Annotated in this window: 59 protein-coding genes and 1 tRNA gene (1 of these 60 cut by a window edge); 49 read left to right on the plus strand and 11 right to left on the minus strand. The window is 70.5% G+C overall.

The window, feature by feature from the left end:
- The 6 genes from VKT83_17295 to VKT83_17320 all read left to right on the plus strand — a co-directional run.
- On the plus strand, positions 1–215 hold a 215-nt coding region (locus VKT83_17295), incomplete at its 5' end, for a hypothetical protein (protein HLY24224.1).
- Positions 216–1,891: 1,676 nt separating this feature from the next.
- Positions 1,892–4,189: a HAMP domain-containing protein gene (locus VKT83_17300; GenBank protein HLY24225.1), complete on the plus strand. Its 2,298-nt coding sequence runs from the start codon at positions 1,892–1,894 to the stop codon at positions 4,187–4,189.
- Positions 4,155–4,799, plus strand: a complete 645-nt coding sequence (locus VKT83_17305) for a response regulator transcription factor (GenBank protein ID HLY24226.1) — start codon at positions 4,155–4,157, stop codon at positions 4,797–4,799. Before VKT83_17300 ends, VKT83_17305 begins: the two co-directional genes overlap by 35 nt.
- A 188-nt stretch (positions 4,800–4,987) precedes the next feature.
- Complete coding sequence (locus VKT83_17310; GenBank protein ID HLY24227.1) at positions 4,988–5,623, plus strand: hypothetical protein; 636 nt, start codon at positions 4,988–4,990, stop codon at positions 5,621–5,623.
- Between the two features lie 415 nt (positions 5,624–6,038).
- Positions 6,039–7,385: a sensor histidine kinase gene (locus VKT83_17315; GenBank protein HLY24228.1), complete on the plus strand. Its 1,347-nt coding sequence runs from the start codon at positions 6,039–6,041 to the stop codon at positions 7,383–7,385.
- A 28-nt stretch (positions 7,386–7,413) separates the two neighbouring features.
- On the plus strand, positions 7,414–8,145 hold the full coding sequence (locus VKT83_17320; protein HLY24229.1) for a plastocyanin/azurin family copper-binding protein: 732 nt from the start codon (positions 7,414–7,416) through the stop codon (positions 8,143–8,145).
- Positions 8,146–8,334: 189 nt separating this feature from the next.
- Here the strand turns inward: VKT83_17320 and VKT83_17325 are convergent, their stop codons facing one another.
- The 3 genes from VKT83_17325 to VKT83_17335 form a co-directional block, all read right to left on the minus strand.
- A complete protein-coding gene (locus tag VKT83_17325; GenBank protein HLY24230.1) occupies positions 8,335–9,174 on the minus strand; it encodes an SDR family NAD(P)-dependent oxidoreductase in 840 nt (279 codons plus the stop codon).
- Between the two features lie 16 nt (positions 9,175–9,190).
- Entirely contained in the window at positions 9,191–9,394 is a 204-nt protein-coding gene (locus VKT83_17330; GenBank protein HLY24231.1) for a hypothetical protein, read from the minus strand.
- 291 nt (positions 9,395–9,685) lie between these two features.
- Positions 9,686–9,762, minus strand: a tRNA-Pro gene (locus tag VKT83_17335).
- Between the two features lie 214 nt (positions 9,763–9,976).
- On the opposite strand from VKT83_17335, the gene VKT83_17340 reads away from it, so the two are divergent.
- The 23 genes from VKT83_17340 to VKT83_17450 all read left to right on the plus strand — a co-directional run bounded on the left by VKT83_17340 (position 9,977) and on the right by VKT83_17450 (position 29,007).
- A complete protein-coding gene (locus tag VKT83_17340) occupies positions 9,977–10,756 on the plus strand; it encodes an enoyl-CoA hydratase (protein HLY24232.1) in 780 nt (259 codons plus the stop codon).
- Positions 10,757–10,758: 2 nt separating this feature from the next.
- A complete protein-coding gene (locus VKT83_17345; protein HLY24233.1) occupies positions 10,759–11,967 on the plus strand; it encodes a CoA transferase in 1,209 nt (402 codons plus the stop codon).
- A gap of 10 nt (positions 11,968–11,977) precedes the next feature.
- The gene (locus tag VKT83_17350) at positions 11,978–13,186 is read left to right on the plus strand and encodes a CoA transferase (GenBank protein HLY24234.1); all 1,209 of its coding nucleotides are present in this window, start codon (positions 11,978–11,980) and stop codon (positions 13,184–13,186) included.
- Between the two features lie 28 nt (positions 13,187–13,214).
- Positions 13,215–14,132: a hydroxymethylglutaryl-CoA lyase gene (locus tag VKT83_17355; GenBank protein ID HLY24235.1), complete on the plus strand. Its 918-nt coding sequence runs from the start codon at positions 13,215–13,217 to the stop codon at positions 14,130–14,132.
- A gap of 89 nt (positions 14,133–14,221) precedes the next feature.
- Positions 14,222–14,887, plus strand: coding sequence for a helix-turn-helix domain-containing protein (locus VKT83_17360; GenBank protein HLY24236.1), 666 nt, complete (start codon positions 14,222–14,224; stop codon positions 14,885–14,887).
- Complete coding sequence (locus tag VKT83_17365) at positions 14,888–16,072, plus strand: glycosyltransferase (GenBank protein ID HLY24237.1); 1,185 nt, start codon at positions 14,888–14,890, stop codon at positions 16,070–16,072.
- Complete coding sequence (gene smc, locus VKT83_17370; GenBank protein ID HLY24238.1) at positions 16,063–19,701, plus strand: chromosome segregation protein SMC; 3,639 nt, start codon at positions 16,063–16,065, stop codon at positions 19,699–19,701. Before VKT83_17365 ends, smc begins: the two co-directional genes overlap by 10 nt.
- A 49-nt stretch (positions 19,702–19,750) precedes the next feature.
- Positions 19,751–20,674 (plus strand): signal recognition particle-docking protein FtsY, encoded by a 924-nt coding sequence (ftsY, locus tag VKT83_17375; GenBank protein HLY24239.1) that lies wholly within the window; start codon positions 19,751–19,753, stop codon positions 20,672–20,674.
- 22 nt (positions 20,675–20,696) lie between these two features.
- Positions 20,697–21,095, plus strand: coding sequence for a DUF302 domain-containing protein (locus VKT83_17380; GenBank protein ID HLY24240.1), 399 nt, complete (start codon positions 20,697–20,699; stop codon positions 21,093–21,095).
- 129 nt (positions 21,096–21,224) lie between these two features.
- Positions 21,225–21,638 (plus strand): sigma factor-like helix-turn-helix DNA-binding protein, encoded by a 414-nt coding sequence (locus tag VKT83_17385; GenBank protein ID HLY24241.1) that lies wholly within the window; start codon positions 21,225–21,227, stop codon positions 21,636–21,638.
- Between the two features lie 5 nt (positions 21,639–21,643).
- The gene (locus VKT83_17390) at positions 21,644–22,303 is read left to right on the plus strand and encodes a class I SAM-dependent methyltransferase (GenBank protein HLY24242.1); all 660 of its coding nucleotides are present in this window, start codon (positions 21,644–21,646) and stop codon (positions 22,301–22,303) included.
- A complete protein-coding gene (ffh, locus tag VKT83_17395; GenBank protein HLY24243.1) occupies positions 22,296–23,645 on the plus strand; it encodes a signal recognition particle protein in 1,350 nt (449 codons plus the stop codon). Before VKT83_17390 ends, ffh begins: the two co-directional genes overlap by 8 nt.
- Positions 23,646–23,713: 68 nt before the next feature.
- Complete coding sequence (rpsP, locus tag VKT83_17400; GenBank protein ID HLY24244.1) at positions 23,714–23,992, plus strand: 30S ribosomal protein S16; 279 nt, start codon at positions 23,714–23,716, stop codon at positions 23,990–23,992.
- Positions 23,989–24,222: a KH domain-containing protein gene (locus tag VKT83_17405; GenBank protein HLY24245.1), complete on the plus strand. Its 234-nt coding sequence runs from the start codon at positions 23,989–23,991 to the stop codon at positions 24,220–24,222. The genes rpsP and VKT83_17405 overlap by 4 nt, the downstream gene beginning before the upstream one ends.
- Positions 24,223–24,288: 66 nt before the next feature.
- Positions 24,289–24,762: a YlqD family protein gene (locus tag VKT83_17410; GenBank protein HLY24246.1), complete on the plus strand. Its 474-nt coding sequence runs from the start codon at positions 24,289–24,291 to the stop codon at positions 24,760–24,762.
- Between the two features lie 20 nt (positions 24,763–24,782).
- Positions 24,783–25,340: a ribosome maturation factor RimM gene (gene rimM / locus VKT83_17415; GenBank protein HLY24247.1), complete on the plus strand. Its 558-nt coding sequence runs from the start codon at positions 24,783–24,785 to the stop codon at positions 25,338–25,340.
- A complete protein-coding gene (gene trmD / locus VKT83_17420) occupies positions 25,340–26,107 on the plus strand; it encodes a tRNA (guanosine(37)-N1)-methyltransferase TrmD (GenBank protein HLY24248.1) in 768 nt (255 codons plus the stop codon). The genes rimM and trmD overlap by 1 nt, the downstream gene beginning before the upstream one ends.
- Before the next feature lie 107 nt (positions 26,108–26,214).
- The gene (gene rplS, locus VKT83_17425; protein ID HLY24249.1) at positions 26,215–26,556 is read left to right on the plus strand and encodes a 50S ribosomal protein L19; all 342 of its coding nucleotides are present in this window, start codon (positions 26,215–26,217) and stop codon (positions 26,554–26,556) included.
- A gap of 2 nt (positions 26,557–26,558) precedes the next feature.
- Complete coding sequence (gene lepB / locus VKT83_17430) at positions 26,559–27,167, plus strand: signal peptidase I (GenBank protein ID HLY24250.1); 609 nt, start codon at positions 26,559–26,561, stop codon at positions 27,165–27,167.
- A 42-nt stretch (positions 27,168–27,209) separates the two neighbouring features.
- Positions 27,210–28,016, plus strand: a complete 807-nt coding sequence (locus VKT83_17435) for a ribonuclease HII (protein HLY24251.1) — start codon at positions 27,210–27,212, stop codon at positions 28,014–28,016.
- A gap of 66 nt (positions 28,017–28,082) precedes the next feature.
- The gene (locus VKT83_17440; GenBank protein HLY24252.1) at positions 28,083–28,442 is read left to right on the plus strand and encodes a YraN family protein; all 360 of its coding nucleotides are present in this window, start codon (positions 28,083–28,085) and stop codon (positions 28,440–28,442) included.
- Positions 28,443–28,558: 116 nt separating this feature from the next.
- A complete protein-coding gene (locus VKT83_17445; GenBank protein ID HLY24253.1) occupies positions 28,559–28,783 on the plus strand; it encodes a hypothetical protein in 225 nt (74 codons plus the stop codon).
- Positions 28,784–28,794: 11 nt separating this feature from the next.
- On the plus strand, positions 28,795–29,007 hold the full coding sequence (locus tag VKT83_17450) for a hypothetical protein (GenBank protein ID HLY24254.1): 213 nt from the start codon (positions 28,795–28,797) through the stop codon (positions 29,005–29,007).
- 30 nt (positions 29,008–29,037) lie between these two features.
- On the opposite strand, the gene VKT83_17455 is transcribed toward VKT83_17450, so the two are convergent.
- From VKT83_17455 to VKT83_17475, 5 genes are all read right to left on the minus strand, one after another.
- Positions 29,038–29,931: an ABC transporter permease gene (locus tag VKT83_17455; GenBank protein HLY24255.1), complete on the minus strand. Its 894-nt coding sequence runs from the start codon at positions 29,929–29,931 to the stop codon at positions 29,038–29,040.
- The gene (locus VKT83_17460) at positions 29,928–30,878 is read right to left on the minus strand and encodes an ABC transporter permease (GenBank protein HLY24256.1); all 951 of its coding nucleotides are present in this window, start codon (positions 30,876–30,878) and stop codon (positions 29,928–29,930) included. Before VKT83_17460 ends, VKT83_17455 begins: the two co-directional genes overlap by 4 nt.
- Before the next feature lie 24 nt (positions 30,879–30,902).
- On the minus strand, positions 30,903–32,513 hold the full coding sequence (locus tag VKT83_17465; GenBank protein ID HLY24257.1) for an ABC transporter substrate-binding protein: 1,611 nt from the start codon (positions 32,511–32,513) through the stop codon (positions 30,903–30,905).
- Positions 32,514–32,672: 159 nt separating this feature from the next.
- The gene (locus tag VKT83_17470) at positions 32,673–32,876 is read right to left on the minus strand and encodes a hypothetical protein (GenBank protein ID HLY24258.1); all 204 of its coding nucleotides are present in this window, start codon (positions 32,874–32,876) and stop codon (positions 32,673–32,675) included.
- Between the two features lie 82 nt (positions 32,877–32,958).
- Complete coding sequence (locus VKT83_17475; GenBank protein ID HLY24259.1) at positions 32,959–33,498, minus strand: DinB family protein; 540 nt, start codon at positions 33,496–33,498, stop codon at positions 32,959–32,961.
- A 263-nt stretch (positions 33,499–33,761) separates the two neighbouring features.
- Here VKT83_17475 and VKT83_17480 point away from each other — a divergent pair, with 263 nt between their 5' ends.
- Together VKT83_17480 and VKT83_17485 are read left to right on the plus strand one after the other, a co-directional pair.
- Positions 33,762–35,117 (plus strand): pyruvate carboxyltransferase, encoded by a 1,356-nt coding sequence (locus VKT83_17480; GenBank protein HLY24260.1) that lies wholly within the window; start codon positions 33,762–33,764, stop codon positions 35,115–35,117.
- Between the two features lie 147 nt (positions 35,118–35,264).
- Positions 35,265–35,798 (plus strand): SRPBCC family protein, encoded by a 534-nt coding sequence (locus tag VKT83_17485; GenBank protein ID HLY24261.1) that lies wholly within the window; start codon positions 35,265–35,267, stop codon positions 35,796–35,798.
- Positions 35,799–35,924: 126 nt separating this feature from the next.
- On the opposite strand, the gene VKT83_17490 is transcribed toward VKT83_17485, so the two are convergent.
- From VKT83_17490 to VKT83_17500, 3 genes are all read right to left on the minus strand, one after another.
- A complete protein-coding gene (locus tag VKT83_17490; GenBank protein ID HLY24262.1) occupies positions 35,925–36,137 on the minus strand; it encodes a DUF6496 domain-containing protein in 213 nt (70 codons plus the stop codon).
- Between the two features lie 153 nt (positions 36,138–36,290).
- Positions 36,291–36,545 carry a hypothetical protein gene (locus tag VKT83_17495; protein ID HLY24263.1) on the minus strand — a complete coding sequence of 85 codons (255 nt, stop codon included), beginning with the start codon at positions 36,543–36,545 and terminating at the stop codon, positions 36,291–36,293.
- Positions 36,491–37,282 carry a VWA domain-containing protein gene (locus VKT83_17500; protein HLY24264.1) on the minus strand — a complete coding sequence of 264 codons (792 nt, stop codon included), beginning with the start codon at positions 37,280–37,282 and terminating at the stop codon, positions 36,491–36,493. The genes VKT83_17495 and VKT83_17500 overlap by 55 nt, the downstream gene beginning before the upstream one ends.
- Positions 37,283–37,481: 199 nt before the next feature.
- Here VKT83_17500 and VKT83_17505 point away from each other — a divergent pair, with 199 nt between their 5' ends.
- The 18 genes from VKT83_17505 to VKT83_17590 all read left to right on the plus strand — a co-directional run.
- Positions 37,482–39,113: a YifB family Mg chelatase-like AAA ATPase gene (locus VKT83_17505; GenBank protein ID HLY24265.1), complete on the plus strand. Its 1,632-nt coding sequence runs from the start codon at positions 37,482–37,484 to the stop codon at positions 39,111–39,113.
- A gap of 40 nt (positions 39,114–39,153) precedes the next feature.
- Positions 39,154–39,876 (plus strand): phosphoribosyltransferase family protein, encoded by a 723-nt coding sequence (locus tag VKT83_17510; GenBank protein HLY24266.1) that lies wholly within the window; start codon positions 39,154–39,156, stop codon positions 39,874–39,876.
- 2 nt (positions 39,877–39,878) lie between these two features.
- The gene (dprA, locus tag VKT83_17515; GenBank protein HLY24267.1) at positions 39,879–41,003 is read left to right on the plus strand and encodes a DNA-processing protein DprA; all 1,125 of its coding nucleotides are present in this window, start codon (positions 39,879–39,881) and stop codon (positions 41,001–41,003) included.
- 140 nt (positions 41,004–41,143) lie between these two features.
- A complete protein-coding gene (topA, locus tag VKT83_17520; GenBank protein ID HLY24268.1) occupies positions 41,144–43,279 on the plus strand; it encodes a type I DNA topoisomerase in 2,136 nt (711 codons plus the stop codon).
- Positions 43,280–43,292: 13 nt separating this feature from the next.
- Positions 43,293–43,844, plus strand: a complete 552-nt coding sequence (gene hslV / locus VKT83_17525; protein ID HLY24269.1) for an ATP-dependent protease subunit HslV — start codon at positions 43,293–43,295, stop codon at positions 43,842–43,844.
- 41 nt (positions 43,845–43,885) lie between these two features.
- Positions 43,886–45,295 (plus strand): ATP-dependent protease ATPase subunit HslU, encoded by a 1,410-nt coding sequence (gene hslU, locus VKT83_17530; protein ID HLY24270.1) that lies wholly within the window; start codon positions 43,886–43,888, stop codon positions 45,293–45,295.
- Positions 45,296–45,585: 290 nt separating this feature from the next.
- Positions 45,586–46,401: a 30S ribosomal protein S2 gene (gene rpsB / locus VKT83_17535; protein ID HLY24271.1), complete on the plus strand. Its 816-nt coding sequence runs from the start codon at positions 45,586–45,588 to the stop codon at positions 46,399–46,401.
- A complete protein-coding gene (tsf, locus tag VKT83_17540; protein ID HLY24272.1) occupies positions 46,401–47,030 on the plus strand; it encodes a translation elongation factor Ts in 630 nt (209 codons plus the stop codon). Before rpsB ends, tsf begins: the two co-directional genes overlap by 1 nt.
- On the plus strand, positions 47,027–47,785 hold the full coding sequence (gene pyrH / locus VKT83_17545; protein HLY24273.1) for a UMP kinase: 759 nt from the start codon (positions 47,027–47,029) through the stop codon (positions 47,783–47,785). The genes tsf and pyrH overlap by 4 nt, the downstream gene beginning before the upstream one ends.
- A complete protein-coding gene (gene frr, locus VKT83_17550) occupies positions 47,766–48,320 on the plus strand; it encodes a ribosome recycling factor (protein HLY24274.1) in 555 nt (184 codons plus the stop codon). Before pyrH ends, frr begins: the two co-directional genes overlap by 20 nt.
- On the plus strand, positions 48,320–48,628 hold the full coding sequence (locus VKT83_17555) for a PASTA domain-containing protein (GenBank protein HLY24275.1): 309 nt from the start codon (positions 48,320–48,322) through the stop codon (positions 48,626–48,628). The genes frr and VKT83_17555 overlap by 1 nt, the downstream gene beginning before the upstream one ends.
- Before the next feature lie 83 nt (positions 48,629–48,711).
- Complete coding sequence (locus VKT83_17560) at positions 48,712–49,446, plus strand: isoprenyl transferase (GenBank protein ID HLY24276.1); 735 nt, start codon at positions 48,712–48,714, stop codon at positions 49,444–49,446.
- Positions 49,439–50,332 carry a phosphatidate cytidylyltransferase gene (locus tag VKT83_17565; GenBank protein ID HLY24277.1) on the plus strand — a complete coding sequence of 298 codons (894 nt, stop codon included), beginning with the start codon at positions 49,439–49,441 and terminating at the stop codon, positions 50,330–50,332. The genes VKT83_17560 and VKT83_17565 overlap by 8 nt, the downstream gene beginning before the upstream one ends.
- Positions 50,329–51,489 carry a 1-deoxy-D-xylulose-5-phosphate reductoisomerase gene (locus VKT83_17570; protein HLY24278.1) on the plus strand — a complete coding sequence of 387 codons (1,161 nt, stop codon included), beginning with the start codon at positions 50,329–50,331 and terminating at the stop codon, positions 51,487–51,489. Before VKT83_17565 ends, VKT83_17570 begins: the two co-directional genes overlap by 4 nt.
- 37 nt (positions 51,490–51,526) lie before the next feature.
- Complete coding sequence (locus VKT83_17575) at positions 51,527–52,570, plus strand: M50 family metallopeptidase (protein ID HLY24279.1); 1,044 nt, start codon at positions 51,527–51,529, stop codon at positions 52,568–52,570.
- Between the two features lie 24 nt (positions 52,571–52,594).
- Positions 52,595–53,722, plus strand: coding sequence for a flavodoxin-dependent (E)-4-hydroxy-3-methylbut-2-enyl-diphosphate synthase (gene ispG / locus VKT83_17580; GenBank protein HLY24280.1), 1,128 nt, complete (start codon positions 52,595–52,597; stop codon positions 53,720–53,722).
- Positions 53,723–53,886: 164 nt separating this feature from the next.
- Complete coding sequence (locus tag VKT83_17585) at positions 53,887–55,107, plus strand: methionine adenosyltransferase (protein ID HLY24281.1); 1,221 nt, start codon at positions 53,887–53,889, stop codon at positions 55,105–55,107.
- A 20-nt stretch (positions 55,108–55,127) separates the two neighbouring features.
- Positions 55,128–56,086 carry the 5' portion of a hypothetical protein gene (locus VKT83_17590; GenBank protein HLY24282.1) on the plus strand. It continues 103 nt past the right edge of the window, so the window shows 959 of its 1,062 coding nt (coding positions 1–959); the start codon lies at positions 55,128–55,130; the stop codon falls past the right edge of the window.

A 56,086-nucleotide genomic window follows, 5' to 3' on the forward strand; every position in this document is an offset into this window, starting at 1 on the left:
GCGCCTGCCAGCGTGAGACCCGCCGCGGCCAGGGCAACCGTGCCTACGGCACCCATAACGGCTGCGACGTGCAACACCGGTGCGGGACCTCGCGGCACGGCACCGCATATTCGGGCGGGAACGGCGATTACCCTCCGCCCCCGTACGGCACGCTCACCGTGATCGCGGCTAGGACCACCAGGGTTGAGACCACACCGATTCGCCTGCCCGGCTAGTCATCCCCTTCCGCGTCGCCGTCGCCGTGACCGCCGCCTCTCTCGTGGCCAACCCCTTTGTCGCCCTGTTCACCAGAACCTTGCCCGCCGCCGCTGTCCTGACCGTTGCCGTGCGGGTCTGGGCCAGGCCCGGCGTTTAGGGACCTCGATCCCGGTAACCCGCCGCTCACGCCGATGCCGCCGGCCCCGCCCGTTGGTCCGCCGACGTAGGAAAGCTTGATGATCAGCCGGCCGTTATAGGCCGGAGGTTGAAGACCAAGCAGATTCTCGAAGACCTCGCATCCCGGAGCCAGCACGAGTGCGGCTGAGGCAGGGCCGCCGCCGCATCCTGCGAAGGTGGCTGCGGCCCTGACGCCGCGGGACGCCGGCCGGCCCGTAGTGCTTGGAGTCCGAATGCCGAGCCGGTTCCTGAGCATGCGTACAGCCGCGGGTGACTCGGCGGGGCAGGTGGCGTGCTGCGCGAGCGTCGACCAAGGCGTCGGACTGGGCGCCGACGTCGTATGGAACGCAGGTCCAGCGGTACGCTGTCGGTGGCACGCCGACAGCGGCGGTAGACTCATGAGCCATCAGATTCCGCCATATAGGGTACATACCCGATACAGCATCGGGTCGCGAACCGATGTCTAATCCGCCAAAGACACCATAGTAAGATGGCGGTTTTTCAGGATGCGCTCGGAGCCGGCAGTTTCTATACTTAACTAGAAGGGCTGGGTGGATACGGGCATATCTGGTTCGCGCGACGGGAGAGGGACGATGGAATCGCTTCCGGTGTGTGAAAAGTGCGGCTTACGGGTTGTGCGGCAGGAGCTCGAGAGGAACGGCATCGTGCTGAGGTTCTGTGATTACTGCTACTGGGGCGAGGCCGCAGCAGAAGACTCGTCTGCAGAGCAGGGCGTGCACGTAGAGAAAGCCTTCTCCGATGTGGGACTGCCAAGGGGGATTTGAACGATCCGGCGGCGATCGCTCGTGCTGGAACTGGCAATCGGTGAGTAATGAATTCAATGAACGGTAGGTTTTATCGATACGTAAGAGCGTGAGCCGGCGGTCCTCATCAGATATCCTGCCGCACGGCGGCGAGCGTAGATTTGAGTCAAAATGTGGCCGGTCCTGTTCGGGTCCGGATGGCGCTGGGAAATCCTTCTGGCAGCGGCGCTCCTATGCTTCGTCGTCAGCGTTCTCGGGTTTCTACTCTGCATCATCTGCCCGCGCAAGGAAACTGCCGATTCTGCCGATCAAGTCTGGCACCGTTACGAAGCAGGCGCTATTACGCGCTCGGATTTCGAGCGGCGGCGCCGCCGGGCGCAAGGGCAACACCCCGAGTAACCCCGCTCTTTTTCGGAAGACTCCTTCTTTAGGATATCCTTGGACGCGGCACCGCTAATGCGAGGCTCAGATTCGAATCTTCTCGCCGGAATGCGCGCAGATCAGGCCACGCAGCGTGCGGCGGTGGGCGCAAGTGCAGACGGAGCCATTCAGCGGCTGCACTGGCGCCATAGCGGAATGGACGCTTCTTCGCGGCCATCTTTCCTGGGCCTGGCCGGGCGGGCCGCGGCGGGACATCGTATACGGTCAGGGCCTGATCCCACATACGGGCTGCGGCCTGATATTCTCTTAGTAACATTCTGCGGTACTTACTAAAGATACCCGTCCGGCGGCGGCCGGGCGAAAGGACGTTCATGGAGCCGGCTCTCTACGGGTCCGCAGTGACGCAGCGCATCGAAGACGCGGTGCGCCGGTCGTCTCCTGCGCGCAGCCTGCGGGCGCGAATTATGGTCGCCGTGGCCGTCGGCATCCTGATTCTGCTGGCCGTCATGGGTCTCAATAGCTATCAGATGGTGCGGCAGCTGACCGACCAACTGCTTCAAGAACGCCTCCGCTCGGCGCAGGCCACGGCGGAACTCCTTGACGGAACGCTGACCCAATCCTTCCGGCAGTTACAGGGACTTGCGTCCTCGGCGGCGTTGAGCGCTCCGAGCGCCGGCGGGCAGCGCGAATGGCTCCGGGAGATGCGACCCCAGATCGCTCTCGCTTCTTACGGCGTGTATGTCGTTGACGCGGCGGGGCGCTTGAGGATCGCGCAACCGGCCCACCCGGGCGATGCCGCGATCGACTTCCGCGACGATGAGGCGGTGCGGCAGGTCCTCGCCGGTCGGCCCACCGCGGCGTCGAACTTGGAGTTTCTGGGCTCCGCCCGCGTGCCCGCCGTGTTGTTGTGTGTGCCGCTTTCCGCCCGCGCGGGCGCACTGTGTGCCGCCGTGGACCTCCGCCGACAGCAACTCCTATCCTATATCACCGAGTACAGCACGACACACCGTCCAGGCACCACGTGGCATGCGCTGATCATCGACGCGCACGGCGAGGTCCTAGCCACGACGGAAAGCGCCGAGGCATTCCAGGCCAACGAGCATCCACTGTTTCATAATGCGCTCATGAGCGCTCGTACGGCGGCGGTCGGCCGAGCCGCCGTGGTGAAAGGGGGGCAGATCCGCGGCTATCATATTATGGCCTTTGCCCCGTTGTACCAGGCGGCGTGGGGTGTGAGCGTCGGACAGACCGAGGCCGAAACGTTTGCGCCGATCGTCGCGGTGCGGAACCGCAATCTCTTGATCGGCGCCACCGCCCTCATCCTGGCGCTGCTGCTGGCGTGGTGGGACACCGGCACAGCGGTGCGGCCGTTGCGATCCCTGGCCGGGGCCGCGCAGCGGATCGCCGGCGGGGACCTTGACACCACGGTGCGGGTCGACCGCCACGACGAGATCGGCAGCCTGGCCGACGCCTACGACACGATGCGTGACCGCCTCAAGACGTCGCTCGCGGAACGGGCCCGGCGCGAACATGAGGCGCAGGCGCTCTACGCCGTCAGCCGCGAGATCCTGGCGCTCACGGACCTGCGGACGATCCTCGCAGCCATCGCGGAGCACGCGCGGCGGCTGCTCCACATGGAGGCCGGCGCGCTGTGCTTGTTCGCCGACCGCGGCGGCCCAATCGTCATGGGCGCGTTGAGCGGGCCGCCCGACGCCCAGCTGCCGGACCGCCCGGGTGGCTCCGTGGGAGCGCCGGCGGGGGAGCCGCTGCGTTGCTGGGAAGACCAGGCGTGCCCGTTCATCAACGACCGGTACGGCCGTGCGCACGCCGTGGCGCCCGTGCAAATCGGCGATCGGACCCTCGGAACGCTGTGCGTTGCCAACAGCGCGCCCCGCCGTGTGACGCCGGACGAGACCAACCTGCTCTCCGCCCTTGCCGCTCTGGCCGCCATCGCGGTCCAGAGCAACAACCTGCATCAACAGGTGCAGCAAGTCGCGGTGTTGAGCGAGCGCGACCGGATCAGCCGTGATCTTCATGACAATACGATGCAGGCCTTGTACGGCGTCGACTTGGCGCTGGAATACGCCGCCGGATTGATCGACGACGATCCGGGCGAAGCGAAACGACGGCTGAGCCAGACGCTGGACATCCACACCCGCATCATTCAGGACATCCGCGGTTACGTGCACAACCTACGTCCGCCGGAGACGGCCGAGCGGACCCTTCGGACAGCCCTTGAGGCCATCGCGGGAGAGTTCCAGGAGCACTCACGGCTGCCAATCACTCTGGATCTGGAAGACGTGGACACGGTGCCACCGGTGCCGAGCGAGGTACGGACCCAACTGATCCTGATCGTCCGTGAAGCCCTTGCGAACGTCATCCGCCACGCGCACGCCGCGCGTGTGACCGTCCGAGCGGCTGTGACGGACGACGCGCTTACGCTCCTCGTGCGGGACGACGGCCGTGGATTCGACCCCGCGGGCCTATCGTCGCGCTACGGCCTCGGCCTCGGCAGCATGTCCGAGCGAGCGCGCGCGCTCGGAGGCCGGCTGCGGGTGACGGCTGCGCCGGGCGCGGGCACCACGGTCGAAATATCGATTCCACGGCCGGCCCGCGCCCAGGTGGAGGTGGAAGATGGAGAAGCCGTTACGCATCCTGCTGGTGGATGACCACGAAGTGGTGCGGGCGGGCGTCCGGATGCTCCTGGAGCACCGGCCCAACATGACGATCGTCGGCGAAGCCTCGACCGCGGCGGCCGCAATTGCGGAGGCGGCGCGGACGACGCCCGACGTAGTGATCATGGACGTACGCCTCCCCGACGGCAGCGGCGTCGAAGCCTGCCGGGAGATCCGGTCGGCGCGGCCCGCCACCCGGGTGTTGATGCTCACGTCGTTTGCGGACGAAGAAGCCGTCGATGCCTCCGTGATGGCCGGCGCGTCGGGCTACTTGTTGAAGCAAACTCGAAGCGCGGAACTGATCCACGCGATTGAGGTCGTGGCCGCCGGGGAATCGCTGCTCGATCCGACGGTCACCCACCAACTTCTCACGCGCTTCAGGCGCCTGGGGGGGAGCGGCGGCGCGATCATCGACGCGCTAACAGAACAAGAGCGCCGCGTGTTGGCGCTGGTTGGGGACGGGATGACCAATCGAGAGATCGCCGCCGCGCTGCACCTGAGCGAAAAGACGGTCAAGAACTACGTCAGCACCCTGCTCGGCAAACTGCACGTGCAACGGCGAGCCGCCGCGGCGGCAATAGCCGCCAAGCAGAAGCTCTCCTAAGCTGCAGACCCGGATTGTTCCGTCGGGGGGCCAAAGGTCCCGGGACCTTTGGCCCTCATCGTTGTCCTCAACGGCCCTACTGGGGCGCGCGTGTATGAACTACGGTAACGGCATGAGCCGCGGACGGCGCGGTCCGAGAATGCGCCGGGCGGCACATCGAGATATCGGGCAACCGGGGAGGCACCTTTATGGCGGCAACGCGCATCCGATACAGTCAGGAGTTGCAGGAGGCGGTCGCGCGACACGGGCTGCTCAGTAGATACGACGCCGCCGTCCGAGAGGCCGTCGCGGTCCTCGCCGGTCGCTTCACCGAGGTGCGCCTCTCCCCGGCGTGGGCGGCGCCCGACGAGGGCGCGGCGGTCGGGGAAGACGGCGCAACGCTTCACCTCACAGTACTGCCGCTGCGCTTTGCGAACCCGTTCGGGCTCACGCGATTCCTCCGTCACGAACTGGGACACGTTGCTGATATCCTCGACGGCGCGTTTGGATACGGGAACGTCCCGGAAGATCTGGCGGCGACGCCGACACTGCGGCGGCGGTTCAAACTCCTCTGGGCGTGCTGTGTCGACGGACGAACCGCGCGGCTCGGCGGGTCGCCGCTGCATACCCCGGCGGAGTACGAGGTCGAGTTTCTGCGGCAGTTTCCGGGGCTCACGGACGGAGCCGCCCGGGTGGCTGTCGGCGGATTGTGGGACAGAGAGCGGCCGTGCTACTGGTGTCTGATGCGGATGGCGGCCGATCTCGCCGCGCAGCCTGTCGCGTCGCTGTCCGTTGCCGGCCCGGCCATCGTGGACGAAACGTGGTGCGCGACAGGACGGACCTAACGTGTGCCGGCAAGGGACAAGAGAAACTCAAGGCGAAAACGTGAGGCGAGGTGCGCGTGACGGGTCTCGCCGTACTGGTCGGGGCCGTGGTGGCGCTCGGACCCGGGTCGCACGCCGCCACTACGACGCAGGCCGGTGACGTGCCGGGGACGACGTTTACCTGTTCTACGATTCGAACGCCGCCACGCTGGATCCCACGGACTCGCCAACTCGAAGCCCGGGACGAAGATTTTCCCCGTGTCGATGCAAGGGTATGTGATCATGCTCTAACGCGCATCGAGCGCGGGGCACGGATAACGGATCGGTGGGGCAGCAGGGCCGCGCCGCCTGAGCGGTCGGTGCCGGTGGAACGACAGCCGCCGGCCGCTAGCGCGGCGGTCCTCCCCCCGTCTCGCGTCACGATGAGAGGCTGACGATGCCTACGGTATCGATCGAGACGCTGGACTGGCTAGCCCTTGGCGTCGGTGCCCACGCTGCGGTGATGCTGTTGCTGTTCCTGCGGTTTCTCGAGACCCGCGAGCGGATCGTACTGTGGTGGACGGGCGCCTACGTCCTGTTCACACTGCACGTGGTGGCCGAAGCGGCCGCGATGCGCACGGCAGAACCCTGGCTCTTCTTCGCACGGCACGCGGCAATCGTTGCGGCGTCGCTGGTCATGCTCTCGAGCGTTGCCGCGGGGTGGCGGAATCTGAGCCGGCGTCATCTGCTTGCCGGCGCGGCCGGGCTCGCCGCGTCTGCGCTCGCGGCGTCGGCACTCGGCGCGCGCGCGGGGACTTGGTGGCTCATGGTGTGGCCCCCGTCTGTCTTCGCGGCGGCCGCCTTCCTCGCCTCGGCATACTTCCTGCGGCAGACCGAGGGGCGTACGCGGCAGTGGGGAACAGCGCTGCTCTTCTGGGGACTTGTCTTGACCGGCCTGCACGGGCTCGATTACCCGCTCTTACGGCCGCTGGCTCCGCTGCCGGGTGCGCTGGCGTCGGGGGTGTTCACGCTGCTCTTTGGGACCGGCATCGTGCTGCGGGCCAATCAGCGGGTTCGCGAGTTGACGGTCCTCAACGCTGTGCGCGGGACGCTCCTGGCGAAAGTGTACACCACACAGGAGGACGAACGCCGGTGGATCTGCCGGACGCTGCACGAGGAGGTCGGGCAGATGCTGTCGGCCCTCATTATGTCACTGGACGGGACCGAGCGATACTTCGCCGAAGCGCCGTCGGCAACCACCCGGCAGATCGCACACATCCGGGGCGTTGCCGAGAAGACCTTGGACGAAATCCGCACGATCGTCAACGATCTGCGGCCCACGCTCCTCGATGAGCTTGGGCTGCGCGCGGCCGTGTGCGCTCACGCGCGCCGCGTGCTGGCGCCGGCGGGGGCCTCGGTCGAGATCGAGATCGACGACCTCACGACCCGCTTTCCGCCGCGGATCGAAGTGGTGCTCTTTCGCATCCTACAGGAGTCCCTCACCGACATCGCCAAGCATGCAGGCGCCACCCGCGTCGGCGTGCGCATCGCGCGCGCGGACACGATCGTGTATGCGACGGTAACGGATAACGGCGCGCGATTCGAACCGGCGGTGAGTTTGCGCACCGGCGACGCGCGCACCATCGGGCTGTTCGCCATGCGGGAGAGGGCCGCCGCCATAGGCGGGCAGGTGAGTACGTGCACCCTGCCGGGAGTCGGAACGCAGATCGAGATAACGCTTCCATGCGGCGGGGAACCCGTAGAACCGGGGCCTCAGCCTCTGTTACCGTTGGCGGGCCTGTAGACAGCCCAACACTCAGGAGGCGCAAACGATGCGGCAGGCGTGCACGGCGATCTTGGCTCTCGTTCTAACCGGCGCGGCGGTCCTCAACCCTGTGATCCCCCGCGCGCCCGTCGAGGCCGCCGGGCCGACGGTGACCATTCCCGGAGATTCGTACCTGCCGCCGTCGATCATGATCGATGCCGGACAGACGGTCACCTGGATCAATAAAGATACCGATCCGCACGTCACTACGACGATGCCCGGTACTCCGGCGTCGTTCACGCTCGTCCACCCGCCGGGGAAGCCGGCGTCGTTCAAGTTCACTACGGCCGGGATCTACCCGTACTACTGTCTCGACCATGCCACCTTCAACACAACGCTCCGGCGGGCCGCGGCGCGCAAAGAAGCGGATACGTTCCCGGTGGCCATGGAAGGGCTCATCGTGGTCAAGGGACCGGAGCTCACGGGAATGCCGTCCGCGACGGTGAAGATCTCCGGGGACACCTATGCGCCCGATATCGCGGTTGTGCGGGTCGGCGGCAAAGTAACCTGGATCAACGCAGATCGCGCCGCGCACACGGCGATCTTCACGGGTGGCGGCGCGCCAAAACTCACGATCGCCGCCGGCAAGAGCGGCTCGGCCACATTCGCGAAGCCGGGGATTTACTTCTTCTACGATGAGCGGTTCGCGATGTACAACACCAAACTGGGGCTCGCGGCGGCCAAGAAGGGGGCGCCCCACTTTCCCGTCGCCATGCAGGGATACGTCGTGGTGCTCTAAGAGCCTCGTGTCCGCCCGGCGGACCGCCGCCGGGCTTCGCATGGGACGGCCGGCGATACGGGCCTGCGACATACACTGGGCTGCCGGCGGGCCGACCGGGATGGCGGCCGTCCTGTCTACGGCGGTCCTGTACGGAGATCGGCGCGCCGACCCGAACCGGCCGGCGTCATGGCGTCTACGTGCGGGCTCTCAGTCAAAAGCGAGGGACGTCGAGAGGTCCCGGTTCGCGTCGATCTGCGCTTTCAGGTCCGCGATCTTCTGCTCCGCGGTGGCAATGGCATCGGCGCCGGCGATGAAGCGGCGCGGAGGTGGCTCCTGGCTCGCAATCGTGATGAGCGCGCGCGCGAGCTTCGCCGGGTCCCCGGATTGGTGGCCGTTCTGGGCTTTCCAGTACTCGACCAGGGGCCCTCTGCGCTCGTCGTAGTCGGCGATGGACGGCGCGGCGTAGTTCGTCGATTGCTCCGTGAGGAGTTCCGTGCGGAAGAATCCCGGATTGACGATCGTCGTATTGATGCCAAACGGTGCGACCTCGGCATGCAGCGACTCCATCCACCCCTCAAGACCAAATTTCGACGCGGCGTAAGCCGTCACGAAGTCGTAACCGGCGGCGAGGCCCGCTGTCGAAGAGATCGAGATGATGTGCCCCGAGCGCTGCTTGCGCATCACCGGCAGGACCGCGCGGGTGACGTTCATCGGACCGATGAGGCTCGCGGCCAATTGGCGATCGAACTGCTCCGGCGTCAACTCCTCGAAGTAGCCGGCGTAGAAGCTCGCCGCGTTGTTTACCAGCACGTCGATGCGACCAAACCGGTCGACTGCGGCCTTCACAGCCGCCTTGGCATCGGCACGGCTCGTGACGTCTAGCTTGACGGGCAACAAGTCGTTCGACTGTCCCAGGGCCTTCGATACGCGAGCGGTGTCCCGGCCAGTGGCCACGACGGCGTACCCGACCGCCAGGGCCGCCTTGGCGAAATCGGCACCCATGCCCCGGCTCGCTCCGGTGATGAACCAGACCTTCTTGTTACTCACGACATCTCCATCCTCTCTAGGCGCGAGACTTGAAACGCTCGATGCGGTACGCGATCTCGGGTCCGTTGTCCCCCTCGTACGCGAGTTGCGCCATCGCCAGGGCGAACGGCTCCAAGTATCTGGCGATTCGCAGCGGTCCAGCATCCACGGGTTCAAAGCCAACGTCACGAATCAGCGTCGCCGCGACGTCTTTGGCGGCCCGGTCATTGCCGCAGTACATGAGGCTCGGCCGGCGCCGCTAGCGTCGGCGGTTACTGAAAAAGGCCCGTAAGTGATCGACGCACATACGGCCATCTCTTCGAAACGATCAAACCGATTCCGGTCGAATGGCCGGAGGATCTGCTCTGGCCCTCCGGTTACCCGTGGGAAGACAGGGCGAAGCCTGCTACGGGCAGTGACACTGATAAAATCAGGAGCAAAGCCCGCTAACCCTGCCTGCTGCGAACAGTGACATTGTACTGACAAACCCAGAACCAAACCCCGATAACCCTTGATAAATAAGGTCTAGAGATGGTCGGGGAGGAGGGACTTGAACCCTCGGCCTCAGCGTCCCGAACGCTGCGCGCTACCAAGCTGCGCCACTCCCCGGCTTTGATTGCATGGGTGCCGGCCGCGGGTCGGCCAGCGGGCCTCATTGTAGCATCCGGCGCGGGCCGCGCACAATGCGGCGGCGGCGGGGCGGGCAGGAGGCCGCGAATGCGGCCGGAGGTCCCGCGTAGACGGGGCAGGAGGCGGCGAATGCGGCCGGAGGTCCTGCGTAGACGGGGGAACGCGCCCGCCGGAGGAGAACGCTGTCGGCTGTATGGACGAACTGCACGTGGTGCGCGACGGCGCCGTCGCCACGGTCACCCTCAACCGGCCCGAGAAGCACAACGCGATTACGGTGGCGATGTGGGAAGCGCTGCCCGGCGTGCTGGCGCCGCTCGCGGCGGACGCGGCCGTCCGCGCCGTCGTGGTGCGCGGCGCCGGGGAGGAGGCGTTCGCCTCCGGCGCGGACATCTCGGAGTTCGGCCGCGTGCGGAACGGCGCGCCGTCGGCGCGGGCGTACAGCGCGCTGGTGGCCGCGGCCGAGCGCGCGCTGGCGGACTTCCCAAAGCCGGCGATCGCGATGGTCCACGGGTTCTGCGTCGGCGGCGGCCTCGAACTGGCGCTCGCGTGCGATCTCCGGTGGACGAGCCCGTCGGGGCGGTTCGGCATCACCGCCGCGCGCCTCGGGATCGTGTACAGCCCCGACGCGACGAGGCGTCTCGCGCGCCTCGTCGGTCCGAGCCACGCGCGCGACCTGCTCTTCAGCGGGCGCCTCGTCGATGCGGCGGAGGCGCGCACGATGGGACTCGTCAACCGCGTCTGCCCGTCCGGCGAGCTGGAAACGGCGACCTACGCCTACGCGGACATGCTCGCGCGACAGGCGCCGCTGTCGCAGCGTGGCGCGAAAGCGATGCTGCAACGACTGGCAGGGGAGGGAACGATGAGCGACCAGGACATCGCCGCGTTCGTCGAGGCCGCGTACGAGAGCGCGGACTACCGCGAGGGTGTGCGGGCGTTTCTCGCGCGCCGGCCCGCCCGGTTCGAGGGCCGTTGACAATGGGACCGCTCGACGGCATCCGGGTGGTCGACCTGACGCGGTTTCTCGCGGGTCCCTTCTGCACGCAGGAACTGGGCGACTTCGGGGCCGACGTGGTCAAGATCGAGCCGCTCGACGGCGACCACTCCCGGAACCAGACCCTCCGGCCTCACCTGGTCGGCAACAGTTACTTCTTCGCCGGGGCCAACCGCAGCAAGCGCAGCATGGCCCTCGACGTGACGAAGCCGGCCGGGCGGGAGGTCGTCCTCCGGCTGGCGCGCCGCGCCGACGTCGTGATCGAGAACTTTCGGCCCGGAGTCATGGAGCGCCTCGGCTTCGGCGCGGCCTCGCTGCGCGAAGACAATCCGCGCCTCATCTACTGCGGCGTGACGGGGTTCGGGCAGACCGGCCCGTACAGCGGCCGTCCGGGATTCGATCAGGTGGGGCAGGGCATGTCCGGCTTCATGAGCATCACCGGCCAGGAGCCGACCGGGCCGACCCGCGCCGGGATCGCGCTCGCCGATCTCTACTGCGCGATGACCGCCTGCCGCGGCGTGCTCTACGCACTGCTGGCGCGAGAGCGGACCGGGCGCGGGCAGGACGTGTACGTGTCGATTCTCGACTCGATGGTCTCGCTGCTGACGTGGAGCGCCGGGATGTACTTCGAGACGGGCACGCCGCCCGGCTTGGCCGGGAACTACCACCCGCTCGCGTCGCCGTTCGGCGTGTACCAGACCCGGGAGGGATCGTTCAACCTGTGCGCGGGCAATGAGGTCATGTGGCGGCGGCTGTGCGAGGCGATCGGCAAGCCGGAGCTCGCCGAGGACCCGCGCTTTCAGAACGTGAACGCCCGCGTCGCGAACCGTCCGGCGCTCAACGCAATCCTGACCGAGGCGTTCAAGAGCCGGACGAGCAACGAATGGGTGCAGTATCTCAACGAGCGCGGCGTCGCCTGCGGACCGATCTACAACCTCGCGGAAGTGTTCAGCGACCCGCAAGTCCTGCACAACGGGATGCTGGTGGAACGGCCGCATCCCGTCCACGGCGCCGTCAAGCTGATCGGCATCCCGATCAAGCTCTCCGAGACGCCCGGCGAGATCCGCCGGGTCCCGCCGATCCTCAACGAGCACGCCGACGAAATCTTGACGGAGGCGGGGTACGCCCCCGGCGAGATCGCGAAGCTGCGGGAAGCCGGTGTGCTGGGCGCCCGGCCCGCGGCGCGGGGATGACGCCGGACCGGTGACCCCCTCGCCTCCGCCCACCGGGCCGCTCGCGGGCCTCCGCGTGCTCGACCTCGGCAACATGATCGCGGGGCCGTTTTGCGCCCGCCTGCTCGGGGACTTCGGCGCCGACGTCATCAAGGTGGAGCAGCCGGGACGGGGCGACCCGGTCCGGGGCTGGCGGAGCCAGTACCGGGGCCACTCTCTTCTATGGAAGACAATGAACCGGAACAAACGCGCCGTCACCCTGGACCTTCACGCGGAAGAGGGACAGGCCATCGCGCGCCGGCTCTACGACGCCTGCGACATCGTGGTGGAGAACTTCCGGCCGGGCGTGCTCGAGCGCTGGGGGCTCGGCTACGCGCAGGTGCGGGAGGCGGCTCCCCGCCTCATCATGGTGCGCATCAGCGGGTACGGCCAGACCGGTCCGTACCGTGACCGGGCGGGATTCGGCGGGGTGGCCGAGGCGATCTCCGGGGTCCGCTTTCTGACCGGGTACCCCGACCGGCCGCCGACGCGGGTTGGGTTCGCGCTGGCCGACACCGTGGCCGGTCTGTACGGGGCGTTCGCCGCGATGGCCGCGGTGTCGGAGCGCGCGCGCAGCGGCCTCGGTCAGGAGATCGACGTCGCGCTTACGGAAGCCACCTTCAGCCTGCTCGACGATTTGCTTGCCGCGTATCAGAAGCTCGGCCACGTGGCCGAACGGCACGGTACCGGACTGCCCGGGGTCGCGCCGAGCAGCATCTATCCGACGCGCGACGGGCAGTACATCGTGATCGGCGCCAACAACAACAATGTGTTCCGCCGGCTCGCAACGTTGATGGGCCGCGAGGACTGGCTCGCCGACCCCGGCCTGGCCAACGACCAGGGACGCGGCGGGCGCCAGGCCGAGCTCGACGCCGCGGTCGGCGCGTGGACCGCGCAGCACGATCTGGGCGCGCTTAACGAGCTGCTCGCCGCGCACGGGGTTCCGGCGGGGCCGGTCTACGACATCGCCGGCGTCGCCGCGGACCCGCAGTTTCGCTTCCGCGGGGCGATCGCCGAGGTGGACGATCCCGACGTCGGGCCGCTCGCGCTGCCGGGGGTTGTGCCGGTGATGAGCCGGACGCCCGGCCATATTGCCTGGGCCGGGGCGCGGCAGGGCCAGCACAACGCGGAAGTCTACGGCGAGGTGCTCGGGCTGAGCGGCCGGGACGTCGAGGCGCTCCGGGACCGCGGGGTCATCTGAGGCCGGCCTTGGCGAGGTGGATGCGTTCATGAAGCTGCCCGGGGCTGTGACGATCTCGGAAGTGGGGCCCCGCGACGGGTTCCAACTCGTCGGCCGTGTGATCCCAACCGAGACCAAGATCCGCGTGATCCGCGCGCTCTACGACGCCGGTGTGCACGACATCGAGGTCACGTCGTTCGTGTCGCCGAAGGCCGTGCCGCAGTTCGCGGACGCGGACGAGGTTGCGCGCGCCGCGCTGCGGCTGCCGGGACTGCGCGCGTCGGCCCTCGTGCCAAACTTGAAAGGCCTGGAGCGCGCGCTCGCCGCCGGCATTCGCGCCGTGACGGTGGTGATCGGGGCGACCGACGCGTTCAATTCGGCGAACGTCCGGATGACCGTGAGCCGATCGCTCGAGCAGCTGGCCGCGATTACGGAGGCGGCGCGGGCGCTGCCGGGGGCGTCCATCGAGGCCGGCATCGCGGTCGCGTTCGGCTGTCCTTATACCGGACCGGTGCCGCTCGACGCGGTGGAGGCGATCGTCGAGCGGGCGGCGGCCCTCGGGATCACCTCGGTCAGCCTCGGCGACACGATCGGTGTCGCGACGCCCACGCAGGTCGCCGGCGCCGTAGCCCGGCTGGCGGGAATCTACCCCGGCGCCCGCCTCGCGCTGCACCTGCACGACACGCGCGGCATGGGGCTCGCCAACGTCCTGGCCGGGCTGGACGCGGGCGTGACCACGTTCGACGCCGCGATCGGCGGCCTCGGCGGTTGCCCGTTCGCGCCCGGCGCGACCGGCAACATCGCGACCGACGACACCAACTATATGCTGCGCGGGATGGGCATCGAGACCGGCATCGACCAGGAGGGCCTTCTCGCCTGCGGCCGGCTGGTGGCCGAGACCGTAACGGCGGACCTCCCGAGCCACGCGCTCCGGGTGCACCTCAGCCGGGCCCGACCGACGAGTTAGAGTGGTTTCGCAGGATTTTTCTCACGTTTCTCGAACTACGCCGGGACATTAACGCCGAATAACCTACGCAGCACTCATCGGAGCAGACAATGGCGCAGACGTTGCGGGACTGGTACCGCTACCTCGAACGGCAGATGCATGTCTCCCTCCCGGAACCGGTCACGTCCTTGAACGCCGGCCCACCCGACGCGCTCAGCCGTCAGATCGGTGCGGTCGAGCCGGCCGGCTCTAGGCCTGCGGCTTCAATTTCGTCGTGGCCCGCGGCGGGTCCGCGGGCACGAGCCAAAATCGCGCCGGCCGCCACGAAATCACCGCCGGCCCAGCCGAACCCGGTCGCGGTAGCCGCCGCCGTGGGCGCCCGGGCTACATCCGGGACGCCCGGCGAGGCCGGCGGCGGGCAGGGCTCGCGGGCGGCCCTTGAAGCCGAGGCCCGCGCCGACGCCGTCCGCCGGAGTCTCGGCGCCGGGCCCGATCAGCGGGCACTGCCGATGGAGCTCGGCCCGCGTGGGCGGGGCGGCCGGCGCCCGATCACGGAGAGCCGCGAGGAGATCATTCGCCGGCTGCTCGATCCCGAGATCAGCCTGCACGAGGCGGCCGCCGTGCTCAACCTGAGCAAGGCGACCGTGCGCCGCTACACCGACCAGGGGAAGCTGGCGTGTCTACGCACCGAGGGCGGGCAGCGGCGGTTTCGCCTGTCCGCGCTGCTCGGCTTTCTCGACGTGCAGTCACAGGCGCGCGGCGAGACCGCCGGGTAAGTGCACGTTGGCCTGTTCACGGATTCCTACCGGCCGCGCACGAGCGGCGTGGTGACGGCGGTCGAGACGTCGGCGCGGCAGCTGCGGTCGCGCGGCCACCGGGTCTCCATCGTGGCGCCGGCGTACCCCGGTTACGCCGACGTGGACCCCGACGTCGTGCGCGTCCCGTCGGTCACCCCGCCGGGCCACCCCGACTTTCCGCTGGCGCTGCCGTATCCCGGCCGTGCGCTGCGGGCCGTGCGCGCGCTCGGCCTCGATCTCGTGCACACGCACTCGCCGTTTCTGCTCGGCGGCATGGGCTGGTGGGCGGCGCGGGCGCTGGGGCGCCCCGTGCTCTTCACGTACCACACCCGGTACGACGAGTACGCCCACTACGCGCCGGTGGTCGGCGAGCTTGCCCGGCCGCTCGTGAGCGCCTACGCGACGGTCTACTGCAACCAATGTGACTGCGTGCTTGCGCCGCTCCCGTCGATCGCGGCGCTGCTGCGCGACGCCGGCGTGCGCGTGCGGGTGGTCGTGGTGCCGAGCGCGGGCATCGACGTCTCGGCCTTTGCGCCGCAGCCAGGGTTCGCGGGGGACGAGCGGACGGCCGTGCGCGGCCGGTTCGGGGTGCCGCCCCGCTCGCCGCTCCTCGTGTTCGTCGGGCGCCTGGCGCGGGAGAAGAACGTGGCGCTCCTGCTCGCGGCGCTCGCGGCGCTGCCGTCCGAGGTGCGGCTGCTGCTCGTCGGCGACGGTCCCGAGCGCGCCGCCCTCGAGGCGCAGGCGAAAGACGCCGCGCTTACCTCGCGCGCGGTCTTCGCCGGCACGCAGCCGCCGGCGGTGGTCGCCCAGGTGCTGGCGGCGGCCGATCTTTTTGTCTTTCCGTCGACGACGGAGACGTTCGGGATCGCGATGATCGAGGCGATGGCGGCGGGCTGCGCCGTGGTGGCCGTGCGGGCCCCCGCCTCGTCCGATCTCGTCAGGGACGGCGAGACGGGGCGTCTCGTTCCGGCGGATCCCGGCGCGTTTGCGGAGGCCGTCCGCGACCTGCTGGCGCAGCCGGCCCGGCGCAGCGCGATGGGTGGAGCCGCCCGGGCGGCCGCGGCGGACTACGACCAGGCGCGCGTCACCGATCGCCTGTTGATCGTCTATCAGGAGCTGCTCGCGCGCCAGCGCGTCGCGGGAGGGGGACTCACGTGCGTCTGAAACGGCTCGAGCTCACGGGGTTCAAGACGTTCGCGGACCGCACCGCCTTGGAGTTCTCCCCGCGCCTGACCGCGATCGTCGGCCCCAACGGCAGCGGCAAGAGCAACATCTTCGACTCGATCCGCTGGGCCCTCGGCGAGGGCAGCCTGCGCGCGCTGCGCGGCGTGCGCAACGAGGATGTGATCTTCGCCGGCAGCGAGCGGCGCCGGCCGCTCGCCATGGCGGACGTGACGCTGGTGCTCGACAACGGGGACGGCACGCTCATGATGCCCCTCGACGGCGACGACGCCGCGCCGACGCCGCTCGCGTTCGCGGAGGTCACGGTGACGCGGCGGGCGCTGCGGGCCGCCGACAGCCGCTATTTCATCAACACCCTCCCGTGCCGGTTGCGCGACATTCAGACGATGTTTCTCGGCACCGGTCTCGGCGGGCACACCTACGCGCTCGTGACGCAGGGCGAGGTCGACCGCATGCTCGACGCGACGCCCGAAGAGCGGCGGATGATCCTCGAGGAGGCCGCGGGCCTCGCGAAGTTCAAACGCCGCCGGCACGACGCGGAGCGCCGCATGGCGGCCGCGGACCAGCTGCTGCTGCGCGTGGCGGACATCCTCGCGGAGCAGGACGCGCGGGTCGAGACCCTCGCGGCACAGGCCGATGCCGCGCGGCAGTATCAGGCCTACACGCAGGAGCTGCGCGGGCTCGAGCTCGCCGTTCAGGTCGAGGAGGTCCGGCGGCTGGCCCGCGCGCAGAAGCGCGTTCAGGACCAACTCGAGCAGATCGCGGTGAAGCGCCGCGACGTCGAACGATCGCTCGCGGCCCTCGCGGAAGAACGGGCGGCGCTGGACCGGCGCGCCGCGGACGCGGGCCGGGAGTGGGACGACGCCCAACGGTCGCTCGTCCGGCTGACCGAGCGCCGGGCGGCCGAGGAATCCGCCGCGCAGCTGCTCGCCGAACGCCGGCGGGGCGTCGCCGCGCAGCGGGCCCGGCTCGACGCGGAGATCGCCCGTGAAGGGGCGGAGGCCGGCCGTCTCGCCGATGAGCGCGACGACCTCGCGCGCCAGGACCGGTCGCTCGCCGCCGAGGCGGAGCGCCGCCGCGGAGACGTGGCCGCCGCGCAGGACGCCCTGCTGCGGCTGGAAGAGAGCACCGCGCGAGACGAGGCGAGGGCGGCGCAGGCGCGAGATGACGCGCGCGCGCTCGCGGATTCCCGCGCGCGGGCACATGCCGATTTCGCCACGGCGGACGCGCGGGTGGCGGCCTATCTCGATCGGGCCGCGGCGATCGCCGGCCGGCTGCGGCATCTGCGCGAACAGGCCGCGGAGATCACCGCACGGCGGGAGACGCTGACCGCCGAGCTGGCGCAGATCACGGCCGCCCTCGACGCCCGGCGCAGCGCGCTGCGCGCGCTGCGCAACGAGCACGAGCAGGGCGAGGCGCACCGCGACGAACTGCTGGCGGAGGTCCGCCGGGTGGAGATGGAGCGCGAGACGCTCCGGTCGCGTCTTGCGTTTCTCGAGGAGGCGCACGCGCAGTTCCGAGGCTACGATGCCGGCGCGCGCGATCTGCTCCTCGCCCGCCGCCGCGAGCCGGAGCGCTTTACGGCGCTGCGGGCCGTCGTGGCCGAGGTGATTCGCGCGCCGCGGGAGATCCGTCCGGCCGTGGAGGCCGCGCTCGGCGCGGCCGCCTCGGCGCTGATCGTCGGGACGATCGACGACGCCCACGCGCTGCGGCAGGCCGCAGGCGGCGAGGCCGGCGAGATCGCCTTCCTGCCCCTCGCGCTCGTCCGGCCGCTGCCGGCGCCGGCGCTTCCCGCCGAGGCCGCCGCGGATCCCGGGTTTGCCGGCCGGGTCCTCGACCACATCGAAGTCGAGGGAGAGCACGCCGGCGCGGTCCGCGGCCTCTTGGGCGACGCCGTGTTCGCACGCGACCTCGAGGCGGCCGTCCGCATCCGGGCCGCCGGCTACGAAGGCCGGATCGTCACGCTGGCCGGCGACGGGGTGTCGGCGCTCGGAGTGGTGACCACCGGCCGCCGCGCGCCCGGGCAGACCGGGACGGTGGGACGGGCCGAGGAGATCGCCGAGGCCCGCGCCGCCCTCGAGCGGCTGGAGGCGGCGGCGCGCGACTGCGCCGCGCGGATCGACGCCGCGACGGCGCGGCTCCGGGAGATGGAAGCGGCGGTCGCGCAGGCGGACGCGGGCATCACCGAGGAAAGCGACCGGCGGGGCGACGCCGACCGGCGGCTCGTGCTGCTCGACGCCGAGCGCGCCCGCATCGACGACGAGCTCGCCGCGCTGGCCGCGGAAGCGCGGGCGGCGGAGGACGCCGTTCGGGAACACGAGCAGGCCCGGGACCGGTTCGCCGCGGAGGCCGCCGCGCTCGAGCAGCGGATCGCCGGGCTGGAGGGCGAGGCGGAGGATCTATCGGTCCGGCTGCGCGATCAGGCGCTCGCCGCCCGCGGCGCCCGGGAGGCGCTTACCGAGGCGCGCGTCGCCATTACCGAGTTGGAGGGACGTCGCGCGGGCGTCCGCGCCCGCGCCGCCGAGGCCGAGCGGAGCATGGCCGCGGCGGACGAGCGGCGCCGGGCGCTCGAACTGGAGGGCACCGGCCTCGATGCCGACGCCGCCGCGCTTGAGGCGGAAGAGGCGGCCGCGCGGGAGCGGTGCGCCGCGTTGACCGGGGAAGGCGAGCGCCTCGAGGCGTCACTCGCGGCGCTCGACGAAGAACGCGCCGCGGTCGCGGGACGCCGGGCCGAAGTGGAGCAGCAGCACGCGGACGCGGCCGGCCGCGCGGAGGCGCTCGCGGAAGACGTGCACCGTGTCGAGCTCCGGCAGGCCCAGGTGGACGCGGAGATCGGCAGCGCGCGCCGGCGCATCGAGGAAGAGTTCGGCCTGCCGTTCGATCGCGCCGCATCCGAGGCCCCCGAGTCGATCGAGCGCGACGAGACCCTCGGCCGCATCGAGGCGCTGCGCGGCCTCATCGCGTCGCTCGGACCGGTCAACCTGATCGCGATCGAGGAGCACCGCGCCGCGGTGGCCCGCGCGGACGCGCTGCGCGAGCAGTACGACGACGTCGCGGGAGCGCTCGAGGCCCTGCGGGGCCTGATCGCGGACCTCGAGACGGTGATCCGCGAGCGGTTCGAGGAGACCTACCGCGCCGTCAACGACGAGTTCAGCGGGCTGTTCGTGCGGCTCTTCGGCGGCGGCCGCGCCGGGTTGGATCTCGTCACGGTGGAGGGCAGCGACGAGCCCGGCATCGACATCGTCGTGCAGCCGCCGGGGAAGAATCTTCGTAGCCTGAGCGCCCTGAGCGGGGGCGAGCGCGTCATGGTATCGCTCGCGTTGATCTTCGCGATGCTGCGCGTGCGGCCGAGCCCGTTCTGCGTCTTCGACGAGGTGGAGGCGGCGCTGGACGAGGCGAACACGCGCAAGGTGGCCGAGGTGCTGCGTGAGCTCACCGAGCAGACGCAAATCATTATCATTACGCACAACAAGGCGACCATGGAGTCGTGCGACGTGTTGTTCGGCGTGACGATGGAGGAGCCCGGGGTCTCGCACATGGTGTCGGTTCGGCTGCAGGAGGCCGCGCAGACAGGAGAGGACGCGCAGCTCGAGCAGCAGCCCGTCGGTTGAGCACGCCGGTCCCCTCGACGGGGGCGGCGCACACGGGGACGTAGCGGCGATGGCAGGGAGCGGATGGTTCGGCCGGTTTCGCGAGGGCCTGGCGAAGACGCGCCAGGCCCTCGCCGCGCAGCTCGACGGTCTGATCGGGCGCGAGATCGACGAGTCGTTCTACGATGACCTGGAAGAGGCGCTGCTAGCGGCGGACCTCGGCGTCCAAGCGACCGAGACGGTGATCGCGCGCCTCCGGAGCCGCGCGCGCTCGGGCGAATTGGGCGCCGCGGCGCGGACGCCCGAGGGCCTGCGGCGGGCGCTCGCCGAGGTCGTGCTCGCCACACTCGGCGAGCCCGCGCCCCTCCGCCTCGAGCCGCGGCCGGCCGGCATCGTCGTCCTCGGGGTCAACGGCGCGGGCAAGACGACGACGATCGGCAAGCTGGCCCACCGCTTTCGCGCCGACGGCCGGCGCGTGATCGTCGCCGCGGCGGACACATTCCGGGCCGCGGCGATCGACCAGCTGGCGGTATGGACCGACCGCGCCGGGGTGGAGCTCGTGCGGCACGCGGAGGGCTCGGACCCGGCCGCGGTGGTGTACGATGCCGCGCAGGCCGCGCGCGCCCGCCACGCCGATGTGCTGATCGTCGACACCGCGGGCCGCCTCCACACGAAGACGAACCTCCTCGAGGAGCTCAAGAAGCTCGATCGCGTCCTGCGGCGCGAGCTGCCCGAGGCTCCGGTCGAGTCGCTCCTCGTGCTGGACGCGACCACCGGACAGAACGGGATTGCGCAGGCGCGGCAGTTCGCCGCGGCGCTGCCGCTGACCGGGGTCGTGCTGACCAAGCTCGACGGCACCGCGCGCGGCGGCATCGCCGTCGCGATCGCCGACGAGCTCAAGCTGCCTGTGCGGCTCGTCGGGTTCGGCGAGGGGATGGACGACCTGCAGCCGTTCGATCCGAAGGCGTTCGTCGAAGCCCTGCTGGCGTCATGAGGCGCGAGACGGAGGGACGCGTATGGATGGGATGCCGGACGCCGGGATGGTCCACCTGCGCAGCGGGCACTCTGTGCCGGAAACCGTGCAGCGGCTGCAGGCCTCGCTGCGCGCGCACGGCCTCACCATCTTCGGCCTGATCGATCACGGCAGCGAGGCGGAGAAGGCAGGACTGGCGATGCGGCCCACCCAGGTGCTCATCTTCGGCAGCCCCAAGGCCGGGACGCCCTTGATGGTGGCGGCGCCGACGCTCGCGATCGATCTCCCGCTCAAGGCCTTGGTCTGGGAAGACGCCGGCGGCGCCGTCTGGCTCTCCTACAACACTCCGGAGTACCTCCGCGAGCGCCACGGCGTGCCGGAGGACCTCATGAAGAACATCACGGGAGCCGGCGCGCTCTTGAAACAGGCCGCGGAGCCGTGAACCCCAACCGGGCGACCGATCACCTTGCAAACGAGCGCACCCTTCCCGCATGGCTGCGCACCGGGCTCGCCGTCGCCGTGTCGCCTTGAGTTTCTCGGGTAGCCGTGTGCTATACTGGCGTCAAGGACAATGCCTTTACAGAAGACACCTTCCACCCCGCGGCTCAACGGCCGCGCCCGCAGTCTCGCCGATCGGACCGCCGTGATCCGGCTGTTCGACGCGTACGCCGGCCTGCTGACGGCCCGCCAGCAGCGGCTGGTGCGCATGTACTACCATGAGGACCTGTCGCTCGGCGAGATTGCCGGCCGGCTCCGCGTCAGCCGGCAGGCCGTGTTCGACAGCCTGCGGCGCTCGGTGGACGAGGTGCGGCATCTCGAGGACCGGCTCCGCGTCCTCTCGGAGGCCGGGCGGAACGGGCGTGGCCGGGACGCCGCGGCCGCGCGCTTGCTCGCGGTCGAACGGGCGGCGGCGCGCTTGACCGAGGCCGGGGCGCCCACCGGCCCCCTGCTGCGGGCGCTGCGGGCGCTTCGCGAGGCGATGTGAGCACAATGGCGTCGCCCCGCCCGAGCGGGACTAGCCGGCGGAAGGCGCCGGCGTCGCATTACTTCACGCCGGCTCCGCCCCCTGACGAGGGCAGGCCGGCGCCCGGACGCGAGCGGACGATCCGCTTCGAAGACGGCGGCCGTGAGTTCCGGTTTCGCACAGCCCCAGGCGTCTTCTCGCGCGGCGGCGTCGATCGCGGGACGCGTCTGCTGCTGGAAGCGGTGGATCCCGCCGAAGCCGGCACGATCCTGGATCTCGGCTGCGGCTACGGCGCGCTCGGCATCGTGATGGCCGCCCGCAGCCCGCGGGCCCATGTGACGCTCGTCGACATCAATCCGCGCGCCACGGCCCTCGCCGCGGCCAACATCCGCGATAACGCGGCCGCCAACGCCGAGGCGCGGACCGGCGACGGCTGCGCGCCGGTTGGAGACGAGCGCTTCGACCTGATTCTGCTCAACCCGCCGATCCGCGCGGGCCGGACGGTGGTCGTGCGGCTCCTCGGCGAGGCGCGGGCGCATCTCGCGCCGGGCGGCCGCTTCTATCTGGTCGCGCGCACGAGCCAGGGCGCCCGGACGATCGCGCGGTGCATGGGCGAGGTCTTCGGCAGCGTGCGCGAGGTGGAGCGGGGCGGGGGATTTCGCGTGTACGAGGGCCGTGATGTTTGAGCAGCTGCAGTCCCGCCTCGGCGGCATCCTGAACCGGCTGCGCGGGCGGGGGGCTTTGTCCGAGGCGGACGTCGAGCAGGCGCTCCGCGAGATCCGTCTCGTCCTGCTCGAGGCCGACGTCAACGTCAAGATCGCCCGTGATTTCGTCGCCCGGGTGCGCGAGGCGGCCGTGGGGCAGGAGGTCTGGAAGAGCCTCACCCCGGGCCAGCAGGTCGTGCAGATCGTCCACGCGGAGCTGGTCCGGCTGCTCGGCGAGTCGCACCGCGCGCTCATGCCGGCGCCGAAGCCGCCGACCGTGATTCTGCTCGCGGGTCTCCATGGAACCGGGAAGACCACGACGGCCGGCAAGCTGGCCGTCCACCTCAAGAAGCGCGGCCGGGAGCCGGTGCTGGCCGCGGCCGACCTTTCGCGTCCGGCGGCGGTGCGCCAACTGGAGATCGTCGGCCAGCGGGCCGGGGTGACGGTGGTGTCGCCCGCGGCCGGCGAGGACGCGGTCGCCGTGGCGCGGCGCGCCCTCGAGGTGGCCCGCAGCCGCGTGGCCGACACGCTCATCGTCGACAGCGCGGGCCGCCTCCACATCGACGAGGACCTCGTCGCCGAGCTCGCGCGCATTCGCGAGGCCGTCGCCCCCCATTACACGCTGCTCGTCCTCGACGCGATGGCGGGGCAGGACGCGGTGCGCATGGCCGAAGGGTTCCACCGCGCGGTGCCGATCGACGGGGTGATCCTCACGAAGCTCGACGGGGACGCCCGCGGCGGCGCCGCCCTATCCGTGGCGGCCACCATCGGCGTGCCGATTCTCTACGTCGGCACCGGCGAGCGCCTCGACGCGCTGGAGCCCTTCCATCCGGACCGCATGGCGTCGCGCATTCTCGGCATGGGCGACGTGCTTACCCTGATCGAGAAGGCCCAGGAACAGGTGACGGCCGACGACGCGCGCGAGATGGAGCGCAAGCTGCGCCGCGCCGAGTTCACGCTCGAGGATTTCACGAAGCAGCTCCGGCAGGTCCGGGCGATGGGCCCGATCGACCAGGTGCTCGCAATGATACCGGGATTCAGCGCCAAACGCGCGGGCCTGCCCGGCGGGGGGGAAGTGGACGAGCGCGCGCTCGGCCGCCTCGAGGCGATGATCAACTCGATGACGCCGGGCGAGCGCCGGCATCCCGACGTGATCGACGGCAGCCGCCGCCGCCGGATCGCGCGCGGCAGCGGCACCTCGGTGCAGGAGGTGAACCGGCTGCTGCGCCAGTTCGCCGACGCGAAGAAGATGCTGAAGCAGATCGAGAGCATGGGGCGGCGCGCCGGCAAACTCGGCAAGCTGCCCACCTCGTTGGAGCCGTAAGGCCAGGACGAACGGCGCCGTTCCCGAGAGGCACCCGGCGCCGATTGAAGGCAGGAGGGGGACAGAACATGAGCGTCAAGATCCGGCTGACGCGGCGGGGGGCCAAGGGCCAGCCGTTTTACCGGCTGGTGGTGGCGGATTCCCACAGCCCGCGCAGCGGCAAGTATCTCGACAACGTGGGCTACTACAATCCGCGGACCGAGCCGTCGACAATGCACGTCAACACCGACAAGGTGCTGGCGTGGCTCCGCAAAGGGGCCCGGCCGTCGGACGCCGCCCGCGTCATCCTCGAAAAGACCGGCGTCCTCCGTCAGTGGGAGGAGAGCCGGGCCAAGGCGCCGCGGTGAAAGCCCTCGTCGAGCTCGTGGCGCGGTCGTTGGTCGACCATCCCGACGACGTCGTCGTCGAGGTTGTCGACGGCCCGCAGACGGCCACGATCGAGGTCCGGGTCGCGGCGGACGACGTGGGCAAACTCATCGGCCGCGGCGGCCGGATCATCAAGGCGATTCGCACGCTCGCGCGGGCCGCGGCGACGGGCAGCGGCAAGCGCGTGAACGTAGAGGTCCTGCGGCCGTAGAGGGCGCAGGAGCCGCGAAGGCGGCGGAGGCCCCCGCGCTAGACGGGGGGACGAAGGGGGACGGGCATGCCAACCATTACGGTGCAGCGGCCGGTCGTCATCAAAACGATCGTGACCGAGAGTTTCAAGCGGCTGTACGTCGCCGATCTCGAGGACGCCATCAAGCGCATCGAGGCGGTGGTGCAGCAGATCGACGTGCAGGCGAGGCGGTTCGACCTCGAGCGGCAGGTCTCGCCGCAGTCCCGCGCGGTGCGGCAGCAGCTCGAGATCGAGCGGGCGCGCCAGGACGCGGCGCGCGCGGAGCTCACCGCGCGGCTCCGCGAAGCGGAGGAGCTGAAGATCAACGAGGAGTTCACTCAGGGCACGATCGAGGGCATCGCCGAGCTCGTGGTCGGCGACAACCTGTTCGACAAGATCTCGCGCGCGGAGATCGTCGTGAAGGACGGGATCGTGATGGAGATCCGGGAAGGCGCCCCCGCGTCGTCGCCGTCTGCTTCGCCGTCCGCCTCGCCCTCGGGCCTGATCATGCCGGGGGCCTAAGGGCCGTCCGGGGACGCGGCGTGGCGTGTTCGCGCGGCTGGGCCTACGGCGTGGGCAAGAGCGGCGACGGCCGGCGTGACGGGCTCATCGTCGTGGGTGAAGTCACCCGTCCGCACGGCGTCCGCGGCGCGCTGCGCGTGCTGCCGATCACCGACTTCCCCGAGCGGCTGCTGCGTCTGCGGGAGGTGGCGCTCGTGCAGGGCGGCCGCGTGCGCACGATGGCGGTGGAGGCGGCCGAGCCGGCCGGCCGGTTCGTCGTCATGAAGCTGGCCGGCGTCGATACCCCGGACGACGCCGCGGCGCTGCGCGGCGCCACGATCGAGGTGCCGGCGGCGGACGCGGTGCCGCTGCCGCCCGGACAGTTCTACGTCTTTCAGATCGTCGGCCTCCGCGCGCGGACGCCCGGCGGCGAGGTGCTGGGCGAGGTCGTCGACGTGCTGCGGACCGGCAGCAACGACGTCTACGTCGTCCGGTCGGCCGCGGGGACAGAGACGCTGCTGCCGGCCGTCGAAGGCGTGATCGAGACCGTCGATCTGGCGGCCGGCGAGATCGTCGTGCGTCCCCCGGAGTGGTCGTGATGCGTATCGACGTGGTGACGATCTTTCCGGACGTGTTTCCCGGGCCGCTCGACGCGGGGGTGATCGGCCGCGGCCGCGCGCGGGGCCTGCTCGACCTGGTGGTCTGGGACCTCCGCGCGTTCACGGACGACCGCCACCGGACCGTGGACGAGCCGCCGTACGGCGGCGGGGCCGGCATGGTGATGAAGGCCGAGCCGTTCCTCCGCGCCGTGGACGTCATCCGGCGCGCCGCGCCGGCGCCGGGGCCGGTCCTGCTGACCAGCCCGCAGGGGCGGCGCCTCTCGCAGGCGTGGATCCGGTCCCTCGCCGCGGCGCCGCAGCTCACCGTCCTGTGCGGCCGGTACGAGGGAGTGGACGAGCGCGTCGCCGAGATCCTCGGCGCGGAAGAGGTCAGCATCGGCGATTACGTTCTGAGCGGCGGCGAACTGCCGGCGATGGTGATCGTCGAGGCCGTGGGCCGTCTCGTGCCGGGCGTGGTGGGCGAGGAGGCGTCGGTGCGCGAGGACTCGTTCTCGGCGGGGCTCCTCGATCACCCGCACTACACCCGGCCGGCCGATCTCGAAGGGCACGCCGTGCCGGAGGTGCTGCTGAGCGGGCATCATGAGGAGATCCGCCGCTGGCGGCGGCGCGAGGCGCTGCGGCGGACGCTCGCGCGCCGGTCCGATCTGGTGGACGAGGCTTCGCTCGACGAGGAAGCCCGCGGGTGGCTCCGCGAGTGGCGCGCGGCGCCGGATCAGGCCGGCGCGCGGCGCGGCGAAAGGGGCTGACGCCCTGAGCGCGCGCGTGCTATAATGCGCTGTCACTTCGGCCGGCCAGCATGAAGTTAGAGCCGCCGGCGCCCATGAAATCAAGGCCCGTGGGGGGCGTTTGTGTTATGGAGAGGGTCGTCGCGATCGAGCGCCAGCAGATGAAGACGGAACTGCCGCCGTTTGCCGCCGGGGATACCGTGCGCGTGCACATCAAGGTGGCGGAGGGCGGGCGCGACCGCCTCCAGGCGTTCGAGGGCACCGTGATCGGGCGCCGCGGCGGCGGACTGCGCGCGGCGTTTACCGTCCGCCGGATCTCCCACGGCGTCGGCGTCGAGCGGACCTTCCCGCTCCACTCGCCCCGCATCGAGAAGATCGAGATTCTCCGCAAGGGCCGTGTCCGCCGCGCCAAGCTCTTCTATCTGCGGGAAAAGATCGGACGGGAGAGCCGCATCAAGGAGAAGCGCTAGGCGTGGCATCGCTCAGCATCCCCACGATGATCCTGGGGGTGTCCGCACTGCTGGTTGCGTCCCGCATCGTCGTGAAGCGGGCGTACGCGATTCCGCCCGTCGTGCGCACGTCGATCATCGAAACGCTCGACGCGTGCATTTTCGCGGCCGTGCTCAGCCTCGTTATCATCACCTTCGTCGTCCAGGCCTTCTACATCCCGTCCGGCTCGATGGAACCGACCCTCATGGTGAACGACCGCATTCTGGTCGCGAAGTTTCTGTACCGGTTCGAGCCGATCGCCCGCGGCGACGTGATCGTGTTCCGGTATCCTCTGAACCCGCAGCGCGACTTCGTCAAACGGGTGATGGGCCTGCCGGGCGACCGGGCGCAGCTCAAAGAAGGCGTTGTGTACGTCAACGGCCAACGTATTTCCGAGAAGGGGTACACGATCAAGCCTGATTTCGGCAACTACGGACCCGTCACGGTGCCGCAGGGCCAGTTCTTCGTCCTGGGCGACAACCGGAACAACAGTGAGGACAGCCGGTTCTTCGGATACGTACCCCGTGACAACATTATCGGCAAGGCGATCTTTATCTACTGGCCGCCGCAGCGGATCGGCTTCGTCCACTGATCGGCCTTCCCTAAGCGGGCGGCACGGAGACCGCGCGTGCGCATGAGTGATCTTCGCCGCCTCACGGTGGCGGAGATCATCGAACGTCTCGCCGGCTATCGCATCCCTCCGGAATCTTTGCTTCGAGCCCTCGCGCGCGACCGCCGGGCCCTGGTGCGGCGTCTGGTCGCGCGCGCCCGGAAAGCGGCCGCCGCATCGCGCGCCGAGGCGGCCCGGCTCCGCGCGCTCTACCGCGAAGAGCGGCGCCGGCTGCGCATCGGGCAGGTCGTGGCCGGGATCGACGAGGTCGGCTGCGGGCCGCTCGCGGGCCCCGTCGTCGCCGCGGCGGTCGTGCTGCGGCCCTCGCCGCCGATCCGCGGCCTCAACGACAGCAAGCGTCTCACGCGGGAAGAGCGCGAGGCGCTCATCACGGAGATTCGCGAGCGCGCCGACGCGATCGCCTTGGGCGAGGCGTCGGTCGCGGAGATCGACCGCTGGAACATCCTCGGCGCGACGCGCCTGGCGATGCAGCGGGCGGTCGCGCAGCTGACGCCGCCGCCCGCCTTCCTGCTCATCGACGGGCGGCATGTGCTTCCGAACGGCTTCCCGCAGATCTCGATCGTGAAGGGCGACGCGACCTGCGCCTGTATCGCCGCGGCGTCGATCGTGGCCAAGATCGCGCGCGACCGGATGATGCGCGATCTGGACCGGGAGTACCCCGAGTACGGCTTCGCCCGGCACAAGGGGTACGCGACGGCGGAGCACCTGGCCGCCCTCGACCGGTACGGACCGTCGCCCATCCACCGCCGCGCCTTCCTGCCCGAGCGGCAGCTCGCGCTCTTCGCACCGGAGTCCCTCGAAGGCCCGTAGGGCAGGCGCGTGCCGGTCCGTTCGCCCCATGACCCACAGCGGCCAACCGCGGCCGCGAGAGGGTCGGTGCGGCGGACGCGCGGCCGCATCGGCGAAGAGGCCGCCGCGCACGCGCTCGCAGCACGCGGCTACCGCGTGCTCGTCCGGAACGTCCGCCTCGGCCGCGGTGAGATCGATCTCGTGTGCGAGCACGACGGCGACGTCGTGTTCGTCGAGGTCAAAACCCGGCGCGGGACGGCGTTCGGCACACCCGCCGAGGCCGTCACCGTGCGGAAGCAGCGAACGTTGCTCGCGCTCGCGATGCGGTATCTCGGCCGGACCGGCCGCGCGCACCGGACCTGCCGGTTCGACGTGGTGGAGGTGTGGCTGGCGGCGGGCGACCGGCCGATCCGCGTCGAGGTCGTGCGGGACGCCTTCCGAGGCTAAGCAGGACTTTCCGGACCCTCCCAAGAACCAGCAAGGCCGAGCGGCACGCACGCAATTGGACCGGCAACCGTCGCAGCATCTCGCCGTCGCAACGGACGCACTACTGGAGGCAGCCCATGAGCCGCGACCAGCTTGTCAGCGCGCTCCAAGCCTGCGGAGCGTTCTCCCTCGTCCAGACCATCGATGATGTCGCCTGCGGCCGGCGCCGCCGTGTCTGCGTGGACCGTCTGATCGGGGACCCGGTGCTTACCCGCGAGGTCGTGGAGTACCTGCGCAGCCTCGGCGCAGACGTTGAGATTCCGGTGCCGGCGCTGCACTCGCGCCTGCGCCGCGCCGGCTGATACCGGTCGCGATGCGCGACGAACTGATTCGGCGGGAGACACCGAGCGGCACCGTGCGCGTGGTGGTCGCGTACGCGCGCGTCCGGGGCGGCGGCTGGCTGTGGATCGCGCGCCGCACGCCCTCGGGTCCGATCGTCGGGCAGGGCCGCGGCGCGACCTACGAGATCGTGCGCGCCGCCGTGGAGGAGTGGCTCGAGCAGGAGGCCGAGGCGCTGACGCGCTGACCGCGGCGTGCCGCCGCCGGCGGAGCGGCCTCAGATCCTGAGGCGCGGATCCAAATAGTCGCGAAGCCCGTCCCCGAAAAGGTTGCTCGCGAATACCACCAGGCTGATCGCCAGCCCCGGGAAGATCACCACCCACGGAGCGCGCTGCGCGAACTCCGCCGCGGAGACCGAGAGCATGCGGCCCCACGACGGGTAGGGTTCCGGGATGCCGAGGCCAAGGAAGCTCAGCGATGCCTCCACGAGGATGGCGTTGCCGAGCTGCGCGGTGGTCATCACGACAAGCGGCGCGACCGTATTCGGAAAGACGTGGCGCAGCGCCACACGCAGGCCGCCCGCGCCGAGGGCGCGGGCGGCCTCGACGTAGGTTGTCTCCCGGACGCCGAGCGTGACCGCGCGTACCACGCGCGCCACCCGCGGAACGAACGGCACCGAGATCGCGATCACCACCGTGCCGATCGACGGGCCGAGGGCCGCCGTCATCACCAGCGCGAGGACCAGCAGCGGGAAGCCCTGCATGATGTCGAGCACCGGCTGGATGATCGCGTCGACCCGGCGGCCGGCGAGCCCGCTGACCAGCCCGACCGCGCCGCCGCCGACCCCGCCGAGCAGCGCGCAGGCGACGCCGACCGCCAGCGAGACCCGGGCCCCGTGCACGAGGCGGCTGTAGATGTCGCGGCCGAGATGGTCGGTCCCGAGCCAGTGGCGCGGGCCGGGCGGCTGGAAGGTCTGCGCCGCGTCGGTCCGCGTCGGATCGTGCGTCGCCACGATCGGCGCGCCGAGGCCGGCGACGATCACGACGAGCATGACGAAGGCGCCCACCGCGCCGAGAGGCGACCGCCGGCCGAACGCGCGGGCGACGCCGGTGTGCCGGCGGGTCACGGCCGCGGCGGGGGCGGGTCCCGCGACGGCGTCGACGCGGTTCATGTGTACCGCACCCTGGGATCGAGCCGGGCGTAGAGCAGATCCACGCCGAGGTTCGAGAGCACGACGACGATCGCGATCAGCATGACGAGGTTTTGGACGATCGGGTAGTCGCGCCACAGTATCGCTTCCACGAGGAACCGCGCGACGCCGGGCAGGTTGAACACCGTCTCGGTGACGACCAATCCCCCGATCAAGAATGCGAACTCCGTGCCGACGACCGTGACGACGGGCAGGAGCGCGTTGCGCAGCGCGTGCCGGTAGACGACGACCCGGCCGGCGAGACCCTTGGCGCGGCCGGTCCGCACGTAATCCTCGCGCAGCACTTCGAGCATGGAGGAGCGGGTCATCCGGTTGATCAGCGCCGCGCTGCGGTACCCGACGGCCAGCGCCGGAAAGAGAAACTGCATCACGTGGAGGCCCGGATTCTCGCGGATCGGCACGTACAGCATCGGCGGGATCCATCCGAACACGCGGACCAGCATCAGGATGATCACCATCCCGAGCCAGAACGCGGGCATCGACAGGCCCGCGAGGCTGAAGATCCTGAGGCCGTAGTCCGTGGCCGTGTTCTGCCGGGTCGCGCTGGCGATGCCGGTCGGCAGGCCCACGAGGAGCGCGACCGCCATGCCCATCACGGCCAGCTCGACGGTAATCGGGACGCGCGGCCCGATGATGCGCGCCGCCGGCAGGTCGTAGCGGTAGGACTTGCCGAGGTCGCCGTGGAGGAGGGCACCGGCCCACTGCGCGTACTGGACCGCGATCGGGCGGTCGAGCAGCAGTTCGTGGGTGATCTGCTGCTTCTCGGCCGGGTCCACGTAGCCGGCGGAGGAGAACAGCAGGTCCACGATGTTGCCGGGCGCGATCCGCAGGAGCACGAAAATGACGATCGACATCCCGACGAGCGTGATCGCCGCGAGACCGAGCCGGTGGGCGACGAACGTCCGCATGGGCGCGACGCGGGATGCGCCGGTTTACTTGCTCATCCACACGTCCTGCAGGCGGCCGTTGTTGTAGACGTTGTTGTGCGGTACGAACCCGTGGACGTACGGCCACATCGCGAAGTAGTCGAGATCCCAGGCGAAGATCGGCCGGGCGGCGTCGAGCTCGAGCCGCTTCTGAATCTCGGCGACCATTGCCTGGCGCTTGGCCTGATCGAGCTCCTGCGACTCCGCGTCAAACATCCGATCGACTTCCGGGTTGCAGTACTGCGAGTAGTTGCGCTGCGATCCGCAGGCGTAGTTCTCGTAAAAGGTCACATCCGGGTCGTCGGCCCCCATCCCGGTCTGGTTGGCGCCGAGCTCGTAGTCGCCGCGCGCGAGTTTGGCGAACCACACCGCGCTGTCGATTTGCTCGAGCGTCGCCTCCACGCCCACCTGCTTAAACTGATCGATGACGTAGGTCGCCATGTCCACGTAGAGGGCGATGCCGCGCGTGCTGAGGGTGACCCGCAGCGGCTTCGCCGGCCCGAAGCCGGCCTCGGCGAGCAGCCGGCGGGACTCCGCCTTCTGCGCCGCGCCGTCGCCGTTGCCCGGCAGCGCCGCCAGCGCGGACGGGCCGAGGCCCCATGCCCCCCAGGGCCGCGGCATCAGCGACGCGCCCATGAGCGCGCCGCCCTGGCGGACCGCCTTGATGAAGCCCCGCCGGTCGATCGCGAGGCTCAGCGCCCGCCGCACGCGGGCGTCGGTGAACGGCGCGCGCTTGAAGTTCATGAGCAGGTTGGTATTGATGTCGTGGCTCGCGAGGGTGATGACCATCGACGGCACGGCCTTTCTCAGCTGCTCGCCGGCCGTCACGCTGCCCTCCTGCGGCATCATGATGTCGAGCCGGCCGGCCTGAAGGGCCGCGATCCGCGTGCCGCGCTCTTTAATGATGATGAAGCGGATGCCGTCAAGGTAGGGCCGTCCCTTGACGAAGTAGTCCGGATTCCGGACGTACTCGATCAGTTCGCCGGGCCGGTACTCGCGCAGCTTGTACGGCCCGGTCCCGACGCAGCGCGTCCGGAGCTCCGCGGGCGGGATGTGCTGCGGATAAATCGGCGAGTAGCCGGACGCCATCATCATCAGGAGCGCGGGCTGAGGCCGCCGGAGGCGAAAGAGCACGGTCGCCGGGTCGGGCGTGTCGATCGCCTGAATCTGCGAGTACCACAGTTTGCGGGGATTCAGGCGCAGCTTCACCGGCATGCCCGGCGCCTCGCGGATCAGGTCGAACGTGTATTTCACGTCCGCGCTGCTGAACGGCCGGCCGTCGTGCCAGCGCACGCCGCGGTGCAGCGTGAACGCCAGCGTCTTGCCGCCGTCCCGCCATTCCCACTTCTCGGCCAGGTCGCCGATGATCGACTGGGGCGTCTCCTGCGATTTCGCCGGATCGAACATGACCAGGTTGTTGTAGCAGGGCATTACGCCCCAGTTCACCGAGACGGTGGCCTCTTCGATGAGGCTGAAGCTGGGCGGGTCCTCGCGGTGCATCGCGTTGAGGATCCCGCCGTACTTCGGGGCCGGCGCCGCGGCCCAGGCCGACGACGCGGTGAGGATGCCGGCGAGCGCGGCGCAGATGATCCAGCGAAACGAGGCATGGTACGTCATGGACCTAGCCCCCTTGCACGCGGACCGTCCGGCCGTACGCAGTCTGGACGCGGCGCGGCGCACCAGCCCTTCCACGTGCCGCGAATCGGCCCCTCCCGATGCGGTGCGGAACGGGCCCGAACGCGCACAATAAAGGTCGGCCGGGCGGAGCGGAGTAGGCTACAATGTGCATGTCAAAAGCAGGCCGACGAAACGCGACTGCGGGGTGCCTGATGCACGCGCGACGATCACGCGTCGTCCACATGATGCCGCTTGGCGCAGGCGGGAGCTGATTTTGCGATGAAGATCGGAGCGCTCCGGCGCGCGCCCACCTTCGAGGACATGTTCGATCTCAGGGCGCTGCGTCAGGTCGAACGCGAGCATCCAGAGACTCTTCAGAGATCTTCCGCCGGTTCCGGGCGTGCTCAGGCTATCAACCCCGTAGGGACCGTTGAAGAATCAGGCTCTACCACGTCTCGGGCGTTCGCTCCCAGACGAGGCGGCTGTAGTCGAGGTCCTGCGCCGGCACACCGGCCAGCCGCAGCATCGTCATCACCTGCGCCCGGTGGTGCACTTCGTGGAAGAGCAGTTGTCCGGCGATGCCGCCGGCCGTCGTCCGGGTGCGGCGGGGCGGCGTGAAGTTGCGCGACACGTATTCGATCGGGCACGACGGGTCGTCGAGGCCCGCGAGCGCGCGGCGCGTGGCCGGCTGCTGGGCGCTCCACGCGGCGGCGAACGCCGGGAGGCCCGGATACCGGTCTTCCGCGAACGGCGAGTCTTCCCGAGTGTAGTCGCGGCCGGTCAGCCGCTGCACGTAGCCCCACTCGATGTCCGCGATGTGGAGGAGCGTCGCGCGGATCGATCCCAGCCCGAACGGGTACGCGCGCGTGTAGAGACCTTCGGGCTGCGCTCCGATCCAGCCGAGCAGGCGGCCGCGGGCAAGCACCAGGTAGTCGAAAAAGTGCGCGAAGTCAAGTCGCGGCGCCGTGCGCCGTTCCCGGTCCACAGTGGGGCTGCGCTTCTGCGGGGTAGTGCGGCCTCCTCCGCGCCGGGCGGGTGCGTGCGATCGGGGGCGGTGGTCAGGCAGGCGCCCGCGTTGATTTCATGATTGCCGAGCCGCGGGTCGGCCGGCGGAGGATTCCCGCGCGCGAACCGGAAGGGTATCGTGCACTCGTTCGCGCGCAAGCGTCATCGTCGAGCCGGCACGGTGTGTCTCCGTAACGCTCACCGTTCGTGCCGTACCGAGAATCCGCAGGGGGGAGTGTCCGCATGGAACCATGGAAGAACGACAACCGCTGGTTCGTCAGTCCGTATAATTACGCGCCGGCCGTCACGTCGTCGGTGAAGTTTGCCGACCGGATCGAGCTCCACGACATCACGCTTCGGGACGGCGAGCAGCAGGCCGGCGTCGTGTTCACGAAAGACGACAAAATCCGCATTGCCGAGGCGCTCGCGGAAGTCGGCGTCCACCGGATCGAGGCGGGCATGCCCTCCGTCAGCAAGGACGACGCCGGCGCGATCAAGGAGATCGTCCGCCGGAAGCTTGGGCCGAAGATCTTCGGGTTCTGCCGGTGCATGGTCAACGACGTCAAGCAGGCTGTGGACTGCGGCGTCGACGGGATCGTCATCGAGATTCCCTCGTCGCAGCACATCATCAAAGAGGCGTATGGATGGCCCCTGGAACGGGCCGTGGACCTCAGCATCGAGGCCACGCAGTATGCCAAGTCCCAGGGCCTGTACACCGTGTTCTTTCCGATCGACGGGACCCGCGCGGAGCCGGAGTGGTTCCTGGACCTGATCGAGCGCGTGGCGCGGGAAGGCCACATGGACGCGCTCGGCCTCGTCGACACGTTCGGAGGATGCTCCCCCCACGCGATCGCCGAGTTCACCCGGCGAGTCCAGGCGCGGATTACCAAGCCGCTCGAGACGCATTTCCACGATGATTTCGGTATGGCCGCCGCCAATACGATTACCTCGCTCGCGATGGGCGTGCCGGTGGCCCACGTCACCGTGTCGTCCCTCGGCGAGCGGGCCGGGAACGCGGCGCTCGAAGACGTGGCGATGGCGCTGCGCGTGCTCTACGGCGTCGATCTCGGCATCCGGTACGAGAAGCTCTACGACCTCAGCCGCCTCGTCCAGAAGCTCGCGCGGTTCCAGATCCCGAGCAACCGGCCGATCGTGGGCGACATGCTGTTCAAGGTGGAGTCCGGCATCATCAGCTCGTGGCTCTCGCGCTGCAAAGCGGACAACCCGGTCGAGCTGTTCCCGTTCCACTGGAGCATGGTGGGGCAGCCGGAAGCCGACATCGTGGTCGGCAAGGGCAACGGCCGCGATTCCATCGCGTACCGCCTCCGGGCGATGGGCGTGGCCATCGAGAGCGACGACCCGCGGATCGACACCATTCTCGCCGCGGTCAAGGCGGCGTCGCTCAAGAAGCACGCGCTGCTCGATGACCGCGAGTTCCGCGGCATCGTGTCCAAAACGATCAAACTCGGAAACGGGCGTCGCCCGGCAGCCCGAAAGGCCGGGGCGCGGCGGAGCGGCAGGGGGAGGGGCGTCCGCCGCACCGTGACGGCCCGGGCGCGGACCAGAGGCCGCAGGCGGGCGCGGGCCGCCGCGCGGTAACGCGCTCTAAAGTCCGTCGGAGGCGGGGAGCCTAGGCTCCCCGCCTCCGGCCTTAACCTGACGGTCCCTTCCGTGCGCGGCGCAGGTGCGAAACACGGACCCACAGGGTAACTCTTACGTGCAGCGGGCCGCTATAGGAGGGAGCACATGGCGCGCGTCTCCCGAGCCGTTCACATCGACGCCCCCCGCGACCGGGTGTTCGCGCTGGTCGCGGATCCGGCGCGGATCGCCGAACTCGACCCGCGGGTTGGGGGCGTGCGTGTCGAGCGAGGAGACACCGGTCCCCGGCGCGTGGTTCTCGAGTTCGCGCCGGGGACCGGTGGGGCCACGGCCGAGATCGTCGCCGACGTCACCCGCTACGTCGCGGGCCGAGACTTTGCGCTCGCGTCGCCGGAGGGCGCGCGAGGCCCGGTGTTCCGCCTGGACATCGCCTGCCGCGACGCCGGCAGCGGCACGGACCTGACGTGCGACATGGAAATCCGCCTGCCGGGTCTCGCGGGCCGGATGGCGGACCCACTGCTCGGCGCAGCGCTCACGCAGCAGGTCGGTGCGCTGCTCGCGCGCGTCGAGCGCGAGGCGGTCGCCGAGCGGCCGGACGACCCGGCTATCGGCCCCGGGGCACGGCCCGATCCGCCCGAACCGGTCCGTTCTTCGACCAGAACGCGAAAGACCCGAAACTGACGAGCGTCCACGCGGCGCGGGCGCCGAGGATCGACCACCTGCCGGCCGCCGGCGCCAGGCGGTTATTACGAGCGCGAACGGGTATGCCGTAGCGGCGGAGCGGGACGAGCGAGGCTGTCGCTCTGCCTAACGGCGGCGCCGCGCCGCTTTCTTCCGTGAGCTCTTCTTGCGCGCCGGAACCTTGCCGCCCTTGCGCCGGGCTTCGGACAGCCCGATCGCGATTGCCTGTTTGCGGCTCGTGACCTTCTTGCCCGACCGGCCGCTGCGCAGGGTGCCGCGCTTGCGGCGTTGCATGGCGCTCTTGACCCGCCGCTGTGCCGACTTTCCGTACCGTGCCATAACAGCCTCCTGACGAGATCGTCGGGCCGGAAACGTGGTGAGCCGGCTCTTCTTTCGTACGTTCCTCCCGCGCGCCGGGGCCAAACGCGCGTTCCGCGAGGCGGCGGGCCGCACCTCATCTCCGCCCGTTGGTGATCGGGGACGCGCGTTTCGTCAGTCCAGCCGCCGCCAGAGCGCCGCGGCCAGGAGGGTGCCGCCGAGCAGGACGCCGGAGGCTGCGGAGACGATGCCGCTTACCTCTTCGGGCCGCCGCTTCCACGCGATCGTGCGGCCGAGCCCTGCGTACGCGCGGGAGAGCTGCGCTTCCGACGCCGCGCGATGGTACGTGCCGTCGGCGGCCGCGGCGATCTTCCTCAGCGTGTTCTCGTCGAGCGCCTCGCCCGGGGCGTGGCTTTCGACGTCGGGCACCGTGCCCTGGGGCGACCCAAGCCCGACGGTGTGTGGACGATCACGTGCAGCCGGCGGGCGACGAACGCGGCCTTGTCGGGCGCGCTGCCGGTGTTGTTGCCGCCGTCGCTCATCAAGACGACGGCCGCGGGCGGCAGGGTGGCCGGATCCACGGCGGCGGCCGGCGGGCCGGCCACCTGCGCCGCCGGATCGAATGCGCCGCGGCCGGGGAGCGCGTAAACGGCCGTGAGCAGGCCGTCGCCGATGGCGGTCGACGCTTCCGGCCGAAGCTCGGCGAGCGCCGCGATGACGCGGTCGTGATCGTCGGTCGGCGGCGTGATCAGCGTGGCGCGGGTGCTGAACTTCACCAGGCCGACCTTGGCGCCGGCGGGGAGGCCCCGCACGAACTCCGTCGCGGTCTTCTTCGCCGCCGCGATGCGGCTGGGATAGACGTCGGTGGCGATCATGCTGCCGCTCACGTCCAAGCTGAGCATGACGGCGGTCTGATTATCCGGAACGGGAATCGGCCAGACCGGACGCGCCAGCGCGAAAATCGTCGCGCACAGCGTGATCAGGTAGCAGACCGCGGGCACGTGCCGGCGCAGGGGCCGCCCGGCCGCGACCGCCCGGACCGCCAGATCGAGGGTGGGGTAGCGTACCGACTCCGCCGCGCCGCGGCGGATCACCCACACGTAGAAGCCGACGAGCACGGGCACGTGGAGGTATGCGAGCAGTACTTCCGGCCACAGAAGCGTCATGACAGCTGCTGTGCCTCCGCTCAAACACCGTTCGCGTCCTCGCCCGGGGAAACAGGACCGACCGATTGAGACTGAGAGTACTTGTCAGTAACTTACCCTATCCGCACCGCCGCGCTTCGGCCGCGCGCCGGCGCAGCCCGGTGAAGGTAGGATATCTAGACATATCAACATCTAACTACTATACTAATACCGAGGCATCATGCTTGCGCGCGTACACAGTGCGGCGGTGGTCGGCGTCGACGCGGTGCCGGTCGAGGTCGAGGTGGACGTCGGCGCGGGTCTTCCCATGTGCGCGATCGTGGGATTGCCCGATGCCGCCGTCCGGGAGGCGCGCGAGCGCGTCCGGTCCGCGATTCGCAACGCCGGTTACGAGATGCCGGCGCGCCGGGTGACGGTGAACCTTGCGCCGGCGGACCTGCGCAAGGTGGGTCCCGCGTTCGACCTGCCGATCGCCCTCGGTCTTCTCGCAGCCACCCAGCAGATCCCGCCGCAGGCGCTTGCCGGCTGCGTCGTCGTCGGCGAACTCTCCCTCGACGGCAGCGTGCGGCCTGTGCCCGGCGTGCTCAACATCGCCCTCGGAGCCCGCGCGCGGCGGGCCCGTGCCCTTCTCGTCCCGGCCGCGAACGCCGAGGAGGCGGCGCTCGTGGAGGGCCTGACCGTTCACCCGGTCACGGCGCTGGCCGCGCTCGTTGCCGCGCTGGCGGGCCGCGGCGCCCTGCCGGTTCAGCCGGCCACCCGCATCTCCGCGCGCGCGCCGGCCGGCTCCGAGTTCATGATGGCCGGCGCGTCTTTGGCTCGTGCCGCGGGTCCGGAGTGGGCGCGCGGGTCCGCCGGCGAGGGCACGGAAGAGCCGGATCTCGCCGAGGTACGTGGACACGCCCACGCGCGCCGCGCGCTCGAGATCGCGGCCGCGGGCGCGCACAACTTGCTCCTTATCGGACCGCCGGGTACCGGCAAGACAATGCTCGCGCGGCGGCTGCCGACGATCCTGCCGCCGCTGTCGCTCGACGAAGCGATCGAGGTCACGCGGGTGTACAGCGCCGCGGGCCGGCTGCCCGCGGCGCCCGCAATGCTCGCGGTTCGCCCCTTCCGGGCGCCGCACCACGCGACGAGCGTGCAGGCGCTCGTGGGCGGCGGGACGCCGCCGGTGCCCGGCGAGGTGAGCCTGGCCCACCTGGGCGTCCTGTTTCTCGACGAGGCCGCGGAATTTCACCACGATGCGCTGGCGGCGCTGCGGCAGCCGTTGGAGGAAGGGCGGGTGGTCGTGGTTCGCGTGACCGGCACGGTGACGATGCCGGCGCGCTGTATGCTCGTGGCCGCGATGAACCCGTGCCCGTGCGGGAATCTCGGCGATCGGCGGCGCGTCTGCACCTGCACGCCGCCGCAGCGGGCCCGCTACCGGGCGCGCGTCTCCGCGCCGCTGCTCGACCGGATCGATCTACACGTCGAAGTGCCGCCGCTGACCGGGGACGAATTGGCGGCGGCCGCCGCCGAGCGCTCCGCGGACGTGCGCGCTCGGGTGCTTCGCGCGCGCGCGCTGCAGACGGTGCGCGGCAGCGCGTTCGGGATCGCGGGGGCCGTGAACGCGACGATGCCGGCGGCGCTCGCGCGCGCAAGCTGCGCCCTCGCGCCGGAGCCTCGCGCGCTGCTGCGCCGTGCCGTCGACCGGCTCGGCTTGAGCCCGCGGGCCTATCATCGCCTGGCGCGTGTGGCGCGTACGATCGCGGATCTCGACGACGCGGCGGCGATCGACGCGCGCCACGTGGCCGAGGCGATCGGGTACCGGACCCTGGATCGGGCCGCCGATTCGGAGGGGTTCGCGAACGGGTGAGGGGGCCGTCCCGGATGCCTCACCCGGCGGCTTGTGGCGGGTGCTCCGCGCGCACGCCACGCCTACGGATCGGCCGTGCGCGCGCTGCGGCGGCGGCTACCCGATTGCTCCGAGTTGTCTCGCGTCCTGCGTCAGGTTGATCGCGCTCGATGCGTGCCCGTGTTGCGCCCAGCGCCGCACGGGCGGGACGTGCCGGAGCCTCGGCTGCCGGCGCGGATGGTCGCCCATCCGGCGCGCGGACGCGGTCCTCGGCTACAAGAGCGGCGACGTCGAGCGGCTCGTGCTCGCGGCGAAGCGGGTTGAACGATGGGCCATCGTGGCGCTCGGCCGTGTGCTGGCCGGGTGGCTCCTCGAAGCCGAAGCGCGGCGGCGCTACGATCTGGTGCTGCCGGTGCCGTTTCATCGGGCGAATCTCGCGGGCCGGCCCGCGCATCCTTTGACGGCGATCTACCTCGACGCGCGTCCCGCGGTTTGGCGGACGGTCCCGCTGGACGACCTCGCGCCGCCGCTGCTCGTACAGCGCCGTCCGCGGCCGGCCCGGCGGGGACAGTCCGAACGAGTGAGATGGCATTCCGTGCGCGGCGCCGTGGCGCTCGCGTTCCCCACGCGCCTCGTGCGCGGCGCCCAGGTGCTGATCGTCGACGATGTCTTGACGAGCGGCGCCACGGTCGCAGAGTGCGCGCGTGTGCTGCTCGACGAGGGCGGCGCCGCGGCCGTCGACGCGATTGTGCTCGCGCGGCAGCCCTGGCGCGCACGGGGGTAGGCGTGGTGGAATCCTCGGAGCGGCAGCGATGGTGCCTCGTGGGCCTGTCGCTCGTGCGCGGGCTCGGCGCCGTCCGCATCGCGCGGCTGATCGCACATTTCGGATCGCCCGGCGCCGCGTGGACGGCTTCGCCGGAGGCGCTCGCCCGCGTACGCGGCATTGGGCCCGCCACGGCCGCGGCGATCGTGGCGGCCCGCGGTGCGAACTTGGTCGACGGTCAACTGCAAAGGGCGGCGGGCGCCGGCGCCCGAGTCGTCACGTGGCTCGACGCCGGCTACCCGGCCCGGCTGCGGGGCATTCCCGCGTCCCCGCCCGTCGTGTACGTGCGCGGAGGGTGGTCCGACGATCGGCCGGCGGTCGCGATCGTCGGAACACGGCGCGCCACGGCATACGGCCTCGGCGTGGCCGAGCGCCTCGCGGCCGCCCTGGCCGAACTCGGCATCACCATCGTGAGCGGCCTCGCCCGCGGGATCGATGCGGCCGCGCACCGGGCAGTCGTTCGGATCGGCGGATCGACCGTTGGGGTGCTCGGATGCGGGGTTGACGTGGCGTACCCCCCGGAGCACCGGACCTTGATACAGGCGATGAGTGTTCACGGCGGCGTGCTCGCCGAGGCGCCGGTGGGCGCGCCGCCGGAGCGCGGCGCCTTCCCAGCCCGAAACCGCCTCATCAGCGGCTTGGCGGATGTGGTCATCGTCGTCGAGGGTGACGTGCGGAGCGGCGCGCTGATCACCGCGCGGCTGGCCGCGGCGCAGGGCCGGACGGTGTTCGCCGTGCCGGGCAACGTGTACGCGCGGGCCAGTCGGGGGCCCCACCGGCTGCTCGCGGCCGGCGCCAAGATCATCACGGGCCCGGAGGACGTGCTGGCTGCGCTCGGCCGGCCGGCGACCGGGGGACCGCCCGGCGCAGCGAGCCGGACCGCCGCCCTCGGGCTGGCGCCGGCCGAGCGGCGCTTGCTTGCCGCGCTGGAAGACGGCGAGGCGCGGCCGGTGGACGGGCTGGCCGCCTCGGTCGGGCTCGACGTCTCGACCGCCGCGGCGGCGCTCGTGGCGCTCGAAATGCGCGGGCTCGTCCGTCGGATGACGGGCGGATTGTACGCCGCCGACCCGGCCTCCCGGACCCCGTAAATTTGACAATAACAAAGGTTGGGGTATAGAATCCACCGACGATGCCGTTATTTATATGGAAGTAACATACGGCAGCCGACGCACCATCTGTCAGGCACCGCCCGGCCGCGGCCGGGCGGCGAAGCAACCGGAGGGATAGAGTGGCGAGATCACTGGTCGTCGTCGAATCACCGACCAAGGCGAGGACGCTCAAGAAGCTCCTCGACGGCCGGTACGACGTCATGGCCTCGATGGGACATGTGAAGGACCTCCCGCGCAGCCAGCTCGGCGTGGACGTGGAACATGAGTTCGCGCCGAAGTACCTGGTGCCGAAGGGCAAGGGTCCGATTATCAAAGAGCTCAAGTCGGCGGCCAAAAAGGCCTCGACGGTCTACCTGGCCACCGATCCCGACCGGGAAGGCGAGGCCATCTCCTGGCACCTCTCCAACATCCTCGGACCGGTGAACGACAAGATCAAGCGGATCGAGTTTCATGAAGTAACGCGCGACGCCGTGCGCCGGGCCCTCCAGCATCCGCGCAGCATCGACACGAGCCTCGTCAATGCCCAGCAGGCGCGCCGGATCCTGGACCGCCTCGTTGGATATAAGCTCAGCCCGCTGCTCTGGCGCAAGGTCCGGGGCGGCCTGAGCGCGGGACGGGTGCAGTCGGTCGCCGTGCGCCTCATCGTCGAACGCGAAAAGGAAATCGAAGCGTTCGTTCCACAGGAGTACTGGTCGATCACCGCCCGGCTCATCCAGACCGGGGCCGCGACCCCGCCGGTGGCCGACGCCTCGTTCCAGGCCAAGCTCATCGGCAAGGGGTCGGAGAAGATCTCGATCGGCGGCGAGGCCGAGGCGAAGGCGCTGGTCGCGGAGCTCGAGCGGCTGCCGTACGTCGTCGGCGAGGTCCGCCGGCGGGACCAGCAGCGGAACCCGGCCGCGCCGTTCACCACGAGCACGCTGCAGCAGGAGGCGAACCGCAAGCTCGGGTACTCCGCGGCCCGCACGATGGTTGTGGCCCAGCAGTTGTACGAGGGCCTCGACGTCGGGTCGGAGGGCACAGTCGGCCTGATCACCTACATGCGCACCGACTCGGTCAATATTGCCGAGTCGGCCCAGCAGCAGGCGCGGGAGTACGTCGCCGCCGCCTACGGCGCCGAGTACGTGCCGGAGAAGCCGCGCCGCTACACCTCCCGCCGCGGCGCGCAGGAGGCGCACGAGGCGATCCGGCCCACGTCGGTGCTCCGCACGCCGGATGCGGTCCGGCCGCACCTCAAGGCCGACCAGTACAAGGTCTACAAGCTGATCTGGGAGCGGTTTGTGGCGAGCCAGATGGCGTCCGCCGTGATGGACACCCTGGCGGTTGACATCACCGCCGGTCCGTACCTGTTCCGCGCGACCGGGTCCCGCGTGAAGTTCCCCGGGTTCCTGCGCGTGTACCTGGAGGGCCGCGACACGGACGAGGACGAGACACCGGAGGGCTGGCTGCCCGACCTCACCGCCGGCGAAATGCTGCGCCTCCTCGGCCTCGATCCGCAGCAGCACTTCACGCAGCCGCCGCCCCGCTATACCGAGGCGACGCTGGTGCGCGCGCTCGAGGAGCGCGGCATCGGCCGGCCGAGCACGTACGCGCCGATCATCGAGACGATCAAGCACCGCGGATACGTCGAGCTCGAGGACCGGCGGTTTTATCCGACGGACCTCGGCACCTTGGTGAACGCGCTGCTCGTCGAGCATTTCCCGAACGTGCTCGACGTGGAGTTCACCGCCCGGATGGAAGAAAACCTCGACAAAGTCGAAGAGGGCGCCGCAGACTGGATCGGTCTGCTGGCCGGCTTCTACGGGCCGTTTTCGAACGAGCTGTCGAAGGCCGAGCAGGCGATCGAAGAGGTCGAGATGACGCCGGAGGAGATCGGCGAGGCCTGCCCGCGGTGCGGCAAGCCGCTCGTCAAGCGGCGCGGCCGCTACGGGGAATTCATCGCGTGCTCCGGGTATCCCGAGTGCTCGTACACCCGGCCGGTCGGGATCGGCGTGCGCTGTCCGGTGGACGCCGGCGAGGTCGTCGAGCGGCGGACGCGGAAGGGCCGCGTCTTCTACGGCTGCGCGAATTATCCGGCCTGCACCTACGTGTCATGGGACCGGCCGACCGGACGGATGTGCCCCACCTGCGGCTCGATGCTGGTCGCGAAGCGCGCGCGCCGCGGTACCCCGCCGACGATCGTCTGCAGCAACAAGCAGTGCGCCTACAAGGAAGTCCCCCAGCCGCGCGAGGCGGAGCACGCCGGCGCCCGTCCCTGAGGCGGCACGCGTCATGGAGCGTGCGCGCCACCGGCTCGCCATCCGTTCCACGACCGTTGTCGCGGTGCGCCGCGGCGGTCGCGTGGCCGTCGCCGGCGACGGGCAGGTCACCGTCGGATCGACCGTGCTTAAGCACGGCGCGCGGAAGGTCCGGCGCGCGGGCGACGGCGTGCTGCTCGGGTTCGCCGGGTCGGCCGCGGACGGCCTGACGCTCTACGACCGGCTCGAAGAGAAGCTGCGCGAAACGCGCGGCGATCTCACCCGCGCCGTCGTGACGCTGGCGAAGGAATGGCGGTCCGACCGCGTGCTCCGCCGCCTCGAGGCGCTGCTCGTGGTCGCCGACAAGAGCCACCTTTTCGTCCTGTCCGGCAGCGGGGACATCGTCGAACCGGACGACGGGGTGGCGGCGATCGGGTCCGGCGGTCCGTACGCGCTGGCCGCGGCGCGCGCGCTCCTCAAGCACTCCTCGCTCGACGCCGAGGGCGTGGCCCGCGAGGCCCTCCGCATCGCCGCCGAGATCTGCGTGTACACCAACGACCAGGTGACGGTCGAGGTGCTCGACTAGCGGTGCGTCCGCCGGACGGCCGTCCCGACCCCGCGCTCTCCATCGAGACGCTGACGCCGCGCCGGATCGTCGAGGAGCTCGATAAGTTCATCGTCGGCCAGGCGCCGGCCAAACGGGCGGTCGCGGTCGCGCTGCGCAACCGGTACCGCCGCAGCCGCCTCGGGCCGGAGCTGCGGGACGAGGTCATTCCGAAGAACATCCTCATGATCGGGCCGACCGGCGTCGGCAAGACCGAGATCGCGCGGCGGCTCGCCCGGCTCGCCGGGGCGCCGTTCGTCAAGGTCGAGGCGACCAAGTTCACCGAAGTCGGCTACGTCGGCCGCGACGTCGACTCGATGGTCCGCGATCTCGCCGAGACCGCCGTGCAGATGGTGAAGGCCGAACGCGTCGAGGCCGTGCAGGAGCGCGCCGCGGCCCATGCGCGGGACCGCCTGATCGAGATTCTGGTGCCGGCCCCGCGCCGCGAGGCGGGCCTCACGAACCCGCTCGAGGTGCTCTTCGGCGGGCGGCCCGGGCAGGTACCCGAGCCTCCGGCCGGCACCGCCGCGGCCGGAGGGGTCGAGGCCGGCGACCTCGCGGCCCGGCGGGCGGCGATGCGCGACCGGCTCGACCGGGGCGAGCTCGACCGCGACCAGGTCGAACTCGACGTCGAGGAAACGTCGACGCCGACGCTGGAGGTCTTTTCCGGCCAGGGCGTCGAGGAGATGGGCGTCAACCTCCAGGATCTGTTCGGCACGATCCTGCCGCGGCGCCGGAAGCGCCGGCGCACGACCGTCGCTGAGGCGCTGCGGATCCTGACCTCGGAAGAAGCCCAGAAGTTGATCGACATGGATGAGGTCGTCCGCGAAGGCGTCCGGCGGGCGCAGGAGGCCGGCATCGTCTTCATCGACGAACTCGACAAGATTGCCGGCCGGGAGGGCGGGGCGGGGCCCGACGTGTCGCGGGAGGGCGTGCAACGCGACATCCTGCCGATCATCGAGGGCTCGACCGTTACGACCAAGTACGGGCCGGTGCGCACCGACCACGTGCTGTTCATCGCGGCCGGCGCCTTCCACGTCAGCAAGCCCTCGGATCTGATTCCCGAGCTGCAGGGGCGGCTGCCGATCCGCGTCGAGCTCGCCCCGCTCACCGAGGCGGACTTCGTGCGGATTCTGGTCGAGCCGTCCAACGCGCTGACCAAGCAGTACGCGGCCCTGCTGGCGACGGAGGGAGTGGCGGTCGAATTTCCCGACGACGGGATCCGCGAGCTCGCCCGCATCGCGCAGGAAGTGAACGGCGAAACGGAAGACATCGGGGCCCGCCGCCTGCACACCGTCCTCGAGAAGGTGACCGAGGACCTGTCGTTCGCCGCGCCCGAGGCGCCGGCCCGCGTCGTCATCGACGCCACCTACGTCCGCGAGCGCCTCCGCGGCATCCTCGACACCCGCGATCTCAGCCGCTACGTCCTGTAAGGCGATCGGTTCGAGACCGGGCCGACTTCCCCGTTACGAGGACTCCCATCTCAGGCCGGCTCGGTATTCCGAACGGCCTTCGCCGGGAGCCCTCGCCCCGACTAGGCGGTCGAGGTCTCTTACCGTTGTCTATGCGCACGCGTCGCTGCACGGCGTGTGTTATACTACGTCGAGGATTCTCACACGCCCGCGTGACCGCGCCGGCGGTGCCCGGGGACGCGTAATGCGTACTCCGGGTTCCGGGGCGGGATGATCCGGGCGGAGGCTAAAACCGGACGGGAGGTAGTATTGTGGCCGTTGTGACGATGAAGCAGTTGTTGGAAGCCGGGGTGCACTTCGGGCACCAGACACGCCGGTGGAACCCGAAGATGGCTCCGTTCATTTTCACCCAGCGCAACGGGATCCACATCATCGACCTGCAGAAATCGGTGCCGCTGATTGACACGGCCTACCGGTTCGTGCGCGACACCGTGGCGCAGGGCGGCACGGTGCTGTTCGTCGGCACGAAAAAGCAGGCGCAGGACGCCATCCGCGAGGAGGCGACCCGGGCGCACCAGTTCTACGTGAACCAGCGCTGGCTCGGCGGCATGATGACGAACTTCTCCACGATCAAGAGCCGGATCGAGCGGCTGCACGAACTCGTGGACATGCGGGACAACGGCACGCTCGAGATCCTGCCGAAGCGCGAGCAGACGCAGCTGATGGACGAGCTCGCGCGGCTCGAGAAGTACCTCGGCGGCATCGCGACGATGCGCGCCGTGCCGTCGGCGGTGTACATCGTCGACACGCGCAAGGAACATATCGCGATCGCCGAAGCGCGGAAGCTCGGGGTGCCGGTCGTGGCCATCATCGACACGAACTGCGACCCGGACGAGGCGGCGTACCCGATTCCGGGCAACGACGACGCGATCCGCGCGGTGCGCCTCATCACGAACCGGATCGCCAACGCGGCGCTCGAGGGCTACGAGGAGCGGCGCAAGGCGGAGATCGTCGAGGAAGAGGCGGCCGCGGAGGCGGAGGGCGTCGAGCCCGCGCCGATGGCCCCGCTGCCCGGCGAAGAGGAAGTGGTGGAAGAACCCGCCGAGGAGCAGGAGGTCCAGGCCTGATGCCGGACCGCAAGGGCGCAGCAACGGAAGTGACGGCCGCGCAGGTCAAGGCGCTGCGGGAGCGCACGGGCGCCGGCATCATCGACTGCCGCAACGCGCTCGCCGAGTGCGCGGGGGACGTCGAGAAGGCGGTGCAGGTGCTGCGCGCCAAGGGCCTGGCCGCGGCGGCGAAGCGGACCGGCCGCGTCGCGAACGACGGCATCGTCACCTCGTACATCCACGCCGGGGGCCGTCTCGGCGTGCTCGTCGAGATCAACTGCGAGACGGACTTCGTCGCGCGGACCGAGGAGTTCAAGACGCTGGCGCGCGACATCGCGATGCAGATCGCCGCGACGGATCCCCGCTACGTTTCGCGCGAGGAGATCCCCGTGGACGCCCTCGACTCGGAGCGCGCCGCCTACGTCGCCCAGGCGATCGCGGACGGCAAGCCGGAGGCGATCGCGGCCCGCATCGCCGAGGGCAAGCTCGAGAAGTACTTCTCGACCGTGTGCCTGCTCGATCAGCCGTTCATTCGCGACGAGGGCGCCAAGCCGAGGACCGTGGGCGAGGTCGTGCACGACGCGATCTCGCGCACGAAGGAGAACATCAAGATCCGCCGGTTCGCCCGGTTCAAGCTCGGCGAAGCATGACCGACGGGCCGGCGCCGCGGTACCGCCGCGTCCTCCTCAAGCTCAGCGGGGAGGCGCTCGCCGGCTCGGGTGACAAGAGCCTCGATTCGGACGTGCTGCACCTGGTGGCGCGGGAAGTCCGCGCCGTCCGGCAGTCGGGTGTCGACGTGGCGCTGGTCGTCGGCGGCGGCAACATCGCCCGCGGCGTGCAGGTGGCGGCCCGGACCGGCGTCGCGCGGGTGACCGCGGACTACATGGGTCTCCTCGCCACCGTCATCAACGCGCTCGCGCTCCAGGACGCGATGGAGCGCGAAGGGCTCGAGACCCGCGTCCAGACCGCCATCGAGATGCACCAGGTCGCGGAGCCCTATATCCGGCGGCGCGCGATCCGCCATTTGGAGAAGGGGCGGGTCGTCGTCTTCGCGGGCGGCACGGGGAGCCCGTACTTCACGACCGACACCGCGGCCGCCCTCCGCGCGATCGAGATCGAGGCCGGCGCGATCCTGATGGCCAAGAAGGGCGTCGACGGCGTGTACGACAAGGACCCGCGGGAGTACCCCGACGCCGTCCGGTTCCGGACCCTCGACTACATGGAGGTCCTCAACCGCGGCCTGAAGGTCATGGACGCCACGGCGACCTCGCTGTGCATGGACAACGGGATGCCCATCATCGTGTTCGATATCGCGCGGCCGGGGAATCTCGGGCGCGCGGTGCTCGGCGAAGAGATCGGGACGCTGGTTGGGGGAGGGAGCGCCGATGCACGCGGTCGTCGCTGATGCGAAGACCCACATGCAGAAGGCGGTGGACGCCACCAAGCGGGAGTTCGCGGGGGTCCGGACGGGGCGCGCCAGCCCGGCGCTGCTTGACCGCGTGAGCGTCGATTACTACGGCGTTGCGACGCCCGTCACCCAGGTGGCCAACGTGTCCGTGCCGGAGGCGCGCCTCTTGGTGATCCAGCCCTGGGACAAAGCGCTGATCAAAGAGATCGAGCGCGCGATTCTGAAGTCCGAGCTCGGGCTCACCCCGTCCACGGATGGGGCGGTGATCCGGCTGCCGATCCCGTCACTCACGGGCGACCGGCGCAAAGAGCTGGTCAAAGTCGTGCACAAGCAGGCCGAGGACGGCCGGGTGGCGGTCCGCAACATCCGGCGCGACCATCGGGAGAAGCTGGAGCGGCTCGAGAAAGCCGGCGACCTGTCGAAGGACGATGCCCGCCGGTACCAGGACGAGCTGCAGAAGGTCACCGACCAGTACATCAAGGAAATCGACACCCTGCTCGCGGCCAAGGAGAAGGAGATCACCGAGGTCTGATGCGCGCCGCGCCCCCTAACGTGGTGGGGTATCTGCTCGACGAGGCGCGCGCGGTCCTCGCCGAGGCCGGATGGAGCGACGTCGAAACGACGGAGACGCATCCGCCCCGGCGCGGGCTGCTTCCGCCCTTCCGCGTACTGCGGCAGCGCGCGGCCGGCGGGCGCATTGCGTTGGTGATCGCCGGCGAGCGCAGCGAAACCTCCGGGACCGGTGGCACTGCCTCTGGGCCTGCGGCGCGAGCCAAAGCGCGGCGCCTCACCTCCGATCAGGGCGGGGGCGGCGTCGCGAACGAGGACGCGCGCACGTGAACGCGTCGGGCTCCGGGGCCGCACGGACTCGGCCTCCTCGTGACGGGGAGGCCGAATCTGCCGTACCGGGCGCCCTCGACAAGATGGACGCGGCCGCGGTGCTCGACCGGACGCGGATTCCGCGGCACGTCGCCATCATTATGGACGGCAACGGGCGCTGGGCCGAGCGGCACGGACTCTCGCGTGTGGAGGGCCACCGCGCCGGCCGGGAGGCGCTGCGTCACGTGCTGCGCGGGGCGTGCGAGTGCGGCATCGGGATCCTGACCCTGTACGCGTTCAGCACCGAGAACTGGCGGCGCCCGGCGGACGAGGTGCACGCCCTGATGGCGCTCCTGCTCGAGTCCCTGGACGGCGAAGCCCAGGAGCTGCACACGAACGGGGTCCGCTTTCGCGCCTCCGGGCTGGTCGAGGAGATGCCGCCGGCGGTGCAGGATGCGATCCGGCGCGTCACGTCCCTCACGCAGGCCAACCGCACGATCACGCTCAACCTCGCGCTGAACTACGGCGGGCGCCGTGAGTTGACCGAAGCGGTCCGCCGGATCGCGCGCGTCGTCGCCGCGGGCGGGCTCACCCCGGACGCGATCGACGAGCGGACGATTGCGCGCCATCTGTTCTCGCCGGACCTGCCGGACCCCGATCTCTTGATTCGCACGGGCGGGGAGCAGCGGCTCAGCAACTTCCTGCTGTGGCAGGCCGCGTACACGGAGCTGTACTTCACCGACGTGCCGTGGCCGGAGTTCACGCCCGCGCATCTGGTCGAAGCGGTGGTGTCCTACCAGGCCCGCGAGCGGCGCTTCGGAGGCGTGGACCGTGGATAGCGCGCAGGACGTCGCGGCGGCGGTCCGCCGCGACGACGCCGGGGTCTCCGCGGCCGGGCGCGGCCGCACGCTCGCGCAGCGGGCGCTGACCGCGGTGTGGGGCGTGCCGCTCGTCGTCGCGCTGGCGCTGCTCGGCGGGCCCTGGCTGCTCGCCGGCGTCGGCATCCTAATCGTCGTGGGGCTCCTCGAGTTCTACCGGATGGCCGCGCGCGCCGGCTACCAGCCGATCTGGGAGGCCGGGCTCGCCGCGGGCCTGTGGCTTGCCGTCGCCGCGGCGTGGCCGGGCGCATGGCCGGCCCGCTGGGCGCCGCTTGTGCTGCCGGTGCTGCTCGTCTACACGATCCTGACGCAGCTGCGTCGCGGCCATCCCGACCGCTCGCTCGTCAACACGGGGCTCACGCTCCTCGGTGTGCTCTACGTCGCGTATCTCGCGACCTACCTGATCCGGCTGCGGGCGCTGCCGGTCTTCCCCGGCGGGCGGCCCAGCGCAATCCCGGTGCTGCTGGTGATCTGCGCCGTCTGGGCCGCGGACAGCGCCGCGTACTTCGTCGGGCTCAGCATCGGCCGGCACAAGCTGCTGCCGCTCGTGAGCCCGCATAAGTCCCGCGAGGGCGCCGTCGCGGGGGTGGCGGCCGGCATGCTTGCGGGCTTGGCGTTCGCGTGGGCCGGGGCGGTTCCGGTCGCGCTCGCCGTCGCGGTGGGCGGGTTGTGCGCCGGCGCCAGCATCGTCGGGGATTTGTGGGAGTCTTCGATCAAGCGTGAGGTCGGGGTCAAGGACGCCGGGTGGGTGCTGCCGGGCCACGGCGGCATGCTCGACCGCTTTGACGGGCTCCTGTTCGCGGCGGTCACGGGATACGCGGTGATGCGGGGGTGGCTCGGTCTGTGAGGCGGCGGATCGCGCTGCTGGGATCGACCGGTTCGATCGGGCGGGCGACGCTCGACGTCGTCGACCGGCTGTGCGGCGCGGGTGTCGAGATCGAGGTGGCGGCCCTCGCGGCGCGCCGCGACGTCGCGACGCTGGCCGGGCAGATTCGAAAATACCGGCCCGCGGCGGCGGCCCTGCAACGCCGGGAGGATGCCGAAGCGCTGCGCGCGGCGGTCCCGGGCTGGGACGGCGAGGTGCTCTCCGGTCCGGAGGGGCTCGACCGTCTGGCGGCCTCGGGCGTGGATCTCGTCATGGTCGCCGTGGAAGGCGTCGCCGGACTGCCTCCCACGCTGGCGGCCCTGCGCGCCGGCGCGGACGTCGCGCTGGCGACGAAGGAGGCGCTCGTCGCCGGGGGCGCGCTCGTCGTGGAGGCCGCCGCCCGCGCGGGACGGCGCCTCCTGCCCGTCGACAGCGAGCATTCGGCGATTTTTCAATGTCTCGAGGGACGGCCGTCCGCCGACGTGGCGCGCCTGTGGCTGACCGCGTCCGGCGGACCGTTTCGCCGCACGCCCGCCGACGCGATGGCCCGGGTAACGCGCGAGGACGCGCTGCGGCATCCGACGTGGCAGATGGGTCCGAAGGTGACGGTGGACTCCGCCACCTTGATGAACAAAGGCCTCGAGATCATCGAGGCGCACTGGCTGTTCGGTGTGGCGCCCGAGCGGATCGACGTCGTGATCCATCCGCAGAGCATCGTGCACTCCTGCGTGGAGATGGTCGACGGCTCGATCCTGGCGCAGCTCGGACCGGCCGACATGCGGCTGCCGATTCAAACGGCGCTCACGTATCCGCGGCGCCTGCCGCAGGCGATCGCCCGCCTCGACCTTCGCGCGCTCGGGGCCCTCGAGTTCGAGGCGCCCGACGAAGCGCGGTTTCCGTGTCTCGGATTGGCCCGCGAAGCGCTGCGGCGCGGGGGCACCGCCCCCGCGGCTCTCAACGCCGCGAACGAGGCCGCGGTCCGGCTTTTTCTCGACGACCGCATCGGGTTTACGGACATCGCCCCGGCGGTTCGCCGTGCGCTCGACGCCCACGTGCCCCGTCCCGCCGCATCGCTCGCGGACGTGGTTGCGGCGGATCGCGAGGCCCGCGCCGCTGTAGCGGCGGTGTGTGCGGCATAATGGAGATCATAAGGATGAACGAAACGGGGGATCCGGTGTGTCGACGATAATCCTGGCCGTGCTGGCCTTGGAATTGATGATCCTGGTGCACGAGTTGGGCCACCTGATTGTGGCGAAGCGGGCCGGCATTCTCGTGCACGCGTTCGCGATGGGGTTCGGCCCGCGGCTCGTCGCATTCACCCGCGGCGAGACCACCTACAGCCTCAACCTGCTGCCGATCGGCGGCTACGTGAACATGGCGGGCGAGGACGCGGACAGTCCCGACGTCCCGCCGGAGCGCACCTTCCGCGGCAAGTCGGTGGCGTGGCGGCTCGCCGTCGTGCTGGCCGGTCCGGCGATGAACTTCGTGCTCGCGATCGTGCTGCTGGCGGCGGTCGCGACATCCTACGGCATCCCGCTGCGCGTCAGCACGCGGGTCGGCACACTCGTGCCCGGCTACCCCGCGGCGCAGGCCGGCCTCCAGACCGGGGACACGATCATCTCCGTCGACGGCCGGCCGATGCGCGACGGCCAGCAGATGATCGACCTGATCCACCGCAGCGGCGACCGGACGCTCGCGATCCTCGTGCAGCGCGGCCCGCGGCGCTTCATCCTGCACGTGCGGACCCGCTTCGATCCCCGGCAGAAGGTGTGGATCACCGGGTTCTCGCCGACCGTGGTGCGCGGCCGCCTCGATCCCGTGCGGGCGGTGGGCTGGGGGGCCGTGACGACGTTTCGCGACGCGGGCGCGTATCTCGCGGCGCTCGGCAATCTGATCCAGTCCGGCCGGCTGCTCGGCGAGCTCGGCGGTCCGGTGACCGCGGTCAACGTGCTCGGCCAGGCCGCCCACGCGGGCGGCGAGACGTTCCTGTACTTCACCGCGTTCTTCAGCATCATCATCGGACTGTTCAATCTGTTTCCGCTGCCGGCGCTCGACGGCGGCCGGGCCGCGTTCCTCGTGGTCGAGGGCCTGCGCCGGCGCCCCGTCGATCCGCGCCGTGAGGGCTACGTCCATCTCGTGGGCCTCGCGCTGCTGCTGTGTCTGATTCTGGCGCTCACCGTGCGGGACGTGCTGCATCCCGTGCACTTAACGCTGCCTTAGCATGACCGTGCTACAATAGTGCCGATGAATCGGACCGAGACGCGGCGGGTGCAGATCGGACCGGTGCCGGTAGGCGGCGGCGCTCCGATCGCCGTCCAATCGATGACGACGACCGACACCCGCGACGCCGACGCCACGGTCGCCCAGATCCTGGCGCTCGAGCAGGCCGGGTGTGAGATCGCGCGGGTGGCGGTGCCGGATCGCGCGGCCGCCGACGCGCTTCCCGCGATCAAGGCCCGCATTCACGTGCCGCTCGTCGCCGACATCCACTTCGACTATCGGCTGGCGCTCGCGGCCCTCGTCGGCGGCGTCGACAAGCTGCGGCTCAATCCCGGCAACATCGGCAGCGACGACCGCGTGCGGACCGTCGCGCGCGAGGCGAAGGCCCGGGGCGTGCCGATCCGGGTCGGCGCGAACGTCGGCTCGCTCTCCAAGGAGATGCTGCGAAAGTACGGGGAGCCCTGCGCCGCGGCGCTGGTCGACAGCGCCCTCGACGAGATCCGGATCCTCGAGGACCTCGATTTCCACGACATCGTCGTGTCGGTCAAAGCCAGCGACGTCGAGATGGCGCTCGACGCCTACACCGCCATCTCGGAGCGCACGGCGTACCCGCTGCACGTCGGCATCACTGAGGCCGGGACAACGTGGGCCGGCACCGTCAAGTCCGCGGTCGGGCTCGGCGCGATTCTCTCGCGCGGCATCGGCGACACGATCCGCGTCTCGCTCGCGACCGATCCCGTCGAGGAAATCAAAGCGGGGTTCGAGATCCTGAAGTCGCTCGGCCTGAGGATGCGCGGGCCGATCCTGGTCGCGTGTCCGTCCTGCGGCCGCGCCGACGTGGACATCGTCGGGCTCGCCGAAGAGGTGGAGCGGCGGCTCGCCGTCTACCCCGTGCCGGTCAAGGTGGCGGTGATGGGTTGCGCGGTGAACGGCCCCGGCGAGGCGAGGATGGCCGATCTCGGCGTCGCCTGCGGCAAAGGCATGGGCCTGATCTTCAAGCGCGGGCGTATCGTGGCCAGCCTTCCGGAAGCGCAGTTGCTCGAAGGCCTGATGAAGGAAGTCGAGGTCGTGGTCCGCGAGAAGCAGGCCGAGGCGGCGGACGCCGGCGTGCCGGCACCCGTCGGCGGCGGCGGCGGCGCGGCGGAGAGCTAGGTCGGCCGGCGGCGGCCGGTCCGGTTGCCGCCGCTTCTGCTTCGCGACGAGATCCCCGCACACACGCGCGCCGGTCACGGCGGCGCAGCGCCGCGCGCCCGCAGGGGTTCGGGGCGGTGCGGCGAACCAGCATGGTCGAATCTACGGGTGGAGGAAGTAGCGCGATGCGTGATATCAAGGTCGAAACGCTGCCGGGGGTGCCGGTCGGCGAGCTGCAGGTGGAGATGGTCGAGCGCAAAGGGGTGGGGCATCCGGACTCCATCTGTGACGCGATCATGGATCGCGTGTCCGTTGAGTTGAGCAAGGAGTACATCAGCCAGTTCGGGCACATCCTGCACCACAACATCGACAAAGCGTTCCTCGTCGCCGGCGACGCCGACACGCGGTTCGGCGGCGGTTCCATTCGTGAACCGATGCGCCTCATTTTCGGGGACCGGGCCACATACGGCATCAACGGGCGCGAGCTGCCGATTCGCGAGATCGCGATCCGGACCGCGAAACACTGGATCCGCGAGAATCTACGATTCGTCGATCCCGGCGGGCCGGACGACCAGGACGGCCCGCACGTGACCTACCAGCTCGAGCTCAAGCCGGGGTCCGCCGAACTGGTCGACATTTTCAGCCGCGACACCACCGGCGCCAACGATACCTCCGCCGCGGTCGGATACTGGCCGATGACCGAGACGGAGCGGATCGTGCGGGAGACCGAGCAGTACATCAACTCCCGAACGTTCAAGGAAGAGTTTCCGGAGGCCGGCGAGGACGTCAAGGTGATGGGCGTGCGGCTTGGGCCGGAGCTGCGCCTCACCGCGGCCGTGGCGTTCGTCGACCGGTTCGTCGAGGGCGAGGATCAGTACTTCCGGCGCAAGCGCCAGCTGCACGAGTCGGTCGTGGAGTTTCTGAAGAAGCGCACGACCCTGGAGCGGGTGCACTTCGACCTCAACACGCTCGATGAGCCGGGGCGCGGGCAGAACGGCGTGTACCTGTCGGTGCTCGGCACGTCCGCGGAGTCGGGCGACAGCGGGCAGGTCGGCCGCGGCAACAAGGTCAACGGCGTGATCGCGATCAACCGGCCGATGGGCACGGAGGCGGCGGCGGGCAAGAACCCCGTGTCGCACGTCGGCAAGATCTATTCGGTGTTCACGCATCAGGTGGCGCAAAAGGTGTACGAAGAAGTCTCGGGCATCCGCGAAGTGTACATTTGGATGGTCAGTCAGATCGGCAAGCCGATCGACCAGCCGATCACCGCGGCCCAGATCATCCTCGCGAAGGGCGTGCGCCGCGGCGCCGTGGAGCGTAAGGTCCGCGACGTCGTCGATCGGGAACTGGCCGGCATCAACGTTTTCTGCCGCGACCTCGCCGGCGGCAAATACACGGTCTGCTGACGCCGCGGCCGTCACGCGCGGTGGTGCGATGGGCACGGCTGCCGGGAGCGATCCTGGCGGCCGTGTTCGTTTGCGGCGCCTGCGCGATTCAGCGCGTCCCGATCGGCGCCGGGCCGCCGTTCCTCCGGTCCGCCGGCTTGACGCGTGTGTCGGACCTCCGCGCGGTCAGCCCGCCCGCGTGGGCGCCGGACGGACGGCATCTCGCCTTCAGCACCGCCGACGCGCTGTGGAGCGTGCGCGCGGTGGCGGGAGACCTCGACCGCCGGCGCATCGCGGCCGTCGCGGGCGCCGTGCGCGTCGCGTGGTCGCCGGACGGCCGCACGCTCGCCGCGCTGGCCGGAGGACGCCTGCTCAGCTTCGCCCTTGACGATCCGTCGCCGCACGCGCTCGTCCCCGCCGTGGGCATCAAGGATTACGCGTGGCCGCGGGCCGGGGCCGGCCCGGCGTACGCAACCGCGAACGGAGCCGGCACCGCGCTGTGGACGCTGCCGGCCGCCGGGGGTGTCGTTCGCATCGGATCGCTGCCGCCCGGCCTCGAGATGCGGACGCTCGTGTGGCTGGCCGGGAACGCCGGCCTGGCGGTGGTCGCAGGGGATCGCGGCGCCGCCGCGGACCGCGTCGTGTTCATCCGCCTCGGCGTCCGCGTGGCGCCGCGCGTGCAGGCCCTGCCGATCGGTGGACACGATCCCGTGCCGTCGCCCGAGGGGCGCTTCATCGCCTACCTCGACGACGCGGCCGCGTCCGGCGCGGGAGACGGCGGCGAGACCCGCGTCGCGGTGATGCGCGCGGATGGGACCGGCCGCCGCGCGCTCACGCCTCCGGGGCGGTACACCGGCGTCGCGTGGTCGCCCGCGGGGACCGTGGTAGCCTACGCGCGCCAGGAGGGAGACCGGGCCGCGCTCGAGATCGCCGATGTGCTCACCGGGGAACGGCTGTGGCTCGGCGACTACCGGCCCGAAGTGGCCCCGCCCCAGGCGCC

The organism is bacterium (assembly GCA_035308905.1).
Lineage (GTDB): Bacteria > Sysuimicrobiota > Sysuimicrobiia > Sysuimicrobiales > Segetimicrobiaceae > DASSJF01.

What these genes read in the sequence shown, in the direction of transcription:
- VKT83_17300 (HLY24225.1), top strand. Translation starts at nt 1,892, where the DNA reads ATGGAGCCGGCTCTCTACGGGTCCGCAGTGACGCAGCGCATCGAAGAC.
- VKT83_17305 (HLY24226.1), top strand. Translation starts at nt 4,155, where the DNA reads ATGGAGAAGCCGTTACGCATCCTGCTGGTGGATGACCACGAAGTGGTG.
- VKT83_17310 (HLY24227.1), top strand. Translation starts at nt 4,988, where the DNA reads ATGGCGGCAACGCGCATCCGATACAGTCAGGAGTTGCAGGAGGCGGTC.
- VKT83_17315 (HLY24228.1), top strand. Translation starts at nt 6,039, where the DNA reads ATGCCTACGGTATCGATCGAGACGCTGGACTGGCTAGCCCTTGGCGTC.
- VKT83_17320 (HLY24229.1), top strand. Translation starts at nt 7,414, where the DNA reads ATGCGGCAGGCGTGCACGGCGATCTTGGCTCTCGTTCTAACCGGCGCG.
- VKT83_17330 (HLY24231.1), bottom strand. Translation starts at nt 9,394, where the DNA reads ATGTACTGCGGCAATGACCGGGCCGCCAAAGACGTCGCGGCGACGCTG.
- VKT83_17340 (HLY24232.1), top strand. Translation starts at nt 9,977, where the DNA reads ATGGACGAACTGCACGTGGTGCGCGACGGCGCCGTCGCCACGGTCACC.
- VKT83_17345 (HLY24233.1), top strand. Translation starts at nt 10,759, where the DNA reads ATGGGACCGCTCGACGGCATCCGGGTGGTCGACCTGACGCGGTTTCTC.
- VKT83_17355 (HLY24235.1), top strand. Translation starts at nt 13,215, where the DNA reads ATGAAGCTGCCCGGGGCTGTGACGATCTCGGAAGTGGGGCCCCGCGAC.
- VKT83_17360 (HLY24236.1), top strand. Translation starts at nt 14,222, where the DNA reads ATGGCGCAGACGTTGCGGGACTGGTACCGCTACCTCGAACGGCAGATG.
- ftsY (HLY24239.1), top strand. Translation starts at nt 19,751, where the DNA reads ATGGCAGGGAGCGGATGGTTCGGCCGGTTTCGCGAGGGCCTGGCGAAG.
- VKT83_17380 (HLY24240.1), top strand. Translation starts at nt 20,697, where the DNA reads ATGGATGGGATGCCGGACGCCGGGATGGTCCACCTGCGCAGCGGGCAC.
- VKT83_17385 (HLY24241.1), top strand. Translation starts at nt 21,225, where the DNA reads ATGCCTTTACAGAAGACACCTTCCACCCCGCGGCTCAACGGCCGCGCC.
- VKT83_17390 (HLY24242.1), top strand. Translation starts at nt 21,644, where the DNA reads ATGGCGTCGCCCCGCCCGAGCGGGACTAGCCGGCGGAAGGCGCCGGCG.
- ffh (HLY24243.1), top strand. Translation starts at nt 22,296, where the DNA reads ATGTTTGAGCAGCTGCAGTCCCGCCTCGGCGGCATCCTGAACCGGCTG.
- rpsP (HLY24244.1), top strand. Translation starts at nt 23,714, where the DNA reads ATGAGCGTCAAGATCCGGCTGACGCGGCGGGGGGCCAAGGGCCAGCCG.
- VKT83_17410 (HLY24246.1), top strand. Translation starts at nt 24,289, where the DNA reads ATGCCAACCATTACGGTGCAGCGGCCGGTCGTCATCAAAACGATCGTG.
- trmD (HLY24248.1), top strand. Translation starts at nt 25,340, where the DNA reads ATGCGTATCGACGTGGTGACGATCTTTCCGGACGTGTTTCCCGGGCCG.
- rplS (HLY24249.1), top strand. Translation starts at nt 26,215, where the DNA reads ATGGAGAGGGTCGTCGCGATCGAGCGCCAGCAGATGAAGACGGAACTG.
- VKT83_17435 (HLY24251.1), top strand. Translation starts at nt 27,210, where the DNA reads ATGAGTGATCTTCGCCGCCTCACGGTGGCGGAGATCATCGAACGTCTC.
- VKT83_17445 (HLY24253.1), top strand. Translation starts at nt 28,559, where the DNA reads ATGAGCCGCGACCAGCTTGTCAGCGCGCTCCAAGCCTGCGGAGCGTTC.
- VKT83_17450 (HLY24254.1), top strand. Translation starts at nt 28,795, where the DNA reads ATGCGCGACGAACTGATTCGGCGGGAGACACCGAGCGGCACCGTGCGC.
- VKT83_17455 (HLY24255.1), bottom strand. Translation starts at nt 29,931, where the DNA reads ATGAACCGCGTCGACGCCGTCGCGGGACCCGCCCCCGCCGCGGCCGTG.
- VKT83_17460 (HLY24256.1), bottom strand. Translation starts at nt 30,878, where the DNA reads ATGCGGACGTTCGTCGCCCACCGGCTCGGTCTCGCGGCGATCACGCTC.
- VKT83_17465 (HLY24257.1), bottom strand. Translation starts at nt 32,513, where the DNA reads ATGACGTACCATGCCTCGTTTCGCTGGATCATCTGCGCCGCGCTCGCC.
- VKT83_17470 (HLY24258.1), bottom strand. Translation starts at nt 32,876, where the DNA reads ATGCTCGCGTTCGACCTGACGCAGCGCCCTGAGATCGAACATGTCCTC.
- VKT83_17480 (HLY24260.1), top strand. Translation starts at nt 33,762, where the DNA reads ATGGAACCATGGAAGAACGACAACCGCTGGTTCGTCAGTCCGTATAAT.
- VKT83_17485 (HLY24261.1), top strand. Translation starts at nt 35,265, where the DNA reads ATGGCGCGCGTCTCCCGAGCCGTTCACATCGACGCCCCCCGCGACCGG.
- VKT83_17490 (HLY24262.1), bottom strand. Translation starts at nt 36,137, where the DNA reads ATGGCACGGTACGGAAAGTCGGCACAGCGGCGGGTCAAGAGCGCCATG.
- VKT83_17500 (HLY24264.1), bottom strand. Translation starts at nt 37,282, where the DNA reads ATGACGCTTCTGTGGCCGGAAGTACTGCTCGCATACCTCCACGTGCCC.
- VKT83_17505 (HLY24265.1), top strand. Translation starts at nt 37,482, where the DNA reads ATGCTTGCGCGCGTACACAGTGCGGCGGTGGTCGGCGTCGACGCGGTG.
- hslV (HLY24269.1), top strand. Translation starts at nt 43,293, where the DNA reads ATGGAGCGTGCGCGCCACCGGCTCGCCATCCGTTCCACGACCGTTGTC.
- tsf (HLY24272.1), top strand. Translation starts at nt 46,401, where the DNA reads ATGCCGGACCGCAAGGGCGCAGCAACGGAAGTGACGGCCGCGCAGGTC.
- pyrH (HLY24273.1), top strand. Translation starts at nt 47,027, where the DNA reads ATGACCGACGGGCCGGCGCCGCGGTACCGCCGCGTCCTCCTCAAGCTC.
- frr (HLY24274.1), top strand. Translation starts at nt 47,766, where the DNA reads ATGCACGCGGTCGTCGCTGATGCGAAGACCCACATGCAGAAGGCGGTG.
- VKT83_17555 (HLY24275.1), top strand. Translation starts at nt 48,320, where the DNA reads ATGCGCGCCGCGCCCCCTAACGTGGTGGGGTATCTGCTCGACGAGGCG.
- VKT83_17560 (HLY24276.1), top strand. Translation starts at nt 48,712, where the DNA reads ATGGACGCGGCCGCGGTGCTCGACCGGACGCGGATTCCGCGGCACGTC.
- ispG (HLY24280.1), top strand. Translation starts at nt 52,595, where the DNA reads ATGAATCGGACCGAGACGCGGCGGGTGCAGATCGGACCGGTGCCGGTA.
- VKT83_17585 (HLY24281.1), top strand. Translation starts at nt 53,887, where the DNA reads ATGCGTGATATCAAGGTCGAAACGCTGCCGGGGGTGCCGGTCGGCGAG.